58 protein-coding genes and 1 tRNA gene are annotated in these 53,451 nt (G+C 68.0%); 10 read left to right on the top strand and 49 right to left on the bottom strand.

Annotated elements, in window-relative coordinates:
• Positions 1 to 87 precede the first annotated feature (87 nt).
• From truA to rpsJ, 31 genes are all read right to left on the bottom strand, one after another.
• Positions 88 to 945 (bottom strand): tRNA pseudouridine(38-40) synthase TruA, encoded by an 858-nt coding sequence (truA, locus tag ACFY1E_RS37395; RefSeq protein ID WP_389084298.1) that lies wholly within the window; start codon positions 943 to 945, stop codon positions 88 to 90.
• Positions 946 to 1,114: 169 nt separating this feature from the next.
• On the bottom strand, positions 1,115 to 1,630 hold the full coding sequence (gene rplQ, locus ACFY1E_RS37390) for a 50S ribosomal protein L17 (RefSeq protein WP_389084295.1): 516 nt from the start codon (positions 1,628 to 1,630) through the stop codon (positions 1,115 to 1,117).
• Between the two features lie 96 nt (positions 1,631 to 1,726).
• Positions 1,727 to 2,749, bottom strand: a complete 1,023-nt coding sequence (locus tag ACFY1E_RS37385) for a DNA-directed RNA polymerase subunit alpha (protein WP_003966937.1) — start codon at positions 2,747 to 2,749, stop codon at positions 1,727 to 1,729.
• Between the two features lie 119 nt (positions 2,750 to 2,868).
• Entirely contained in the window at positions 2,869 to 3,273 is a 405-nt protein-coding gene (gene rpsK, locus ACFY1E_RS37380) for a 30S ribosomal protein S11 (protein ID WP_003956432.1), read from the bottom strand.
• 70 nt (positions 3,274 to 3,343) lie between these two features.
• The gene (gene rpsM / locus ACFY1E_RS37375; protein ID WP_020135802.1) at positions 3,344 to 3,724 is read right to left on the bottom strand and encodes a 30S ribosomal protein S13; all 381 of its coding nucleotides are present in this window, start codon (positions 3,722 to 3,724) and stop codon (positions 3,344 to 3,346) included.
• Between the two features lie 195 nt (positions 3,725 to 3,919).
• The gene (rpmJ, locus tag ACFY1E_RS37370) at positions 3,920 to 4,033 is read right to left on the bottom strand and encodes a 50S ribosomal protein L36 (RefSeq protein ID WP_003998809.1); all 114 of its coding nucleotides are present in this window, start codon (positions 4,031 to 4,033) and stop codon (positions 3,920 to 3,922) included.
• A 59-nt stretch (positions 4,034 to 4,092) separates the two neighbouring features.
• Positions 4,093 to 4,314: a translation initiation factor IF-1 gene (gene infA, locus ACFY1E_RS37365; protein WP_003948620.1), complete on the bottom strand. Its 222-nt coding sequence runs from the start codon at positions 4,312 to 4,314 to the stop codon at positions 4,093 to 4,095.
• Positions 4,315 to 4,488: 174 nt separating this feature from the next.
• Positions 4,489 to 5,325: a type I methionyl aminopeptidase gene (gene map, locus ACFY1E_RS37360; RefSeq protein ID WP_389084293.1), complete on the bottom strand. Its 837-nt coding sequence runs from the start codon at positions 5,323 to 5,325 to the stop codon at positions 4,489 to 4,491.
• Positions 5,326 to 5,431: 106 nt separating this feature from the next.
• Entirely contained in the window at positions 5,432 to 6,094 is a 663-nt protein-coding gene (locus ACFY1E_RS37355; RefSeq protein WP_266958994.1) for an adenylate kinase, read from the bottom strand.
• The gene (gene secY, locus ACFY1E_RS37350) at positions 6,094 to 7,410 is read right to left on the bottom strand and encodes a preprotein translocase subunit SecY (protein WP_389084289.1); all 1,317 of its coding nucleotides are present in this window, start codon (positions 7,408 to 7,410) and stop codon (positions 6,094 to 6,096) included. The genes ACFY1E_RS37355 and secY overlap by 1 nt, the downstream gene beginning before the upstream one ends.
• A 187-nt stretch (positions 7,411 to 7,597) precedes the next feature.
• Positions 7,598 to 8,053, bottom strand: coding sequence for a 50S ribosomal protein L15 (gene rplO / locus ACFY1E_RS37345; protein WP_003974249.1), 456 nt, complete (start codon positions 8,051 to 8,053; stop codon positions 7,598 to 7,600).
• 2 nt (positions 8,054 to 8,055) lie between these two features.
• The gene (gene rpmD / locus ACFY1E_RS37340; RefSeq protein WP_003974250.1) at positions 8,056 to 8,238 is read right to left on the bottom strand and encodes a 50S ribosomal protein L30; all 183 of its coding nucleotides are present in this window, start codon (positions 8,236 to 8,238) and stop codon (positions 8,056 to 8,058) included.
• 2 nt (positions 8,239 to 8,240) lie between these two features.
• Positions 8,241 to 8,846: a 30S ribosomal protein S5 gene (rpsE, locus tag ACFY1E_RS37335; protein ID WP_019753099.1), complete on the bottom strand. Its 606-nt coding sequence runs from the start codon at positions 8,844 to 8,846 to the stop codon at positions 8,241 to 8,243.
• Between the two features lie 36 nt (positions 8,847 to 8,882).
• Positions 8,883 to 9,266, bottom strand: coding sequence for a 50S ribosomal protein L18 (gene rplR, locus ACFY1E_RS37330; RefSeq protein ID WP_071364959.1), 384 nt, complete (start codon positions 9,264 to 9,266; stop codon positions 8,883 to 8,885).
• Positions 9,267 to 9,269: 3 nt separating this feature from the next.
• Positions 9,270 to 9,809: a 50S ribosomal protein L6 gene (rplF, locus tag ACFY1E_RS37325; RefSeq protein ID WP_389084286.1), complete on the bottom strand. Its 540-nt coding sequence runs from the start codon at positions 9,807 to 9,809 to the stop codon at positions 9,270 to 9,272.
• Between the two features lie 24 nt (positions 9,810 to 9,833).
• Entirely contained in the window at positions 9,834 to 10,232 is a 399-nt protein-coding gene (rpsH, locus tag ACFY1E_RS37320) for a 30S ribosomal protein S8 (protein ID WP_030930492.1), read from the bottom strand.
• Positions 10,233 to 10,444: 212 nt separating this feature from the next.
• Positions 10,445 to 10,630 (bottom strand): type Z 30S ribosomal protein S14, encoded by a 186-nt coding sequence (locus ACFY1E_RS37315; RefSeq protein WP_003948630.1) that lies wholly within the window; start codon positions 10,628 to 10,630, stop codon positions 10,445 to 10,447.
• Positions 10,631 to 10,635: 5 nt separating this feature from the next.
• Complete coding sequence (gene rplE / locus ACFY1E_RS37310) at positions 10,636 to 11,193, bottom strand: 50S ribosomal protein L5 (RefSeq protein ID WP_016434630.1); 558 nt, start codon at positions 11,191 to 11,193, stop codon at positions 10,636 to 10,638.
• Positions 11,193 to 11,516 (bottom strand): 50S ribosomal protein L24, encoded by a 324-nt coding sequence (gene rplX / locus ACFY1E_RS37305; protein ID WP_076097138.1) that lies wholly within the window; start codon positions 11,514 to 11,516, stop codon positions 11,193 to 11,195. Before rplX ends, rplE begins: the two co-directional genes overlap by 1 nt.
• Before the next feature lie 2 nt (positions 11,517 to 11,518).
• Positions 11,519 to 11,887: a 50S ribosomal protein L14 gene (rplN, locus tag ACFY1E_RS37300; protein WP_003998823.1), complete on the bottom strand. Its 369-nt coding sequence runs from the start codon at positions 11,885 to 11,887 to the stop codon at positions 11,519 to 11,521.
• A gap of 208 nt (positions 11,888 to 12,095) precedes the next feature.
• Complete coding sequence (rpsQ, locus tag ACFY1E_RS37295) at positions 12,096 to 12,386, bottom strand: 30S ribosomal protein S17 (protein WP_099930779.1); 291 nt, start codon at positions 12,384 to 12,386, stop codon at positions 12,096 to 12,098.
• Positions 12,386 to 12,610, bottom strand: coding sequence for a 50S ribosomal protein L29 (gene rpmC / locus ACFY1E_RS37290; protein WP_030930505.1), 225 nt, complete (start codon positions 12,608 to 12,610; stop codon positions 12,386 to 12,388). The genes rpsQ and rpmC overlap by 1 nt, the downstream gene beginning before the upstream one ends.
• Positions 12,610 to 13,029: a 50S ribosomal protein L16 gene (gene rplP, locus ACFY1E_RS37285; RefSeq protein WP_009327094.1), complete on the bottom strand. Its 420-nt coding sequence runs from the start codon at positions 13,027 to 13,029 to the stop codon at positions 12,610 to 12,612. The genes rpmC and rplP overlap by 1 nt, the downstream gene beginning before the upstream one ends.
• Positions 13,030 to 13,034: 5 nt before the next feature.
• Complete coding sequence (rpsC, locus tag ACFY1E_RS37280; protein WP_030839666.1) at positions 13,035 to 13,862, bottom strand: 30S ribosomal protein S3; 828 nt, start codon at positions 13,860 to 13,862, stop codon at positions 13,035 to 13,037.
• Positions 13,862 to 14,209, bottom strand: coding sequence for a 50S ribosomal protein L22 (rplV, locus tag ACFY1E_RS37275; RefSeq protein ID WP_003974262.1), 348 nt, complete (start codon positions 14,207 to 14,209; stop codon positions 13,862 to 13,864). Before rplV ends, rpsC begins: the two co-directional genes overlap by 1 nt.
• A gap of 43 nt (positions 14,210 to 14,252) precedes the next feature.
• Positions 14,253 to 14,534, bottom strand: a complete 282-nt coding sequence (gene rpsS / locus ACFY1E_RS37270) for a 30S ribosomal protein S19 (RefSeq protein ID WP_351462482.1) — start codon at positions 14,532 to 14,534, stop codon at positions 14,253 to 14,255.
• A 12-nt stretch (positions 14,535 to 14,546) separates the two neighbouring features.
• Complete coding sequence (gene rplB, locus ACFY1E_RS37265) at positions 14,547 to 15,383, bottom strand: 50S ribosomal protein L2 (RefSeq protein WP_115906448.1); 837 nt, start codon at positions 15,381 to 15,383, stop codon at positions 14,547 to 14,549.
• Between the two features lie 38 nt (positions 15,384 to 15,421).
• Complete coding sequence (gene rplW, locus ACFY1E_RS37260) at positions 15,422 to 15,841, bottom strand: 50S ribosomal protein L23 (RefSeq protein ID WP_099930777.1); 420 nt, start codon at positions 15,839 to 15,841, stop codon at positions 15,422 to 15,424.
• The gene (gene rplD, locus ACFY1E_RS37255; RefSeq protein ID WP_266958977.1) at positions 15,841 to 16,497 is read right to left on the bottom strand and encodes a 50S ribosomal protein L4; all 657 of its coding nucleotides are present in this window, start codon (positions 16,495 to 16,497) and stop codon (positions 15,841 to 15,843) included. Before rplD ends, rplW begins: the two co-directional genes overlap by 1 nt.
• An 8-nt stretch (positions 16,498 to 16,505) precedes the next feature.
• Complete coding sequence (gene rplC, locus ACFY1E_RS37250) at positions 16,506 to 17,150, bottom strand: 50S ribosomal protein L3 (RefSeq protein WP_189933353.1); 645 nt, start codon at positions 17,148 to 17,150, stop codon at positions 16,506 to 16,508.
• Between the two features lie 17 nt (positions 17,151 to 17,167).
• A complete protein-coding gene (gene rpsJ, locus ACFY1E_RS37245) occupies positions 17,168 to 17,476 on the bottom strand; it encodes a 30S ribosomal protein S10 (RefSeq protein ID WP_003948644.1) in 309 nt (102 codons plus the stop codon).
• A gap of 744 nt (positions 17,477 to 18,220) precedes the next feature.
• Between rpsJ and ACFY1E_RS37240 the strand changes: the two genes are divergently transcribed.
• Positions 18,221 to 19,588: a S41 family peptidase gene (locus tag ACFY1E_RS37240; protein WP_389084279.1), complete on the top strand. Its 1,368-nt coding sequence runs from the start codon at positions 18,221 to 18,223 to the stop codon at positions 19,586 to 19,588.
• 465 nt (positions 19,589 to 20,053) lie between these two features.
• Here the strand turns inward: ACFY1E_RS37240 and tuf are convergent, their stop codons facing one another.
• From tuf to ACFY1E_RS37215, 5 genes are all read right to left on the bottom strand, one after another.
• Positions 20,054 to 21,247 carry an elongation factor Tu gene (tuf, locus tag ACFY1E_RS37235; protein WP_389084277.1) on the bottom strand — a complete coding sequence of 398 codons (1,194 nt, stop codon included), beginning with the start codon at positions 21,245 to 21,247 and terminating at the stop codon, positions 20,054 to 20,056.
• A gap of 171 nt (positions 21,248 to 21,418) precedes the next feature.
• Positions 21,419 to 23,545, bottom strand: coding sequence for an elongation factor G (fusA, locus tag ACFY1E_RS37230; protein ID WP_389084274.1), 2,127 nt, complete (start codon positions 23,543 to 23,545; stop codon positions 21,419 to 21,421).
• A 39-nt stretch (positions 23,546 to 23,584) separates the two neighbouring features.
• Positions 23,585 to 24,055 carry a 30S ribosomal protein S7 gene (rpsG, locus tag ACFY1E_RS37225; RefSeq protein WP_003998848.1) on the bottom strand — a complete coding sequence of 157 codons (471 nt, stop codon included), beginning with the start codon at positions 24,053 to 24,055 and terminating at the stop codon, positions 23,585 to 23,587.
• A gap of 2 nt (positions 24,056 to 24,057) precedes the next feature.
• The gene (gene rpsL / locus ACFY1E_RS37220) at positions 24,058 to 24,429 is read right to left on the bottom strand and encodes a 30S ribosomal protein S12 (protein ID WP_003948652.1); all 372 of its coding nucleotides are present in this window, start codon (positions 24,427 to 24,429) and stop codon (positions 24,058 to 24,060) included.
• A gap of 341 nt (positions 24,430 to 24,770) precedes the next feature.
• Complete coding sequence (locus tag ACFY1E_RS37215) at positions 24,771 to 25,424, bottom strand: DUF1707 and DUF4190 domain-containing protein (RefSeq protein WP_389084271.1); 654 nt, start codon at positions 25,422 to 25,424, stop codon at positions 24,771 to 24,773.
• A gap of 247 nt (positions 25,425 to 25,671) precedes the next feature.
• Between ACFY1E_RS37215 and ACFY1E_RS37210 the strand changes: the two genes are divergently transcribed.
• From ACFY1E_RS37210 to ACFY1E_RS37185, 6 genes are all read left to right on the top strand, one after another.
• The gene (locus ACFY1E_RS37210) at positions 25,672 to 26,424 is read left to right on the top strand and encodes a Crp/Fnr family transcriptional regulator (protein ID WP_389084267.1); all 753 of its coding nucleotides are present in this window, start codon (positions 25,672 to 25,674) and stop codon (positions 26,422 to 26,424) included.
• A gap of 128 nt (positions 26,425 to 26,552) precedes the next feature.
• Entirely contained in the window at positions 26,553 to 27,401 is an 849-nt protein-coding gene (locus ACFY1E_RS37205; RefSeq protein ID WP_389084264.1) for a hypothetical protein, read from the top strand.
• Positions 27,398 to 29,686 (top strand): hypothetical protein, encoded by a 2,289-nt coding sequence (locus tag ACFY1E_RS37200; RefSeq protein ID WP_389084261.1) that lies wholly within the window; start codon positions 27,398 to 27,400, stop codon positions 29,684 to 29,686. The genes ACFY1E_RS37205 and ACFY1E_RS37200 overlap by 4 nt, the downstream gene beginning before the upstream one ends.
• 29 nt (positions 29,687 to 29,715) lie before the next feature.
• Entirely contained in the window at positions 29,716 to 31,368 is a 1,653-nt protein-coding gene (locus tag ACFY1E_RS37195; RefSeq protein ID WP_389084259.1) for a hypothetical protein, read from the top strand.
• The gene (locus tag ACFY1E_RS37190) at positions 31,365 to 31,916 is read left to right on the top strand and encodes a Pycsar system effector family protein (RefSeq protein WP_389084256.1); all 552 of its coding nucleotides are present in this window, start codon (positions 31,365 to 31,367) and stop codon (positions 31,914 to 31,916) included. The genes ACFY1E_RS37195 and ACFY1E_RS37190 overlap by 4 nt, the downstream gene beginning before the upstream one ends.
• 53 nt (positions 31,917 to 31,969) lie before the next feature.
• Complete coding sequence (locus tag ACFY1E_RS37185; RefSeq protein ID WP_389084253.1) at positions 31,970 to 33,199, top strand: M48 family metalloprotease; 1,230 nt, start codon at positions 31,970 to 31,972, stop codon at positions 33,197 to 33,199.
• 83 nt (positions 33,200 to 33,282) lie between these two features.
• Here ACFY1E_RS37185 and ACFY1E_RS37180 read toward each other — a convergent pair whose 3' ends face one another.
• From ACFY1E_RS37180 to ACFY1E_RS37130, 11 genes are all read right to left on the bottom strand, one after another.
• Positions 33,283 to 37,182 (bottom strand): DNA-directed RNA polymerase subunit beta', encoded by a 3,900-nt coding sequence (locus tag ACFY1E_RS37180; RefSeq protein WP_351462489.1) that lies wholly within the window; start codon positions 37,180 to 37,182, stop codon positions 33,283 to 33,285.
• A gap of 99 nt (positions 37,183 to 37,281) precedes the next feature.
• Entirely contained in the window at positions 37,282 to 40,767 is a 3,486-nt protein-coding gene (rpoB, locus tag ACFY1E_RS37175) for a DNA-directed RNA polymerase subunit beta (protein WP_389084249.1), read from the bottom strand.
• 559 nt (positions 40,768 to 41,326) lie between these two features.
• Entirely contained in the window at positions 41,327 to 41,716 is a 390-nt protein-coding gene (gene rplL, locus ACFY1E_RS37170; protein WP_344404711.1) for a 50S ribosomal protein L7/L12, read from the bottom strand.
• Positions 41,717 to 41,837: 121 nt separating this feature from the next.
• Positions 41,838 to 42,368 carry a 50S ribosomal protein L10 gene (gene rplJ, locus ACFY1E_RS37165; RefSeq protein WP_389084246.1) on the bottom strand — a complete coding sequence of 177 codons (531 nt, stop codon included), beginning with the start codon at positions 42,366 to 42,368 and terminating at the stop codon, positions 41,838 to 41,840.
• Positions 42,369 to 42,648: 280 nt separating this feature from the next.
• On the bottom strand, positions 42,649 to 43,512 hold the full coding sequence (locus ACFY1E_RS37160; RefSeq protein WP_389084243.1) for a DUF1396 domain-containing protein: 864 nt from the start codon (positions 43,510 to 43,512) through the stop codon (positions 42,649 to 42,651).
• A gap of 109 nt (positions 43,513 to 43,621) precedes the next feature.
• The gene (locus ACFY1E_RS37155; RefSeq protein WP_389084241.1) at positions 43,622 to 44,554 is read right to left on the bottom strand and encodes a hypothetical protein; all 933 of its coding nucleotides are present in this window, start codon (positions 44,552 to 44,554) and stop codon (positions 43,622 to 43,624) included.
• A 140-nt stretch (positions 44,555 to 44,694) separates the two neighbouring features.
• The gene (gene rplA / locus ACFY1E_RS37150) at positions 44,695 to 45,420 is read right to left on the bottom strand and encodes a 50S ribosomal protein L1 (protein ID WP_389084238.1); all 726 of its coding nucleotides are present in this window, start codon (positions 45,418 to 45,420) and stop codon (positions 44,695 to 44,697) included.
• An 80-nt stretch (positions 45,421 to 45,500) separates the two neighbouring features.
• Positions 45,501 to 45,935 (bottom strand): 50S ribosomal protein L11, encoded by a 435-nt coding sequence (gene rplK, locus ACFY1E_RS37145; protein WP_311696792.1) that lies wholly within the window; start codon positions 45,933 to 45,935, stop codon positions 45,501 to 45,503.
• Positions 45,936 to 46,103: 168 nt separating this feature from the next.
• Entirely contained in the window at positions 46,104 to 46,943 is an 840-nt protein-coding gene (nusG, locus tag ACFY1E_RS37140) for a transcription termination/antitermination protein NusG (protein WP_389084234.1), read from the bottom strand.
• A gap of 80 nt (positions 46,944 to 47,023) precedes the next feature.
• Positions 47,024 to 47,311: a preprotein translocase subunit SecE gene (gene secE, locus ACFY1E_RS37135; protein ID WP_115906468.1), complete on the bottom strand. Its 288-nt coding sequence runs from the start codon at positions 47,309 to 47,311 to the stop codon at positions 47,024 to 47,026.
• A 108-nt stretch (positions 47,312 to 47,419) separates the two neighbouring features.
• Positions 47,420 to 47,492 (bottom strand) — tRNA-Trp (locus ACFY1E_RS37130).
• A 283-nt stretch (positions 47,493 to 47,775) separates the two neighbouring features.
• On the opposite strand from ACFY1E_RS37130, the gene ACFY1E_RS37125 reads away from it, so the two are divergent.
• Together ACFY1E_RS37125 and ACFY1E_RS37120 are read left to right on the top strand one after the other, a co-directional pair.
• Complete coding sequence (locus ACFY1E_RS37125) at positions 47,776 to 49,002, top strand: pyridoxal phosphate-dependent aminotransferase (RefSeq protein ID WP_389084231.1); 1,227 nt, start codon at positions 47,776 to 47,778, stop codon at positions 49,000 to 49,002.
• A 118-nt stretch (positions 49,003 to 49,120) separates the two neighbouring features.
• Positions 49,121 to 50,161, top strand: a complete 1,041-nt coding sequence (locus ACFY1E_RS37120; RefSeq protein WP_389084229.1) for an adenosine deaminase — start codon at positions 49,121 to 49,123, stop codon at positions 50,159 to 50,161.
• 327 nt (positions 50,162 to 50,488) lie between these two features.
• Here ACFY1E_RS37120 and ACFY1E_RS37115 read toward each other — a convergent pair whose 3' ends face one another.
• On the bottom strand, positions 50,489 to 51,100 hold the full coding sequence (locus tag ACFY1E_RS37115) for a TetR/AcrR family transcriptional regulator (RefSeq protein WP_389084226.1): 612 nt from the start codon (positions 51,098 to 51,100) through the stop codon (positions 50,489 to 50,491).
• Positions 51,101 to 51,203: 103 nt separating this feature from the next.
• Between ACFY1E_RS37115 and ACFY1E_RS37110 the strand changes: the two genes are divergently transcribed.
• A complete protein-coding gene (locus tag ACFY1E_RS37110) occupies positions 51,204 to 51,836 on the top strand; it encodes an NAD(P)-dependent oxidoreductase (protein ID WP_389084224.1) in 633 nt (210 codons plus the stop codon).
• 45 nt (positions 51,837 to 51,881) lie between these two features.
• Here the strand turns inward: ACFY1E_RS37110 and ACFY1E_RS37105 are convergent, their stop codons facing one another.
• Entirely contained in the window at positions 51,882 to 52,937 is a 1,056-nt protein-coding gene (locus ACFY1E_RS37105) for a UDP-N-acetylmuramate dehydrogenase (protein ID WP_389084221.1), read from the bottom strand.
• Positions 52,938 to 53,451 lie beyond the last annotated feature (514 nt).

Here is a 53,451-nt window from a genome sequence, read left to right as displayed (position 1 = left end):
CAGCCCTCCCCCTTGCGGATACCTCATGTGACCGGCCTACTGCGCCAACCACAACGTGTCGACCCTCACGACATCACCCCAACAAGGTCAGTAACAGCACCCGGCCCCGGGCAGCGTCCGCTTGTTGCGCGCCTCCTTGTTGCGCGCGGCGAGCAGCTCGTCGGCCGGGTAGCCGACCTCCTCCAGGGTCAGCCCGTGCGGCCGTACGACATGCACGGCCGAGTCCCGTACGCCGGCCGCGAGCACCTTGCCCGGCCAGTCCGGCCCCCGGTGCCCGTCCCCCACGAACAGCAGCGCCCCGATCAGCGAGCGCACCATGTTGTGGCAGAAGGCGTCGGCCCGCACGGTCGCGGTGATGATCCCGTCGTCCCCGCGCACCAGGCTCAGCTGCTGCAGCGTGCGAATGGTGGTCGCGCCCTCCCGCTTCTTGCAGTAGGCGGCGAAGTCGTGCTCCCCCAGCAGCCGTTCGGCGGCCTCGTTCATGGCGTCGACGTCGAGCGGCCAGTCGTGCCAGAGCACATGGCTGCGCAGCAGCGGGTCGACCCCGCCCGGGTTGTCGGTGACCCGGTACGCGTACCGCCGCCAGACCGCCGAGAAACGGGCGTTGAAGCCGCTGGGCGCCTCCCTGAGGGCCCACACCCGCACATCCCTGGGCAGCCGCCCGGCAAGCCGCTTGAGCAGCTTGTCGTGGTGCGCACCCCAGACCTCCCGCGGCAGATCCACATGCGCCACCTGCCCCCGCGCATGCACCCCGGCATCGGTCCGCCCGGCCACGGTCAGCTCATAGGCCTCCCGAGACCGCGTGACGGTACGCAACGCATCCTCGATCTCCCCCTGCACGGTCCGCCGCCCCCCGGCCTGCTTGGCCCACCCGGAGAACTCGGAACCGTCGTAGGACAGGTCGAGACGGACACGTACATAACCGGGCTCTACTTCGTCACTCACCCAGAGATCCTCTCAAGAACACCAAAGCGGGCCCGCTCCTCGAAAGGAACGGGCCCACTGACGCGCCCCGTAAGGGGCGCGGGGCTGTGCCGATTTGCGGCTACCGCCGCGCGGGCGCGACAAGCCAAGACGAACGCCGCACCCGCCAACGAACAGCCCCGGCAGACGCTTACGCGTCCTTGGACTCCTCGGCGGCAGCGTCCTCGACCTCGTCGGCCTTGGCCGCGTCGACCTTGGTCTCCTCGGCAGCCGGAGCGGCGGCCTCGGCGTCCTTCGCCGCACGCTTGGTGGCAGCCTCGGCCTCGCCGGTCGCCTGCTGCGCAACCGTCAGCGCCTCGACCAGCTCGATGACAGCCATGGGCGCGTTGTCGCCACGACGGTTACCGATCTTGGTGATGCGGGTGTAGCCACCCGGACGGTTCTCGTAGCGCGGACCGATCTCGGTGAAGAGCGTGTGGACGACGCTCTTGTCCGTGATGACCTGCAGCACCTGGCGGCGGTTGTGAAGGTCGCCCTTCTTCGCCTTGGTCACCAGACGCTCGGCGTACGGCCGCAGACGGCGGGCCTTCGCCTCGGTGGTGGTGATACGGCCGTGCTCGAACAGCGACTTCGCGAGGTTCGCGAGGAGCAGCTTCTCGTGCGCGGCGCTGCCGCCCAGACGGGCACCCTTGGTGGGCTTCGGCATTGTTCTTCTCCTGTGTGTCTGCCCCGGCCGTATCAGGTACCGGGGTCAGGAACCCGATGAGCGGATGCTCACCGGCATCGACCGATCAAGTACTGATCAGTACTGCTCGGTCTCCACGAAACCCGCGTCCGCGTCGTCGTCGGCGCCGAAGGCGTCGGCGGCGGCCGTGGGGTCGAATCCGGGCGGGCTGTCCTTCAGGGCCAGGCCCATGCCGGCCAGCTTCGCCTTGACCTCGTCGATGGACTTCGCACCGAAGTTGCGGATGTCCAGGAGGTCGGCCTCGGAGCGGGCGACGAGCTCACCCACGGAGTGGATGCCCTCACGCTTGAGGCAGTTGTACGACCGAACGGTGAGCTCCAGCTCCTCGATCGGCAGCGCCAGATCGGCGGCAAGGGCGGCGTCCGTCGGGGACGGGCCCATGTCGATGCCCTCGGCGTCGATGTTCAGCTCGCGAGCGAGACCGAACAGCTCGACCAGGGTCTTACCGGCGGAGGCCATGGCGTCACGGGGACGCATCGCCTGCTTGGTCTCGACGTCGACGATCAGCTTGTCGAAGTCGGTGCGCTGCTCGACACGCGTGGCCTCGACCTTGTACGTGACCTTCAGCACGGGGCTGTAGATGGAGTCGACCGGGATACGGCCGATCTCCTGGCCCACCTGCTTGTTCTGCACGGCGGAGACGTAACCGCGGCCGCGCTCGACCGTGAGCTCCATCTCCAGCTTGCCCTTGCCGTTGAGCGTGGCGAGGACCAGGTCGGGGTTGTGCACCTCGACACCGGCCGGGGGCGCGATGTCGGCGGCGGTGACCAGACCCGGGCCCTGCTTGCGCAGGTACATCACGACCGGCTCGTCGTGCTCCGAGGAGACGACCAGCTGCTTGATGTTGAGGATCAGGTCGGTGACGTCCTCCTTGACGCCCGGCACGGTGGTGAACTCGTGCAGGACGCCGTCGATGCGGATGCTGGTGACAGCGGCACCGGGGATCGACGACAGGAGGGTGCGGCGGAGGGAGTTGCCGAGGGTGTAGCCGAAGCCCGGCTCCAGCGGCTCGATCACGAACCGGGAGCGGAACTCGTCGACGACCTCTTCGGTCAACGAGGGACGCTGAGCGATCAGCATGTTGCGTTCCTTCTGTCAGGGGCGCCCGCTATTTGACGCCCTGATATGGGACAAGGGTACGGGCGATATGGCCCCGAAGAGCCATACCGCCCGAAAACCTCAGACCAAGCAGCCGTGCGTCAGACGCGACGACGCTTCGGCGGACGGCAGCCGTTGTGCGGGGTCGGGGTGACGTCCTGGATGGAGCCGACCTCGAGACCGGTCGCCTGAAGCGAACGGATGGCGGTCTCACGACCGGAACCCGGACCCTTCACGAAGACGTCGACCTTGCGCATGCCGTGCTCCTGCGCGCGGCGGGCGGCCGACTCGGCGGCCATCTGCGCGGCGAAGGGGGTGGACTTGCGCGAGCCCTTGAAGCCGACGTGGCCGGCGGAGGCCCAGGAGATCACGTTGCCCGAGGGGTCCGTGATCGAGACGATCGTGTTGTTGAACGTGCTCTTGATGTGCGCGTGGCCGTGAGCGACGTTCTTCTTTTCCTTGCGGCGCACCTTCTTGGCAGCGCCCTGACGACCCTTGGGGGGCATCTACTAACTCCTACGGGGAGGTGGTCGGTCCTACAGCGAAGACCGCTGATGAAGCGTTGTCCGCTGAGGACTACTTCTTGCCCGGCTTCTTCTTGCCGGCGATGGCGCGACGCGGACCCTTGCGGGTACGGGCGTTGGTGCTGGTGCGCTGACCGCGGACGGGCAGACCGCGACGGTGACGGAGACCCTGGTAGCAGCCGATCTCGACCTTGCGGCGGATGTCGGCCTGGATCTCGCGACGGAGGTCACCCTCGGTCTTGATGTTGTTGTCCACGTACTCGCGGATCGCGACGAGCTGCTCTTCGCTCAGGTCACGAACACGGGTGTTCGGGTCGATGCCCGTCTCCGCAAGCGTCTGCTGCGAAAGGGTCCGGCCGATGCCGAACACGTAGGTGAGGGCGACCTCCACGCGCTTTTCGCGCGGGATGTCAACACCGGAAACGCGTGCCACTTAATGGCTCCTGGTGATCTTCGGAGGTCTGCCACAGAACCGCTTCCCGGCCGCCGTACCAGGTACGAACCGGGTCCCCGGCCTCCGAACCGGGGGTATCAAGCCGTGTCGGCTTGGGTCCTGCGTATGAACATATTCAGCTCGCGTCGCGCGAATCTCTGCGATATCGATGCAGAGGGATCGGTCGATCGTGCGTCAGCCCTGGCGCTGCTTGTGGCGCGGGTTCTCGCAGATGACCATGACCCGACCGTGACGGCGGATCACCCTGCACTTGTCGCAGATCTTCTTGACGCTCGGCTTGACCTTCATGGGATTGAGGTTCTCCGGGTCAGTGCCACCACCCCGCCGAAGCGGAGTGCGGGCAAGATCTACTTGTAGCGGTAGACGATCCGGCCACGCGTCAGGTCGTACGGAGAAAGCTCCACCACGACCCGGTCGTCAGGGAGGATGCGGATGTAGTGCATACGCATCTTGCCGCTGATGTGTGCCAGGACCTGGTGGCCGTTCTGGAGCTCGACCTTGAACATGGCGTTCGGCAGAGACTCGACGACAGTGCCCTCGATCTCGATGGCACCTTGCTTCTTGGCCACGCTTCGCCCTTCGAATCGACTACCTTGATCGACTCCGTGCTTTTCCCTTACGGGTGCATGCGGACATGCGGGTGCACGAGAGCCGACGAGTCAGTCTACGTCAGCGCACTCGGAAAGACGAATCGAGGAAGGATGCCCCAGCGAGGAGATCATTAAGCGCGGACCGTGTACAAGCTAGGCCAGCGGATCCGGCGCGGCGGTGACCCCGTACTCAGCCAGCTTCGCCTTGCCCCCGTCGGGAGCCGTGAGCACCAGAGGACCGGCCTCGGTCAGGGCAACCGAGTGCTCCCAGTGCGACGACCACGTACCGTCGAGCGTGATGACGGTCCAGTCGTCGGAGAGGACCTCCGTCTTCGGCGTCCCGAGGGACACCATCGGCTCGATGGCGAGGCAGAAGCCGGGCACCAGCTTCGGGCCCTTGCCCCGGCGCTTCTCGACGTAGTTCAGCAGGTGCGGATCCATGTGCATCTCGGTGCCGATGCCGTGGCCGCCGTAGTCCTCGATGATCCCGTACTTGCCGCCGCCCGGCTTCGGCTGGCGGCGGATGTACGTCTCGATGGCCCTCGACACGTCCACCAGCCGGTTGCCCTGCTTCATCGCCGCGATGCCGGCCCACATCGACTCTTCCGTGACCCGGGAGAGCTCGATCAGTTCGGGGGCGTGGCCGGAGCCGACGAAGGCGGTGTACGCCGCGTCGCCGTGCCAGCCGTCGATGATCGCGCCGCAGTCGATGGAGATGATGTCGCCGTCCTTCAGGACGACGTCGTCGGACGGGATGCCGTGGACGACGACCTCGTTCACGGAGGTGCAGATGGTCGCCGGGAAGCCGCCGTAGCCGAGGAAGTTCGGCTTGGCGTTGTGCTCGGCGAGCACCTTGCGTGCGACCTGGTCCAGGTCCTTGGTGGTGGCCCCGGGCACCGCGGCCTCACGAGTGGCCGCGTGGATGGCGGCGACGACCAGCCCCGCCTCACGCATCTTGGCGATCTGCTCGGGGGTCTTGATCTGCACCATGGGGGCCTGCGCTCTCCGTCTACTACTCACTGCGTCAACCGGTTACCAACACAACAGTACGGCCGTGACGCCCTGTCGGGTGCCACGGCCGTAACTGGGCTGACGGCTACTTGCCGTCGTCCTCGCGCTTGAGGGCCTCCAGCGCCCGCTGCGTGACCTCGCCCACCGGGCCGAGGGACGAGATCGTGACGACCAGGCCCTGCGACTTGTAGTAGTCGATGATCGGCTCGGTCTGCGTGTGGTAGACCTCGAGCCGCGTGCGCACGGTGTCCTCGGAGTCGTCGTCACGCTGGTACAGCTCGCCGCCGCAGACGTCGCAGACGCCTTCCTTCTTGGCGGGGCTGTACGTCACGTGGAAGACGTGCGACGAGTCGTTGCGGCAGATGCGCCGGCCGGCGATCCGCTTGACGACCTCTTCCTCGGGGACCTCGAGGTCGAGAACCGCGTCCAGCTTGATGCCCTCGGTCTTGAGCAGCTCGTCCAGCGCCTCGGCCTGCGAGACGTTGCGCGGGAAACCGTCGAGCAGGAAGCCGTTCTCCGCATCGGCCTGCTCCATGCGGTCCTTGGCCATCGCGATGGTGACCTCGTCGGGGACGAGGTTACCGGCGTCCATGTAGGACTTCGCGAGTTTCCCGAGCTCCGTCTGCTGGCTGATGTTGGCGCGGAACAGGTCGCCCGTGGAGATGTGCGGGACGCGCAGCTTGTCGGCAAGGCGAGTGGCCTGCGTGCCCTTCCCTGCACCCGGCGGCCCGACGAGGACGATTCGCATCAGCGGAGGAACCCTTCGTAATTGCGCTGCTGAAGCTGGCTCTCAATCTGCTTCACCGTTTCGAGGCCAACACCCACGATGATCAGGATGCTGGTACCACCGAACGGGAAGTTCTGGCTTGCCCCGAAGCCAACCAACGCCATCGTCGGTACGAGAGCGATCAGACCCAGATACAGCGAACCCGGCCAGGTGATCCGGTTGAGTACGTAGCTGAGGTACTCAGCGGTCGGTCGGCCAGCCCGGATGCCCGGGATGAAGCCACCATACTTCTTCATGTTGTCGGCGACTTCCTCGGGGTTGAAGGAGATCGCCACGTAGAAGAACGCGAAGAAGACGATCAGCAAGAAGTAGGTGGTGACGTAGTAGGGACTCTCACCCTGCTTGGTCAGATTGTTCTGGATCCACGTCTTCCAGGCGGAATTGCCGCTTGAGAACTGGGCGATCAGGCTCGGGATGTAGAGCAGCGACGAGGCGAAGATCACGGGGATGACGCCCGCCTGGTTGACCTTCAGCGGGATGTACGTGGACGTACCGCCGTACGACCTGCGTCCGATCATCCGCTTCGCGTACTGCACGGGGATCCGCCGCTGGGCCTGCTCGACGAAGACGACGAGCCCGACCATGACCAGGCCGACAAGGATCACGGTGCCGAACTCGATCCAGCCGTCGGCGAGCTTGCCCTGCAGCTTGATGGCCCACAGCGCGCTCGGGAAGGTCGCGGCGATCGAGATGAACATCAGGATCGACATGCCGTTGCCGATGCCGCGGTCGGTGATGAGCTCACCGAGCCACATGACGACGCCGGTACCGGCGGTCATGGTGACGACCATGGTGATGGTGGTGAAGATCGACTGGTCAGGGACGATCTGGCTGGCCACCGGGCAGCCGGTGAACAGGGCGCCGCTGCGGGCGGTCGCGACCAGACCGGTGCCCTGGAGGATGGCCAGGCCCACCGTCAGGTACCGGGTGTACTGCGTGATCTTCGCGGTGCCGGCCTGGCCCTCCTTCTTGAGGGCTTCGAGGCGCGGGATCACCACGGTCAGCAGCTGCAGAATGATGCTCGCCGTGATGTACGGCATGATGCCCAGCGCGAAGATCGTGATCTGCAGCAGCGCGCCACCGCTGAACATGTTGATCAGACTGAACAGGCCACGGTTCGAGTTGGCCACATCGACACACTGCTGGACGTTCTTGTAGTCGACGCCCGGGATCGGGATGTGCGTACCGACCCGGTACACCACGATGATGCCCAGCGTGAAGAGCAGTTTCTTGCGCAGGTCGGGCGTCCTGAACGCCCGGGCGAACGCGGTGAGCACGGTGCCTCCTGCGACCCCCGCGCAACTGCGTCAAGGGTGACGGTCTTGAGGTTCGACGGATACAAAAAAGAACAGTGCAGGCTACCTTACCGGCGGCACGGCTCCCCTTGGAACGACCGACCGGGGATACCCCATTGTGAGGTATCCCCGGTCGGGACTGCTTACGTCATCGAGACGTCCGAGAAATTCAGACGAGCTCGGTGACGGTGCCGCCGGCGGCGGTGATCTTCTCCTTGGCGGAGCCGGAGACGGCGTCGACCGTCACCTGCAGCGCCACGGAGATCTCGCCCTGGCCGAGGACCTTGACGAGGCTGTTCTTGCGAACGGCACCCTTGGCCACCAGACCCTCGACGGTGACCTCGCCACCCTCGGGGTAGAGCGCGGCCAGCTTGTCGAGGTTCACGACCTGGAACTCGGTCTTGAACGGGTTCTTGAAGCCCTTCAGCTTCGGGAGACGCATGTGGAGGGGCATCTGCCCACCCTCGAAGCGCTCCGGAACCTGGTAGCGGGCCTTCGTGCCCTTGGTACCACGACCGGCCGTCTTACCCTTCGACGCCTCACCACGACCGACACGGGTCTTGGCGGTCTTGGCGCCCGGGGCGGGACGGAGGTTGTGGATCTTGAGCGGGTTGTTCTCCGCCATGATCAGTCGACCTCCTCGACCGTCACGAGGTGGCGGACGGTGTGCACCATGCCGCGGAACTCGGGGCGGTCCTCCTTGACGACCTGCGTGTTGATGCCCTTGAGACCAAGGGAGCGCAGGGTGTCACGGTGGTTCTGCTTGCTGCCGATGTAGGACTTGACCTGCGTAATCTTGAGCTGCGCCATGATTACGCACCCGCCCCGGCACGCGCACGCAGCAGAGCCGCGGGGGCGACGTCCTCGAGCGGCAGACCACGGCGGGCCGCGATCTCCTCGGGACGCTGCAGGCCCTTCAGGGCCTCCACGGTCGCGTGCACGATGTTGATCGCGTTGTCGGAGCCGAGCGACTTCGACAGCACGTCGTGAATACCGGCGCACTCGAGCACCGCACGCACCGGGCCACCGGCGATCACACCGGTACCGGGGGACGCGGGCTTGAGCAGCACGACGCCGGCAGCCTTCTCACCCTGGATCGGGTGCGGGATGGTGCCCTGGATACGGGGGACCTTGAAGAAGTGCTTCTTGGCCTCCTCAACACCCTTGGCGATGGCGGCCGGCACCTCCTTGGCCTTGCCGTAACCGACACCCACGGTGCCGTCACCGTCGCCCACCACGACCAGCGCGGTGAAGCTGAAGCGACGACCACCCTTCACAACCTTGGCGACGCGGTTGATCGCGACGACGCGCTCAACGTACGCGGTCTTCTCGGCGGCAGCAGCGCCGCCGTCACGGCCCTTCCGGTCCCGCCGCTCGCCGCCACCGGCACCGCTTCCACGGCGCTGGGGTCCAGCCATTGGATTACCTCTCTCTTTCCGCTAGCTACAAGCGGCTCAGAACTTGAGCCCGGCTTCGCGGGCGGCGTCCGCCAGGGCGGCGATGCGCCCGGCGTACTGGTTGCCACCACGGTCGAACACGACGGCCTCGACACCGGCGGCCTTGGCGCGCTCGGCGACCAGGGCGCCGACCTGCTTGGCCTGCGCGGACTTGTCGCCCTCGCCACCGCGGATCGAGGTGTCCAGGGTGGACGCCGACGCAAGGGTGTGACCCTTGAGGTCGTCGATCACCTGGGCCACGATGTGGCGGTTCGAGCGGGTAACGACCAGACGCGGACGCTCCGCCGTACCGTTGATCCGCTTGCGGATCCGGATGTGACGGCGCTTGATCGCGGCGCGCTTGTAGGCGTCGCCCTTGAGGATCTTCTGTCCGTATGCCATGGCTTACTTACCCGCCTTTCCGACCTTGCGGCGGATGACTTCGCCCTCGTACTTGACGCCCTTGGCCTTGTACGGGTCGGGCTTGCGCAGCTTGCGGATGTTGGCCGCAACCTCGCCGACCTTCTGCTTGTCGATGCCCTCGACCGAGAACCGGGTGGGGGCCTCCACCTTGAAGGTGATGCCCTCGGGGGCCTCGACGGTGATCGGGTGGCTGTAGCCGAGAGCGAACTCGAGGTTCGAACCCTTGGCGGTCACTCGGTAACCGACACCGCTGATCTCGAGCTTCTTCACGTAACCCTGGGTCACGCCGGTGATCATGTTCGCCACCAGCGTGCGGGACAGGCCGTGCAGGGCCTTGTTCTGACGCTCGTCGTTGGGGCGGGTGACGTTCAGGACGCCGTCCTCACCCTTGGCGACCTCGATCGGCGCGGCGACGGTGTGGGTCAGCGTGCCCTTGGGGCCCTTGACCGAGACCGTACGCCCGTCGATGGTGACGTCCACGCCGGCGGGAACCGCGATGGGGAGCTTGCCGATGCGCGACATAGCTGTTTCCTCCGTTCCCTTCCGCTACCAGACGTAGGCGAGGACTTCCCCACCCACGCCCTTCTTGCCGGCCTGCTTGTCGGTGAGGAGCCCGTGCGACGTGGAGATGATCGCCACGCCGAGGCCGCCGAGCACCTTCGGCAGGTTGGTGGACTTCGCGTACACCCGGAGACCGGGCTTGGAGATCCGCTTGATGCCCGCGATGGAGCGCTCACGGTTCGGGCCGAACTTCAGCTCGAGAACGAGGTTCTTGCCGACCTCGGCGTCCTCGACCTTCCAGCCCGTGATGAAGCCCTCCTGCTGGAGGATCTCCGCGATGTGCGACTTGATCTTCGATGCCGGCATCGACACGGAGTCGTGGTATGCCGAGTTCGCGTTCCGCAGACGCGTAAGCATGTCTGCGATCGGATCAGTCATGGTCATGAATTGGCCTTCGGCCTCTCTCGCCGGGGTTTCCAGGTGCCCATCCCTCTCCTCGATCCGAGACGAGGCGGGTGCGGTGCGGTGGACCTACGGCGTAGTAAGTCGTACGGGCAGTCGTCAGACGCCCAACCCTCCAAGCCTAAGCCATGGAAGGGAGGGCGCCTGACACGCCCATTGCTTACCGAGAGCTTCGGGAATCCCTAAATGCGGGATTACCAGGAGCTCTTGGTCACGCCCGGCAGCTCGCCACGGTGAGCCATCTCACGAAGGCACACGCGGCACAGGCCGAACTTGCGGTACACGGAGTGGGGACGGCCGCAGCGCTGGCAGCGCGTGTAGCCACGCACGCCGAACTTGGGCTTGCGAGCAGCCTTCGCGATCAGAGCCTTCTTCGCCATCTCGCTCACGCCTCCTTGAAGGGGAAGCCGAGGTGACGAAGGAGCGCACGGCCCTCAGCGTCGTTGGTCGCCGTGGTCACCACGGTGATGTCCATACCCCGGACGCGGTCGATCTTGTCCTGGTCGATCTCGTGGAACATGACCTGCTCCGTGAGACCGAAGGTGTAGTTGCCACGGCCGTCGAACTGCTTGGGGGACAGGCCGCGGAAGTCGCGGATGCGCGGCAGCGCGAGCGACAGGGTGCGGTCCAGGAACTCCCACATGCGGTCGCCACGGAGCGTGACGTGGGCACCGATCGGCTGGCCCTCACGCAGCTTGAACTGCGCGATGGACTTGCGGGCCTTGGTGACGGCCGGCTTCTGACCGGTGATCGTGGTGAGGTCGCGGATGGCGCCCTCGATCAGCTTGGAGTCGCGGGCGGCGTCGCCCACACCCATGTTGACCACGATCTTGACGAGGCCGGGGATCTGCATGACGTTCTCGTACTTGAACTCGTCACGCAGCTTGCCCGCGATCTCCTCGCGGTACTTCTGCTTCAGACGCGGAGTGGTGGTGGTAGCCATCAGATGTCCTCACCCGTCCGCTTGGCAACGCGGATCTTGTTGCCCTCGTCGTCGAAGCGGTAACCGACACGCGTGACGACCTTCTGGCCGTCCTTCTCAACGACCAGCTGGACGTTGGAGACGTGGATCGGCGCCTCGGTCGTGACGATGCCGCCGGCCTGCGAACCGCGAGCGGTCGGACCGGCCTTGGTGTGCTTCTTGACCCGGTTGACACCCTCGACCAGGACGCGCTCCTCGCGCGGGTAAGCGGCAATGACCTTGCCCTGCTTGCCCTTGTCCTTGCCGGTGATGACCTGGACCAGGTCGCCCTTCTTGATCTTCATGCTTACAGCACCTCCGGAGCCAGCGAGATGATCTTCATGAACTTCTTCTCGCGCAGCTCACGCCCGACCGGGCCAAAGATGCGGGTGCCGCGAGGGTCACCGTCGTTCTTCAGAATGACGGCGGCGTTCTCGTCGAAGCGGATGTACGAGCCGTCCGGACGGCGGCGCTCCTTGACGGTGCGAACGATGACCGCCTTGACGACGTCACCCTTCTTCACGTTGCCACCGGGGATCGCGTCCTTGACGGTGGCGACGATGACGTCACCGATGCCCGCGTAGCGGCGACCGGAGCCACCGAGCACACGGATGCAAAGGATCTCCTTCGCACCAGTGTTGTCGGCGACACGCAGTCGCGACTCCTGCTGGATCACGTCTATCTCCTGTTTGTCTGCCGGTTCCCGCAGGACCCCTTCGGGGCGGCCTGCGAGCCTGGCGGAACCGTCCTGCCGGGATACCCCAGCAGGAATTACTTGCGCCTCTTCGGGCGGAAACCCGCGCCGGGGGCCTCACCGCGGCCAGGCCCGAGGGCCTGGGGGCGGAGCCCCCAGCGGGGGTCAGCGGGGGCGAGGCCCCCGCTTATTACTTCGCCTTCTCGAGGATCTCGACGACGCGCCAGCGCTTCGTCGCGGACAGCGGCCGGGTCTCCGCGAGGAGGACACGGTCGCCGACACCCGCGGCGTTCTGCTCGTCGTGCGCCTTGAGCTTGTTCGTACGACGGATGACCTTGCCGTACAGCGCGTGCTTCACGCGGTCCTCGACAGCGACGACGACGGTCTTGTCCATCTTGTCGCTGACGACGAGACCCTCACGGGTCTTGCGGGCGCCACGTGCCTCGGTCGTCTGCTCTTCAGTCACATTGCTCTCGCTCATCAGGCGTTCTCCACCGTTTCGATGCCCAGCTCACGCTCGCGCATCAGGGTGTAGATCCGCGCGATGTCCTTGCGGACCGCCTTCAGACGGCCGTGGTTCTCGAGCTGACCCGTCGCCGCCTGGAAGCGGAGGTTGAACAGCTCTTCCTTGGACTCGCGGAGCTTCGCCAGAAGCTCCTCGTTGCCCAGCTCGCGCAGCTCGGACGCCTTGGTACCGGCCGACATCACGCTTCACCTGCCTCGCGCTTGACGATCCGGCACTTCATCGGCAGCTTGTGAGCGGCACGAGTGAGGGCCTCACGCGCAATCTTCTCGTTGGGGTACGACAGCTCGAACATCACGCGTCCGGGCTTGACGTTGGCGATCCACCACTCCGGAGAACCCTTACCGGAACCCATGCGGGTCTCGGCAGGCTTCTTGGTGAGGGGACGGTCCGGGTAGATGTTGATCCAGACCTTGCCACCACGCTTGATGTGACGCGTCATGGCGATACGAGCGGCCTCGATCTGACGGTTCGTCACGTACGCCGGGGTGAGCGCCTGGATGCCGTACTCGCCGAACGCAACCTGCGTGCCGCCCTTGGCAGCGCCGGAGCGCTTCGGGTGGTGCTGCTTGCGGTGCTTGACCCTACGGGGGATCAGCATGTCGGTCAGGCCTCCGTTCCGGTGCTCTCAGCCGGAGCGGCGGCGGGGGCCTCGGCCTTGGGGGCCTCGGCGCCGGCAGCCTGCTGCGGCTTGCGACCGCGCCCGCCACGCTCGCCACCACGGCCACCACGGGCCGGGCGGTCGGCGCCACCACGGGCCGGGCGGTTACCCGCACGGGCCGCAGCGTTCTCGGCGCGGACCTCGGCGATGTTCTTGACGTCGCCCTTGTAGATCCAGACCTTCACACCGATGCGGCCGAAGGTCGTCTTGGCCTCGAAGAAGCCGTAGTCCACGTTCGCGCGGAGCGTGTGCAGGGGCACACGGCCCTCGCGGTAGAACTCCGAGCGGGACATCTCGGCGCCGCCGAGGCGGCCGCCGCACTGGATCTTGATGCCCTTGGCGCCGGCCTTCATCGCCGACTGCATGCTCTTACGCATGGCGCGGCGGAAGGAGACGCGGGAGGAGAGCTGCTCGGCGACGGCCTGCGCAACCAGCTGAGCGTCCGTCTCGGGGTTCTTGACCTCGAGGATGTTCAGCTGGACCTGCTTGCCCGTGAGCTTCTCGAGGTCACCGCGGATGCGGTCGGCCTCGGCGCCACGGCGGCCGATGACGATGCCCGGACGAGCGGTGTGGATGTCCACACGCACACGGTCACGGGTGCGCTCGATCTCAACCTTCGAGATGCCGGCGCGCTCCATGCCGGACGTCATCATCCGACGGATGGCGACGTCTTCCTTGACGTAGTCCTTGTACAGCTTGTCGGCGTACCACCGGGACTTGAAGTCCGTGGTGACACCGAGCCGGAACCCATGCGGGTTAACCTTCTGGCCCATTACCGGGTTCCTTCCTTGCTGCTGACGACCACGGTGATGTGGCTGGTCCGCTTGCGGATCCGGTAGGCACGACCCTGGGCGCGCGGACGGAACCGCTTCAGGGTCGGGCCCTCGTCGACGTACGCCTCGGAGATGAAGAGGCTGTCGGCGTCGGTGTGGTCGTAGTTGTGCGCGGCGTTGGCGATGGCGCTGTCGAGCACCTTGCCGACGGGCACGGAGGCTGCCTGCGGAGCGAATCGCAGAACAGCCTGAGCCTCCGTGGCATCCATGCCACGGATAAGGTCCACCACGCGGCGGGCCTTCATGGGCGTAACGCGGATGTACCGCGCCTGGGCCCTGGCTTCCATGGTTGTCCCTCTCAGTTACTTACGTGTCTGAATGCGATCCGCTTTAGCGGCGCTTCGACTTCCGGTCGTCCTTGACGTGGCCCCGGAAGGTGCGCGTCGGCGAGAACTCGCCGAGCTTGTGGCCGACCATCGACTCGGTGACGAACACCGGGATGTGGGTCTTGCCGTTGTGCACCGCGATCGTGTGGCCGAGCATGGCCGGGACGATCATCGAGCGACGGGACCAGGTCTTGATGACGTTCTTGGTGCCGGCTTCGTTCTGAGCATCCACCTTCTTGGCGAGGTGCTCGTCGACAAAGGGCCCCTTCTTGAGACTGCGCGGCATCTAAACCCGCTCCTAGCGCTTCTTGTTCGTCTTGCGGCGGCGGACGATGTACTTGTTCGACGCCTTCTTGGGCGAACGAGTACGACCTTCCTTCTGACCCCAGGGGCTGACCGGGTGGCGACCACCGGAGGTCTTGCCCTCACCACCACCGTGCGGGTGGTCAACCGGGTTCATCGCCACACCGCGAACGGTCGGGCGGACGCCCAGCCAGCGCTTGCGGCCGGCCTTGCCCCAGTTGATGTTGCTCTGCTCGGCGTTGCCGACCTCGCCGACCGTGGCGCGGCAGCGCTGGTCGACCAGGCGGATCTCACCGGACGGCATGCGGAGGTGGGCCATCGAGCCCTCCTTCGCGAGCAGCTGCACGGAGGCACCGGCGGAGCGGGCGAACTTCGCGCCACCGCCCGGACGAAGCTCCACGGAGTGGATCGTCGTACCGACCGGGATGTTGCGCAGCGCCAGGTTGTTGCCGGGCTTGATGTCGGCGCCGGGACCGTTCTCGATCCGGTCGCCCTGCGTCAGGCCCTTCGGCGCCAGGATGTAGCGCTTCTCGCCGTCCGCGTAGTGGAGCAGCGCGATGCGCGCGGTGCGGTTGGGGTCGTACTCGATGTGCGCGACCTTCGCCGGCACGCCGTCCTTGTCGTGACGACGGAAGTCGATCACTCGGTAGGCGCGCTTGTGTCCGCCACCCTGGTGGCGAACGGTCACACGACCGGCGTTGTTACGGCCGCCCTTGCTGTGCAGGGGGCGGACCAGCGACTTCTCCGGCGTGGACCGCGTGACCTCGACGAAGTCGGCGACGCTGGAGCCACGACGGCCCGGCGTAGTCGGCTTGTACTTGCGGATTCCCATTTCTCAGTCCTCGTCCGATATCGGACGATCCGACCCGCTTACGCGGTCGGACCGCCGAAGATGTCGATACGGTCGCCCTCGGCGAGGGTCACGATCGCGCGCTTGGTGGCCGCACGCTGGCCGAAGCCGGTGCGGGTCCGCTTGCGCTTGCCGATGCGGTTGATCGTGTTGACCCCGGTGACCTTGACCGAGAAGACCGCCTGGACGGCCTGCTTGATCTGGGTCTTGTTGGCACTCGGGTCGACGATGAACGTGTACTTGTTCTCGTCGAGAAGCGCGTAGCTCTTCTCGGAGACGACCGGCTTGAGCAGCACGTCACGGGGGTCCGTGTACGACTTGCTCAGCGGGGTCTCGACGGTGTTCTTGCCCTCGGCGGCGTGGCGACGCGCCTTGGCGACGCGCGCGGCCTTGGCGGCCTTCGCAGCCTTGGAGGCAATGCTCGGGTGACGCGTAGCCATCAGGCCTCGCTCCCTTCGGTGTCGGCGGCCTTGGGGCCAGACACGAAGGACTCGAAAGCGGCCTGGGTGAAGACCACGTCGTCCGAGACGAGAACGTCGTACGTGTTCAGCTGGCCCGGCTCCAGGATGTGGACCTGGGGCAGGTTGCGGGCGGACAGCCACGCGGCCTCGTCGGCGCGCTCGACGACCAGGAGCAGGTTCTTGCGCTCCGAGATCTTGCCGAACAGCGTCCGGGCGGCCTTCGTCGACGGGTTCTCACCCTCGACGACGCCGGAGACGACGTGGATGCGGTTGTGACGGGCCCGGTCGGTGAGGGCGTGGCGCAGGGCCGCGGCCTTCATCTTCTTCGGGGTCCGCTGCGAGTAGTCACGCGGCACGGGACCGTGCACGACGCCACCACCGGCGAACTGCGGCGCGCGGGTCGAGCCCTGACGGGCGCGGCCGGTGCCCTTCTGGCGGTACGGCTTCTTGCCGCCACCACGGACCTCGCCACGGGTCTTGGTCTTGTGCGTGCCCTGACGGGCAGCGGCCAGCTGCGCGACGACGACCTGGTGGATCAGCGGGATGCTGACCTTCTCGACGTCGAAGATCTCCGCGGGGAGCTCGACGGAACCGGCCTTGTCGCCCGCCGGCGAAAGGATGTCAACAGTGCTCATCGGTTACCTCAGGCCCCCTTGGCCGCGGTGCGGACCAGGACGAGGCCGCCGTTCGGACCGGGAACCGCGCCCTTGATGAGCAGCAGACCCTTCTCCGCGTCAACGGCGTGGACGGTCAGGTTCTGGGTGGTGACCCGCTCGTTGCCCATGCGACCCGCCATGCGGAGGCCCTTGAACACACGGCCCGGGGTGGCGCAGCCACCGATGGAACCGGGAGAGCGGTGCTTGCGCTGGGTGCCGTGACCGGCGCCGAGGCCACCGAAGTTGTGGCGCTTCATGACACCGGCGAAGCCCTTGCCCTTGCTCTTGCCGGTGACGTCGACCTTGACGCCGGCCTCGAACACCTCGGCGGTGATCTCCTGGCCGAGGGTGTACTCGCTGGCGTCAGCGGTACGGATCTCGACGAGGTGGCGGCGGGGGGTGACGTCGGCCTTGGCGAAGTGGCCCTTGAGGGGCTTGTTCACCTTGCGCGGGTCGATCTCGCCGAAGGCGATCTGGACCGACTCGTAGCCGTCGCTGTCGTTCGTACGCACCTGGGTGACGACGTTCGGGCCGGCCTTGACGACGGTGACCGGAACAACACGGTTGTTCTCGTCCCACACCTGCGTCATGCCGAGCTTCTCGCCCAGGATGCCCTTGATCTGCTTAGCCATTCTCAGATCACCGACCCTCAGAGCTTGATCTCGATGTCGACACCGGCCGGGAGGTCGAGTCGCATCAGAGAGTCAACGGTCTTGGGCGTCGGGTCGAGGATGTCGATCAGGCGCTTGTGGGTGCGCATCTCGAAGTGCTCGCGCGAGTCCTTGTACTTGTGCGGCGACTTGATGACGCAGTACACGTTCTTCTCAGTGGGCAGCGGCACCGGGCCCGCGACCGACGCACCAGTGCGGGTCACCGTCTCGACGATCTTCTTCGCCGAGGAGTCGATGACCTCGTGGTCGTAGGCCTTGAGCCGGATGCGGATCTTCTGTCCCGCCATGGCTACTCAGTAGTCCTTCGTCTCTTCACGCTCTGGAACCCGGTCCTCCACACGCTTCTCGCCGACCCACGCGGTCGGGCGTGTCGCGCTTTCACTGACACAGATGTCCCTTGATCGAACATCCCTTGCCTGGGAAAGAGGTTCACCCGGGTGCCTGGCCAGTGCCGCACCGCACTTCCCGGAAGATTCCCGTACGTCCGCCCCAGTGCTGCCTTACGGCAGTTAGGGCGACGAGTACTGTGGGACTCGCTTCCGGTCCTCCCGGCGGGAGGCGCGCAGCATCAACACTCGACCGAGCAACTCCGACAGTCTGCCATACGGGGCAGGGGCCTGGCCAATCGAGCCGGAGAGAATACCCCCAGGGTGACGCAGGTCAAACCCGCAGCCTTGACGCGCCGCAGACGGACCCCGCCAGGAGCCCGCCCAGAGTCCCGCTCATGTTCATGTCCGGCGCGCTCGTCGCGCTGTCCGGAACCCCGGCACAGGCCGCGAGCACCACGCAGTACGTGACGCCCAGCGGCACCGCGAGCGCGGCCGGCACGCCGCCTGCCCGGGCGGGACCCCGGTGCTCAACTTCTCGGCGCAGAGCGAGAGTTCGTCGAACCGCGGGCTCCAGCTGAACGCCGACCTGTCTGACTCCCCTGGGGCTCCCCCCACCCCGATACACCGGCTTGCCGGATGGTCCGGGGGTAGCCGCCCCGGCCACGGTGGTGGCACAGCCTGCCGCCACCGGAGGGACAACTCGTGCGCATCGTCACGGCCACCGCCGTCATCCTGACCCTGGCGGCGTCGGCCGCACCGGCCACCGCGGCCGACGCCGGCAGATCCGGTACGGACGGCCTGTGGCGCATGGACGGCTACGGCACCGTCCTCGCCCTCGGCCACGGGGTCTACCAGGAGTACCAGACCACCGCGGTGAGCTGCCTCAAGGGCGACACCGCACGGCAGACCGGCCCGGGCACATACACGGCGGACGGCACCGTGCTGACCGTGCGCCTCGGACGGGACCACGATCACGCCCGGCTCTCGGCGGACGGTTCCGTGGGCCACCGCCGACTGCGCCGGATCGCGGCGCTGCCCGACAAGTGCACCCGGCCGGCGCCCCAGGACCCCCGTACCGCCTTCGACGTCTTCTGGCAGTCCTTCGAGGAGAACTACCCGTTCTTTGCCGCCAAGGGCGTCGACTGGCCCGCCGTGCGCGACCGGTACCGCCCTCTGATCCACAGGGACACGACCCGCTCTCAGCTCTTCGACGTCTTCAGCCGGATGGTCGCCCCGCTCTACGACGCCCATGTCGCCGTACAGGACGGCGACCGTGTCTTCGCCCAGGGCCGCCCCGGCACCGAGACACCCACGGAGCAGCTGGACGCCAGGGTCAAGAAGTTCACAGTCGAGCGCGATCTCGCTCGGGCCCCCTACCGGCGGGACTTCGCCGCCGGGCGCCTCACCTACGCCGACCTGCCCGGCAACGGCCCCGGATACCTGCGCATCTCCGGCTTCGGCGGGTACACGACCGCCGACCACGGCTCGTACGCCGCCGACCTGGCCGAGCTCGACAGGGCGCTGGACACCGTCCTCACCACGGAGCGTCTCCGGCGCCTGCCGGGCCTGATCATCGACCTGCGCATCAACGGCGGCGGCTCCGACGCCCTCGGCATCCACCTCGCCGGCCGCCTCACGGACCGGGCCTACGTCGCGTACGCCAAGCGCGCCCGCAACGACCCGGCCGATCCGACCCGGCACACCCGCCCCGAACCGGTACCGGTGCTCCCCGCGCACGCCCCCCGCTACACCGGCCCCGTCGCCGTCCTGACCGGCGGCTCCACGGTCAGCGCGGGCGAGACCTTCACCCAGGCCCTCATGGACCGCCCCGGCAGGACGATCCGCATCGGGCAGCCCACCCAGGGCGTCTTCTCCGACGTCATGTCCCGCAAGCTCCCGAACGGCATGACGGCCTGGCTCCCCAACGAGGAGTTCCTCACCCACGAGGGCCGCGCCTTCGACGGCACGGGCATCCCGCCCCAGATCACGGAGCCGGTCTTCACAAGGGAGGAGTTCGAACAGAGCCGGGACTCCGCATTCGACCGTGCGGTGAACGAACTGGAGCGCTGATCCAGACCACGCAAAGCGCCCCGACAGGGCCGGAGGCCGTCCGCAACCACGCAAACGACGTAACCCCTGGTGATGACGCCGGTCGGTTCCGCCGCCCCTCCGGGCCCGCGGGTCGGCCGGGTTGAGCGCGGTCATCCATTGCAGGCCGGTGCCGTGGAGCCGACCCTGGCTCCACGATCCGGTGGACGGGTCGGCTCAGCACGAGGAACCCGGCGATCATGCCGGCAACCAGCACCCGGGACGCCGTCACGCCCCGAAGCCGCACGGTCTACGTCGTACCGGCCACGCCGATCCAGCCGCAGGCGGCGAAGCGTCGGCGTCGTGTCCGGGACCGCCGGCCCCAGACGGCATTGCCCGGCTGGTCGACGTGCCGGCTGCCCACGCAGTGGCATGCGAAAGGGCCCGTACGACCGAAGTCGTACGGGCCCCTTCAGAGACCTACCGGTCAGCCCTGTCGGGCCAAGATCACTTCGTGATCTTGGTGACCTGGCCGGCGCCCACGGTCCGGCCACCCTCACGGATGGCGAACTTCAGGCCCTCTTCCATGGCGACGGGCTGGATGAGCTCCACCTTCATCTCGGTGTTGTCACCCGGCATGACCATCTCGGTGCCCTCGGGGAGGGTCACGACGCCGGTCACGTCCGTCGTACGGAAGTAGAACTGCGGACGGTAGTTGTTGAAGAACGGCGTGTGGCGGCCACCCTCGTCCTTGGAGAGGATGTAGGCCTGCGCCTCGAACTCGGTGTGCGGGGTGACCGAGCCCGGCTTGATGATGACCTGGCCGCGCTCGACGTCCTCGCGCTTGATGCCGCGGAGCAGCAGACCGACGTTCTCACCGGCCTGGCCCTCGTCGAGCAGCTTGCGGAACATCTCGATGCCGGTGACCGTGGTGGTGGTCTTCTCCGGCTTGATGCCGATGATGTCCACGGTCTCGTTGACCTTCAGGACACCACGCTCGATACGGCCGGTGACGACCGTACCGCGACCGGTGATCGTGAAGACGTCCTCGATCGGCATCAGGAACGGCTTGTCGACGTCGCGCTCCGGCTCCGGGATCGCGGTGTCGACGGCGGCCATCAGGTCCAGGACCGACTGGCCCCACTCCTTGTCGCCCTCGAGCGCCTTGAGCGCGGAGACCTTGACGACCGGAACGTCGTCGCCCGGGAACTCGTACTCGGAGAGCAGCTCACGAACCTCGAGCTCGACGAGCTCCAGGATCTCCTCGTCGTCCACCATGTCGGCCTTGTTCAGGGCGACGACGATGTACGGAACGCCGACCTGGCGGGCCAGGAGCACGTGCTCCTTGGTCTGCGGCATCGGGCCGTCGGTGGCGGCGACCACGAGGATGGCGCCGTCCATCTGGGCAGCACCGGTGATCATGTTCTTGATGTAGTCCGCGTGACCGGGGCAGTCGACGTGGGCGTAGTGACGGGTCTCCGTCTGGTACTCGACGTGCGCGATGGAGATGGTGATACCGCGCTGGCGCTCCTCGGGAGCCTTGTCGATCTGGTCGAACGCCGAGGCCTCGTTCAGGTCCGGGAACGCGTCGTGCAGCACCTTGGTAATGGCGGCCGTGAGGGTCGTCTTACCGTGGTCGATGTGACCGATGGTGCCGATGTTGACGTGCGGCTTAGTCCGCTCGAACTTCGCCTTCGCCACTGGGGTCCTCCTGTGGAGTGGTTCTGTACGCCTTACTTCATCGGCGCCAGGTGATCTTTGCTGTCAAATCCCGGGCCCCGGGTCATTCCGCCACGAATGTGGAGGAACGACCCGTGAGGCTCCGGGGTCAAGCCTAAGGCGTGTGAACCCGGTGCGTTAAACGCAGGTGCGTTACTCGCCCTTGGCCTTCGCGATGATCTCCTCGGCGACGTTCCGCGGAACCTCGGCGTAGGAGTCGAACTGCATGGAGTAGCTCGCACGGCCGGACGTCTTGCTGCGCAGGTCGCCGACGTAGCCGAACATCTCCGAGAGGGGCACGAGGCCCTTCACGACGCGGGCACCGGCCCGCTCCTCCATGGCCTGGATCTGACCACGGCGGGAGTTGATGTCGCCGATGACCTCACCCATGTAGTCCTCGGGCGTGGTGACCTCGACGGCCATCATCGGCTCGAGCAGCACGGGGCTGGCCTTACGCGCGGCCTCCTTGAAGGCCTGCGAACCGGCGATCTTGAAGGCGAGCTCGGAGGAGTCGACCTCGTGGTAGCCACCGTCGATGAGCGTGACGCGGACGCCCGTCATCTCGTAGCCCGCGAGGATGCCGAACTGCATGGCCTCCTGCGCACCGGCGTCCACCGAAGGGATGTACTCCTTCGGGATGCGGCCACCGGTCACCTTGTTCACGAACTCGTACGAGGCGTCGCCGCCCTCGATGGGCTCGATCGCGATCTGCACCTTGGCGAACTGACCGGTACCACCGGTCTGCTTCTTGTGGGTGTAGTCCACGCGCTCGACGGCCTTGCGGATCGTCTCGCGGTAGGCGACCTGCGGCTTGCCGACGTTGGCCTCGACCTTGAACTCACGGCGCATACGGTCGACCAGCACCTCGAGGTGCAGCTCGCCCATGCCACCGATGATGGTCTGGCCGGTCTCCTCGTCCGAGTGGACCTGGAAGGACGGGTCCTCCTCGGCCAGGCGCTGGATCGCGACGCCCAGCTTCTCCTGGTCGCCCTTCGACTTGGGCTCGATGGCGACCTGGATGACCGGCGCCGGGAAGTCCATGGACTCCAGGATCACCGGGGCCTTGTCGTCGCACAGCGTCTCACCGGTCGTGGTCTGCTTCAGACCCATGACGGCGATGATGTCGCCGGCGCCCACCGCGTCGATCTCCTCACGCTTGTTCGCGTGCATGCGGTAGATCTTGCCGATGCGCTCCTTCTTGCCCTTGACGGAGTTCAGCACGGCGGTGCCGGACTCCAGGCGGCCCGAGTAGACCCGGACGAAGGTGAGCTTGCCGAGGTGCGGGTCGCTCATGATCTTGAACGCCAGCGCGGACAGCGGCTCGTCGTCGGACGGCTTGCGCTTGACGACCTCCTCCGGGTCGTTCACGGCGTGGCCCTCGATGGCCTCGACGTCGAGCGGGGAGGGGAGGTAGCGCACGACCGCGTCGAGCAGGGGCTGGACGCCCTTGTTCTTGAACGCGGTGCCGCAGAACACCGGGGTGACCGTGGTGTCCTTGGACTTGCCGGACGCGATGGTGATACGACGGATCGCGGCGTACAGCTGCTCCACGGTGGGCTCGGTGCCCTCCAGGTACAGCTCCATGATCTCTTCGTCGTTCTCGGCCACGGCCTCGAGCAGCTTGCCGCGGTACTCCTCGGCAGCCTCGACGTGGGTGTCCGGGATGTCGACGGTGTCGTACATCTCGCCCTTGGTGGCCTCGGCGGACCAGACCAGGGCCTTCATCGTCACGAGGTCGACGACGCCCTTGAAGTCGGCCTCGGCACCGATCGGCAGCTGCATCACGATCGGCTGAGCGCCGAGGCGGTCAGAGATCATGTCGACGCAGCGGTGGAACTCGGCACCGGTCCGGTCGAGCTTGTTGACGAAGCAGATGCGGGGGACGCCGTAGCGGTCCGCCTGACGCCACACCGTCTCGGACTGGGGCTCCACGCCGGCGACGCCGTCGAACACCGTCACGGCACCGTCGAGCACGCGCAGGGAACGCTCCACCTCGACGGTGAAGTCGACGTGGCCCGGCGTGTCGATGATGTTGATGGTGTGGTCGACGTCTTCCAGCGGCCAGTGACAGGTGGTGGCAGCAGAGGTGATCGTGATGCCACGCTCCTGCTCCTGCTCCATCCAGTCCATGGTGGCAGCGCCGTCGTGGACCTCACCGATCTTGTACGAAACGCCGGTGTAGAACAGGATCCGCTCGGTGGTGGTCGTCTTGCCCGCGTCGATGTGGGCCATGATCCCGATGTTGCGGACCTTGGCCAGGTCAAGTGAAGTGGTAGCCATAAGGCTTCAGTCTTCTCTCGGTCTCGATGTGGGTAGCGACTACCAGCGGTAGTGCGCGAAGGCCTTGTTGGACTCGGCCATCTTGTGCGTGTCCTCGCGCTTCTTGACGGCCGCACCGAGGCCGTTCGAAGCGTCGAGAAGCTCGTTGAGCAGACGCTCGGTCATGGTCTTCTCGCGACGGGCGCGGGAGTAACCGACCAGCCAGCGCAGCGCCAGGGTGTTGGCGCGGCCGGGCTTGACCTCGACCGGCACCTGGTAGGTGGCGCCACCGACACGGCGGGACTTGACCTCGAGGGTCGGCTTGATGTTCTCCAGAGCGCGCTTCAGCGTGATGACCGGGTCGTTGCCGGTCTTCTCGCGCAGGCCCTCCATGGCGCCGTAGACGATGCGCTCGGCGGTGGAGCGCTTGCCGTTCAGCAGCACCTTGTTGATGAGCGACGTGACCAGAGGAGAACCGTAGACCGGGTCGATGATGACCGGGCGCTTCGGGGCGGGGCCCTTACGAGGCATTCTTACTTCTCCTTCTTGGCGCCGTAGCGGGAACGGGCCTGCTTGCGGTTCTTGACACCCTGGGTGTCGAGGGAGCCACGGATGATCTTGTAGCGAACACCCGGCAGGTCCTTCACACGGCCGCCGCGCACGAGCACGATGGAGTGCTCCTGCAGGTTGTGTCCCTCACCCGGAATGTAGGCCGTGACCTCGATGCCGCTGGTCAGACGCACACGCGCGACCTTACGCAGGGCCGAGTTCGGCTTCTTCGGGGTGGTGGTGAACACACGCGTGCAGACGCCACGACGCTGAGGGGAACCCTCGAGTGCGGGCGTCTTGTTCTTCTCGACCTTGTCCTGCCGGCCCTTGCGGACCAGCTGCTGGATCGTAGGCACTACTTCTCCGGTTTCTGTGTGCCGATGGGTACAGCTAACCTGGAACGTCGCCGACCCACGCGGTCGGGTGTGTCGAATCCGGCAGACTCTCGCCGTGAAGCGAAAAGGGCGCAGATTACGGTGGCCAGTGACGGCTCGCTATGCGGTTGAAGGCACGCACGAGAGCCAGGGCACACCCCAGGCACAAGGTCTGAGCGTACCTACCTCATACGCTGCGGTCAAAACAAATGGGCCGCGCCCGCATCGCCATGCGAAGCATGTCAAGACCCTACGCCGTGCATGATCTTCGAATTCACGTTCCCGACACCCGGAGGAGCTACGTCACCGCAGCTCACCCCGGGTCACGCGGAGGCCAGAGCCGCCGCGATGAGGATCGTGATGATCAGGGCCCATCCGGCGACCGACAGCCAGCCGAGGACAAGCCCGGTCAGCGCGAGGCCCTCGCCGCGCTCACCGGTGCGCAACATTTCGCTGCGGGCGGAGTGACCGAGGATGACCGCGGGGAGACCGGTGAGCCCGGCGGTGAAGAACGTGAGGATCCCGCAGACCATGGAGCCGACCGCCTTGCCGTTCGTGGGCGGCGGAACCGGCAGAAAGGTCGCGGGCACGTGCGGGGCGGCGTGATTGACGGGCACGGGCCCCTGCGGCAGATCGGCGACCAGCAGGGCCAGCTCCCCCACCGTACGGGCCGCGTACGCCCGCGCCACCCGCCGGTCGAACTCCCCCTTCTCCAGCCGTCCCTCCCCGTACCCCGCCCTGAGCACATCGACGGCCCGCTCGCGGTCGGCGTGGGAGGCCAGCATGGAATGAGCGGCGGAGGGCTGCTGCCAGGGCTGCCCGAAGCCATGGTGCGCCGGCGGGACCGCGACCGGCCCGAAGTGCGGCACCCCCGGACCGCGCTGCGGTGAGTCCTTCCGCCAGGGCTGCGGGACGTCCTGCGCGCGCTGGGGATCGCCCTGCCCCGACTGCCAGGGCTGCCACGACGGATTGGACACGAGTACCTCCCCGAACCCCCGAGTACCTCCATCATGCGCCAGGAGGGCATTTGCGGCACAGAGCGCCTTCCCGGAGAAAAACCCGACGCACCCCCCGAAGAGCCCCGACCTCGGCCTCCTCCGGTCCCTACACGACCATGTCGCGTCGTTGGCCGATTTGCGCTCTTTCCGATCCGGCGCCCTTGCCCTTTCAGTACGTTGATCCACCCGCTGTGGGCGGGTTACGAGGGGAAACCGGGGGACGGCCATGATGAGGACGGCGGTGCACTCACCGGACGACGGAGGCCTGGACGACCGGGTGCCGTTCCTGGCCCGGCTGGAGCGCGAGGACCGCTCCGCCCTCCTGGCGCTGGGCCGCCGGCTGGACTTCACGCCGCGCATGGTGCTGATCCACCAGAACGAACCCTCCTCCCACGTGCTGTTCCTGGTGGAGGGCTGGACCAAGGTGACCGCCGCCGCGGCCAACGGCTACGAGGCGCTGCTCGCGCTGCGCGGCCCCGGCGACATCGTCGGCGAGTCGGCGGCGCTGACCGGGCGGCCGCGGTCGGCGACCGTGACCGCGCTGGAGCCGGTGCGCGCGGTGGCCGTGGAGCACGAGCGCTTCAAGGACTTCCTCGGCCGCTCCCCCGCCGTCTCCTTCGCCCTCCTCGGCCTGACCGCGGACCGCACCCGCGCCGCCGACCGGCGCCGACTGGAGTTCGCGTCCTTGAGCGTGCGGGAACGTTTCGCGATTCTCCTGCTGGACCTGGCCCGCACCCACGGCCGCCGCACCGAGGAGGGCATCGAACTCGCCGTCCCCCTGAGCAAGCAGGAGCTGGCGGGCTCGGTGGGCGCCTCCCGGGAGATGGTCCAGCGGCTGCTGCGGGAGCTGCGCGACAAGGAGGCGGTGGTGACGGGCCGCCGCGCAATGCTGATCCGGCGGCCGGACGTACTGCGGCGGATCGCGGCGGCGGGGCCGGCCGCCGGCATCCCCTCGCCCCAGCGTCCGCGCGAGGAGTGACCGCGCCCTTCCTGGCGCCCCTCTGTAAACACGGTCACACATCGAGTGCGTCATCCGCCCTCACCACACCGGTCACCCGAACGCCACTCTGCTGCCCTGCACCAGACACCCCCCTCGGAGAGGCGATCATGACCGATCCCGTGAACCGTACGATCCTGCTGCTGGACATCGAGAGGTTCAGCGACCGGGACGACGTGGAGCAGGCGTATCTGCGCCGCATGCTCTACGACGTCACCGACCGCGTCCTGGAGAGCGCGGGCATCGACGAGACGAGGCGGCTGCGCGCCGACCGCGGGGACTCGGTGATGGAGCTCATCGACGCCGGCGTCCCGATCACCGCGCTGCTGCGGGCCCTGCTCACGGACGTGCCGGCGGAGCTGCGCGCGGTCAACCGGACGGCGTCCAGCTCCGCCCAGATCCGGCTGCGCGGTGTCGTCGCCGCCGGCTGGGTCGCCGTGGACGAACGCGACGGCTGGGTCGGCTCCGACCTCAACCACGCCTGCCGGCTGCTGGACGGGCAGATCCTGCGCGCCGCCCTGCGCGAGCGCGCCGACGACTTCGCGCTGTGCGTCTCCGACTCCGTCTACCAGGGCGTCGTGAGGCACGGCCATCTCGGTGTCCCGGAGACGGAGTTCCACGCGGTGACGGTGGACAGCAAGAACGGCCCGCTCAACGCCTGGCTGCACGGTTCCGTGCCGGCCGGCGTGGCGGCCGAGGACCACGGTGGGACTGGGAAGGGGGAGGCGCCGGGCGGATCGGGGGACCGCCCGGCGCCGAGGGTCCCCGAGCAGGGCGGCCCGGCGTCGGACCGGGGAGCCCCGGCGCCGGGCCCCGTCTTCCAGGGCGCCCTCACCATCGGCGGAGGCAGCATCGGCGGCGGCACGGTGAGCGGCGACCAGAACAACGTCACCGGCAACCAGATCGGCGGCGACTTCACCATCGGCGGCGGCCGGGGCGGGCGGGGTGAGGGCGCGTGAGCACACCCGGTCAGCAGCCCGCCGGGGGCGGCGCGGGCGCAGCCGGCGCCGCGGGAGGAGCCCCGGGGACCGGCGGACCCGCGAAGGCGGGAGCGGCGGCGAAGGCACCCGACTCCTCGTCGGACCAGGGCACGGCGGAACCCGAGCCGAAGGACGAGGCCCGAAGAGAGGACACCGACGGCGAGTCCCAGGAGCGCGACCAGCCGCAGAACGCCTGGTCGGCCCGGCAGGACCTGCTGGGTCACACCCCCCGCAGCATGAGCATCGGCGCCCAGGCCCGCTTCGGCGGCGGCCGGGTGCGCGGCGACCAGAACAACGTCACCGGCAATCAGGTCAGCGGCGACGTGATCATGGGCACCAAGACGGTGTACCAGTTCTCGATGCCCGGGTTCTCGGCACCCGGCTCCGCCTCCGGCGAGATCCCGGCGAGCAGTCTGGAACGCCTGGCCGAGTCCTTCGTCGCGGACGGGGACGTCATCGCCGATCTGCTGGAACGGCTGCGCCGCGACCATGTGCTGATCCTGTCCGGGGCCCGTTTCACCGGTCGCCGCACGGCCGCGCTGATGCTTCTGCACCGGCTCGGCGTCTCCTCCGTCCGCACCCTGGACCGTGACACCGCGCCGAGCGCGCTCGCCGACCGGGTCGCCGCCGACGGCCACGCCGAGCAGGGTCCCGCACGCGGACACGTCCTGTGCGACCTGGTCACCCGTCGCGACCGCCCGCTGCGCGAACCGCACCTGCTCGCCGCCCGCGACACGCTCGGTGAGCACGGGTATCTGATCGTCACCGTGGACTCCGCCGCCGTACTGGAGGACGTGCCGTTCGCCGCCTCCTGGCGGCCGCCCTCCGCCGTCGACGTCCTCACCGCCCATCTGCGCACCGGCACCGACGCCGAGACCACCGCCAAGCTGCTGCAGCTCCCGGAGGTGACCGAGTTCCTGGACCGCGGTCATCAGCCGCGCGAGGTCGCGGACTTCGCGCAGCTGCTCGGGCGGTACGCGGCCGGCGAGATCGGCACGGACGCGGTCGCGCAGTTCTCGCTCGTGTCGCTGGAGCGGCAGGTCCAGGAGTGGTTCGAGGAGGACGAGACCTCGATCCATCTGCGGGACAAGGCGTTCCTGGTGGCGCTGGCCGCCTTCGACGGCGGTCCGTACGCGCTCACCGCCGAGGTCAGCGACCTGCTCTACCGCTTCCTCCAGGAGACCTGGAACCGGTCGCTGGTCCCCGAGGTCCCCGTCTTCGGCACACACATCGGCAAGCGCCTCCAGCTCGCCCGCGCCGAGAGGTTCGAGGAGGACGAGCACACCGCGTGGGGGCCGGTTCCCCAGCAGAAGGCCAGGTTCCGCGACGAGCGGGCCTCGCTCGTGCTGCTGCGCGAGGTGTGGACCGGCCATCCGTCGGCCCGGCCCGCGCTGATCGGCTGGCTGCGCCGGCTCGCCGACGACGGCCGTCCCCTCGTCCGTACCCGCGCCGCGTCCACCGTCGCGGTCCTCGCCCGCACCGACCTGCCCTCCGCGATGGCGCTGGTCATCGAGCCGTGGGGCACCTCCCGGCTGTTCCGGCACCGGCTGGTCGCCGTCAACTCGCTCACCCTGGCCCACCTCATCGACACGCCCCACGTCCCACGCATCCTCGACAGCTGGTGCGAGGGCGACGATCCGCGCCTGCGCTGGGTGGCCGTACGGGCGTACGGGCTGATCGGCCCGGAGCGCCCCGAGCAGGCGCTGGCGGCGCTGCGCAAGGCCGTCCGCAGGCTGTACGAGGACGAGCCCGACGAGCTCGACGGCCCGATGGCCCGCGAACTCGCCGAGGCCGTCGAGCTGTTGCTGCTCTCCGCGGCCAGCGACCCCGTCCTGGCCGAGCTGCGCGAGCATCTCGACGACGACCGCGCCGTGCACGACCTGGCGCTCGGCGGTTTCGTGAACGCCTGCGGCCGCACCCAGGACGACGAGCAGTACGGCATCCCGCTGGTCCTCGACTGGTACGCCCGCACCGCCCACGAGGGCGGCGAGGGCGCGCACGGCATTCCGGAGCTGTGGCGGGCGGCCCTGTCCGATCCCCGCTTCACCCGCCCGGCCCTGGACGTGCTGCGCGAGTGGGTGCTGATCGCCAACCGGGCCACGGCCACCGAATGGGCGCTGGCCGCCCTGCTGCCCCGGCTCGTCACCACCCCCGCCGAGCACGACCGGCTGAGCCATCTGCTGCGGACCATGCCCGGCGAGGACGGCGATCCCCCGCCCGACGTGGCGGCCCGGCTCCTGACCGTCCTCCCGGCCCGCAACTGACCCGTCATTCTCCCGAGGAGACACCCACCATGCCCGCTTTCAACCGCCCGCCCGACTGGCAGCAACAGGCGGACCGGCACTCCGAACTGGTCGACCCCGTACTCACCGTGCGCCAGCTCGGCCGCTTCGACCTCAACCTCAAGTCGTTCGTCCGCATCGACCACGCCCTGGTCTTCTCCACCCCGAAGGGCGGCTACGAGCCGTATCTGCCGCCCCGCCGTCCCACCCGCGCCGAGATCGTGGCGAACCGGTACACGGCCGTGTACGAGGTGGACATGGGGGTGCACCCGTTCTCGACCGAGCTCACCCTGCCCAGCGACAACGACGCGTTCGAGTTCACCGCCGCGGTGGACCTGTCCTGGCAGGTCCTCGATCCGGCCCGGTTCGTGGCGAGCGGGCACCGGGACGTGCCGGCGCTGGCGCTGGGCGAACTGCAGCAGGCGGCCCGGCCGGTGAGCCGGCGGTTCGCGATCGCCGACAGCGCGGCCGCCGAGCGCGAGCTGCTGCAGGCGATCACCGTGCTGGGGCCGCTCGGGGCGGGCGCGGGGCTGCAGGTGACCTGGACGCTGCGGGTGCGGCGCGACCAGGAGAACATCGACCACCAGCGCCGGCTCCAGGCCATCGACCACTCCGCCACCGAGCAGATCCACGCGGCCGAGCAGGGCATGCGGATCGACGTCGAGGTGGACCGCCGGGGCAGACAGCAGGACCAGCTCCAACTGGAGCGGGCCACGGCCTACGGCCGTCAGCAGCAGGAGCTGATCCTCCAGCAGCAGAGATGGCAGCACGAGCAGGCCCTGCTGATGAGCGGGCAGCAGCACCAACTGGCCCTGCAGCAGGGGCAGCAGATGCTGGAGCTGCAGCGCATCGAGGAAGAGAAGATCAACTTCTACCAGTACCACCTGCAGCAGGGCGGTGTGCACGCCTGGGCCCTGCACCTCGCCCAGCACCCCGAGGACTCCCAGCTGGTCATGAACAGCATGCGCGAGGACCAGCTCCGCATGATCAAGGCCCAGATGGACCTGGTGGGCCAGCTGCTCAGCGGTGACCAGGCCGAGAACTACGAGTTGGAGGGCCCGAAGCAGCTCGCCCTGCGCACGGTCAGCGACATCCTCAACCAACGGCTCCCGGGGGTCCCGCAGAACCCGCCGCTGCTGCCGCCGCAGGGACCCGGGCCGGAGTACGGCGGCCTCGGTCACCCCGGCCCGCCGGGCACGGAACCGCCGACGCCCGTGGAGCAGGACTTCGGGGCACCGGGGCCAGAGGGACCGCGGGGGCCGGCGCAGGGCCCGCAGGGGTATCAGCCACCGACCCTTCCCGGCATCCCGGGCCCTTACGGCACTCCCCAGGCCAACCCCTACGCGCCGCCGCCCGCGCCTCCCGCCCAGTCGGCCTGGCAGCCCTCGCCGCCTTACACCCCCGCGGGGCAGCCGTCGCCGTTCTCCACCCCGTATCCGGGCGTTCCCACACCGCCGCCCGCCGCACCGCCGCAGCCCGCCGCACCACCGCCGCCGCCCGCAACGTCCTGGCAGCCCCCGCCCGGCTACGGCAGCAGCCCGACCCTGCCCAGCCGGCCGACCGCCCCCGAGCCGGGCGCCGCTCAGGCGCCGGTGCCTGCGCCCCAGCCCGCTCAGACCCACCCGGACGACCAGGACGACTCCCCGGAGGCACCCGGCTCATGACCGCCCTCGACCCGTCGCCCGCGCCCGACACCGACACTCCCCGGCCCCCGGTCTCCGCGGAACGCCTACGCGTCTGCGAGCGGCTCCTCGCCGATCTGCGCACCGAGATCGGGCGGGCCGACAGCAAGGCGTCGGTGCTGGTCGCCGCGCTCGGGATGACGGCCGGTGTGTTCAGCGGGCTGCTGGCGGGACGGGGCTGGACCCCCTCGGCCATGTCCACCGCGGGCACGGTGGTGTGGTGGTCCGGGGCGCTCTCCCTCGGTCTCTCCCTCTTCGCCATGCTGCTGGCCGTGCTCCCCCGCTACGACTGCGGGGCGTGGACGCCCGGCCGCCCGCTGACCTACTTCGGCGACATCCGGCAGGCCGTACGGCAGGGCTGCCTGGAGTCCGCACTCACCGACACGGAACACAACCCGCTCGCCGCTCTGACCGAGGCGCTCACCGAATCGAGCCGTCTCGCCGCCCGCAAACACCAGTGGATCCGCGTCGGCCTGATCGCCTTCTGCGTCGGCACGGTCCTGCTGCCCGCGTCCCTGCTCATCGGCTGAGCCGCAACGCCGCCGTCCCCGCACCGAACGACCCGACAGGAATCGGAACCGCCATGACCCAACCACCGGAGTATCCCCAGCCGTCGGTACCGCCGCAGTACCCGCAGTCGGCCCAGCCTCCCCAGCCTCCCCAGTACCCGCAGGCTTCCGGTCACCCGCAGGCACCGCAGTACCCCGCTCAGACCGCTCCCGCCTACCCCCAGGCCGCCCCGCAGTATCCGCAACAGGCAGCCCCACCTCCGCAGTACCCGGGCGCTCCCGCGCCGGCGGCCGCCATACCGCCCGTGCCGACCGCGCCGCCGTATCCCACTCCGCCCGATCCCACCGCACACCCCCACCACATCAGCACCGACCACGGCCGCGTCCACATCCGCCGCGACCAGCGCCGTACCGACGCCACGAGTGTCGGCAGCCTGCTGCTCCACCTGCCGAACTTCCTGTGCAGCCTGTTCGTCGTCGGGCTCGTCTCGGCCTTCTTCGGCGGTTTCGGCATCGTCGTGGTGTTGGCGTGGCTCGCCAGCGGCGCACTCGTCTTCCATCGCCCCACGGAAAGCGCCGTCGCGCGCCGTTTGCTCGGTCTGCGCTACCCCACTCCGCAAGAACGAGCCAAACTCGAACCGGTCTGGCGTGAGGTCACGGCCCGGGCCGGCATAGAGGGCCGTAACTACGAGCTGTGGGTGGAGGACAGCGACGGCCTGAACGCGGTCGCCGCGGCCGGCCACATCGTGGGTGTCACCCGCTTCGCCATGAACCAGCTGCCCAACGGCGAACTCGCCGCCGTCATGGCACACGAGCTGGGTCACCACGTCGGCGGCCACGCCTGGTCCGGGCTCCTCGGCTACTGGTACGCGCTGCCCGGCCGGCTCGCCTGGCGCTTCCTCAAGGCGTTCTCCAGCGTCGTGTTCAAGGTGTCGCGGGCGTTCGGCTGCTTCGGCGTCGCCATCGTCGTCACGGTCATCGGCGGTATCGCCCTGGCGACGATCAGCTCGCTCTACGGCCTTCCCCTGCTCGTCCTCCTCGTCCCGTACGCGCTCGCCGCGGTCGGCCGCCGCTCCGAGTTGCGGGCCGACGAGCACGCCGCCGAGCTGGGCTTCGCCCCGATGCTCGCCTCCGTACTGGCGAAGCTGCACCAGCACGAGCAGCAGACGGAGGCCGCGCTCACGGCGGCGAACGGCGGTGTGAAGCTGGAGGAGAGCGCCCTCAGCAAACTGCTCTCCTCCCACCCGGACTACCACACCCGGCTGCACCACCTGCAGCCCTACCTGCAGCAGCCGTCGCGCTGAGGCCGCCGCACAGCGGCGACGGTACGCCGAAGGGCGGCCACCCCCAACGGGGTGACCGCCCTTCAACTCAAGCGATCGCTCGCCTACTGGTTGTACGGACCGTAGTCGTAGTCCTCCAGCGGAACGGCCTGGCCGGAGCCGGTGCCGAACGGCGAGTAGTCGATGTCGTCGTAGCCGACGGCCGAGTACATCGCGGCCTTGGCCTCCTCGGTCGGCTCGACCCGGATGTTGCGGTAGCGGGACAGACCCGTACCGGCCGGGATGAGCTTACCGATGATGACGTTCTCCTTGAGGCCGATCAGGGAGTCGGACTTGGCGTTGATCGCCGCGTCCGTGAGGACCCTGGTCGTCTCCTGGAAGGACGCCGCCGACAGCCACGACTCGGTCGCCAGCGAGGCCTTGGTGATACCCATCAGCTGCGGACGGCCGGAGGCCGGGTGGCCGCCTTCCTGGACCACACGACGGTTCTCGACCTCGAACTTCGAGCGCTCGACCAGCTCGCCGGGCAGCAGCTCGGCGTCGCCGGACTCGATGATCGTCACACGGCGCAGCATCTGCCGGATGATGATCTCGATGTGCTTGTCGTGGATCGACACACCCTGCGAGTTGTAGACCTTCTGGACCTCGCCGACCAGGTGGACCTGGACGGCACGCTGGCCCAGGATGCGCAGCACGTCGTGCGGGTTGGTGGCACCCACGGTGAGCTTCTGGCCCACCTCGACGTGCTCGCCCTCGCTGACCAGGAGTCGGGCACGCTTCGAGATCGGGTACGCCGTCTCGTCGCTGCCGTCGTCCGGGGTGACGACGATCTTCTTGGTCTTCTCGGTCTCCTCGATCCGGACGCGGCCGGAGGCCTCGGAGATCGGGGCGACACCCTTCGGGGTACGGGCCTCGAAGAGCTCGACGACACGCGGCAGACCCTGGGTGATGTCGTCACCGGCCACACCACCGGTGTGGAAGGTACGCATCGTCAGCTGGGTACCGGGCTCACCGATGGACTGGGCGGCGATGATGCCGACCGCCTCACCGATGTCGACCAGCTTGCCGGTGGCCAGCGAGCGGCCGTAGCACATGGCGCAGGTGCCGACCTGGGACTCGCAGGTCAGGATCGAGCGGGTCTTGACCTCCTCGACACCGTGGTGCACCAGCTGGTCGATGAGCACGTCGCCCAGGTCCACGTTGGCCGGCGCGATCACCTTGCCGTCGATGACGACGTCCTCGGCGAGCATGCGGGCGTAGACGCTGGTCTCGACGTCGTCCGCCTTGCGCAGCACACCGTCGGCGCCGCGGTTGGCGATCCGCAGCTTCAGACCGCGCTCGGTGCCGCAGTCCTCCTCGCGGATGATGACGTCCTGGGAGACGTCCACCAGGCGACGGGTCAGGTAACCCGAGTCGGCGGTACGCAGAGCGGTGTCCGCCAGACCCTTACGGGCACCGTGCGTGGAGATGAAGTACTCCAGCACGGACAGACCCTCACGGAACGACGCCTTGATCGGACGCGGGATCGTCTCGTTCTTCGCGTTCGACACCAGACCACGCATACCGGCGATCTGACGCATCTGCATCATGTTGCCTCGTGCACCCGAGTTCACCATCATGAAGATCGGGTTGGTCTTCGGGAAGTTGTCGTTCATCGCCTCGGCGACCTCGTTGGTCGCCTTGGTCCAGATCGCGATGAGCTCCTGCGTGCGCTCGTCCTTGGTGATCAGACCGCGCTCGTACTGCTTCTGGACCTTCTCGTCCTGCGCCTCGTAGCCCTTGACGATCTCCTTCTTCGCCTCGGGAACGACGACGTCGGAGATGGCCACGGTGACACCGGAACGGGTCGCCCAGTAGAAGCCCGCCGCCTTCAGGTTGTCGAGCGTCGCCGCCACGATGACCTTGGGGTAGCGCTCGGCGAGGTCGTTGACGATCTCGGAGAGCTGCTTCTTGCCGACCTCGTAGTCGACGAACGGGTAGTCCTCGGGCAGCAGCTCGTTGAAGAGCGCGCGGCCCAGGGTCGTCCGCAGGCGGAAGGTGTCACCCTGCTGCCACTCCGGCTCGCCCTCCTCCTGCGCCGGCGGGGTCCAGCCGCGCGGCGGGATGGTGCCCACCGGGAAGCGGATGTCCACGCGCGACTGCAGCGAGAGCTCGCCGGCGTCGAACGCCATGATCGCCTCGGCGACGGACGCGAAGGAGCGCTCCTCGCCCTTGACGTTGCGCATCTCGCCGTCGGTGGTGAGGAAGAACAGACCGAGGACCATGTCCTGGGTCGGCATCGTCACCGGACGGCCGTCGGCGGGCTTGAGGATGTTGTTCGAGGACAGCATCAGGATGCGGGCCTCGGCCTGCGCCTCCGCGGACAGCGGCAGGTGCACGGCCATCTGGTCACCGTCGAAGTCCGCGTTGAACGCGGTGCAGACGAGCGGGTGGATCTGGATGGCCTTGCCCTCGACCAGCTGCGGCTCGAAGGCCTGGATGCCGAGGCGGTGCAGGGTGGGAGCACGGTTCAGCAGCACCGGGTGCTCGGCGATGACCTCTTCGAGGACGTCGTACACGACCGTGCGGCCGCGCTCCACCATGCGCTTGGCGCTCTTGATGTTCTGCGCGTGGTTCAGGTCCACCAGGCGCTTCATCACGAACGGCTTGAAGAGCTCCAGCGCCATCGCCTTCGGCAGACCGCACTGGTGCAGCTTCAGCTGCGGACCGACGACGATCACGGAACGCGCGGAGTAGTCCACACGCTTGCCGAGCAGGTTCTGACGGAAACGGCCCTGCTTGCCCTTCAGCATGTCGCTGAGGGACTTCAGCGGGCGGTTGCCGGGACCGGTGACCGGACGGCCACGACGGCCGTTGTCGAACAGCGCGTCCACGGCCTCCTGGAGCATGCGCTTCTCGTTGTTCACGATGATCTCGGGCGCACCGAGGTCGAGAAGCCGCTTCAGGCGGTTGTTGCGGTTGATCACACGGCGGTACAGGTCGTTCAGGTCGGAGGTCGCGAAGCGGCCACCGTCCAGCTGCACCATCGGGCGAAGGTCCGGCGGGATGACCGGCACGCAGTCCAGCACCATGCCCTTGGGGCTGTTGCTGGTCTGCAGGAACGCGGAGACGACCTTCAGGCGCTTGAGCGCACGGGTCTTCTTCTGGCCCTTGCCGGTACGGATGATCTCGCGGAGGCGCTCGGCCTCCTCCTCCAGGTCGAAGGACTCCAGGCGCTTCTGCAGCGCCGCAGCACCCATCGAGCCGTCGAAGTACGTGCCGAAGCGGTCACGGAGCTCGCGGTAGAGGAGCTCGTCACCCTCGAGGTCCTGGACCTTGAGGTTCTTGAACCGGGTCCACACCTCGTCGAGACGGTCGATCTCGCGCTGCGCACGGTCGCGCAGCTGCTTCATCTCACGCTCGGCACCCTCGCGCACCTTGCGGCGCACGTCGGCCTTGGCACCCTCGGCCTCGAGCTCGGCCAGGTCGGACTCGAGCTTCTTGGCGCGGGCCTCCAGGTCGGCGTCCCGGCGGTTCTCGATCTGCTGACGCTCGACCGAGACATGCGCCTCCAGGGAGGGCAGGTCGCGGGTACGGCGCTCCTCGTCGACGTACGTGATCATGTACGCCGCGAAGTAGATGACCTTCTCGAGGTCCTTGGGCGCCAGGTCCAGCAGGTAGCCGAGGCGCGAGGGGACACCCTTGAAGTACCAGATGTGCGTGACGGGGGCGGCCAGTTCGATGTGGCCCATCCGCTCACGGCGCACCTTGGCGCGAGTGACCTCGACGCCGCAGCGCTCACAGATGATGCCCTTGAACCGGACACGCTTGTACTTGCCGCAGTAGCACTCCCAGTCCCGGGTCGGACCGAAGATCTTCTCGCAGAAGAGTCCGTCCTTTTCGGGCTTGAGGGTGCGGTAGTTGATGGTCTCGGGCTTCTTGACCTCGCCGTGGCTCCACTGACGGATGTCGTCAGCGGTGGCCAGGCCGATCCGGAGCTCGTCGAAGAAGTTGACGTCGAGCACTATGCGTCAATCCCTCTCAGGGTTGTAAGTCTTTGGTCTGATACGGGGGTCCAGGGGCCGGCCGGAGGGTCCTCACCAGGTCCTCCGGCCGGACTCCCGTCAGACCTCTTCGACGCTGCTCGGCTCGCGCCGGGACAGGTCGATGCCGAGCTCCTCCGCAGCGCGGAAGACATCCTCGTCGGTGTCACGCATCTCGATGGACATACCGTCGCTGGACAGCACCTCCACGTTCAGGCAGAGCGACTGCATCTCCTTGATGAGCACCTTGAAGGACTCGGGGATGCCGGGCTCGGGGATGTTCTCGCCCTTGACGATGGCCTCGTAGACCTTCACGCGGCCGGTGACGTCGTCGGACTTGATGGTCAGCAGCTCCTGGAGGGCGTATGCGGCGCCGTAAGCCTCCAGCGCCCACACCTCCATCTCGCCGAACCGCTGGCCACCGAACTGGGCCTTACCACCCAGCGGCTGCTGGGTGATCATCGAGTACGGGCCGGTCGAACGCGCGTGCAGCTTGTCGTCGACCAGGTGGTGCAGCTTCAGGATGTACATGTAGCCGACCGAGATCGGCTCCGGGAACGGCTCACCGCTACGGCCGTCGAACAGCCGCGCCTTGCCGGACGGGAGCACCATGCGCTCGCCGTCGCGGTTCGGGATGGTGTGCTGCAGCAGACCCGCGAGCTCGTCCTCGCGCGCACCGTCGAAGACGGGGGTTGCGACGTTCGTGCCCGGGTCGACCTGGTCGGCGCCGATGGCCTGCAGGCGCTGCGCCCACTCGTCGGCGAGACCGGAGACGTCCCAGCCACGGCTGGCGAGCCAGCCGAGGTGGATCTCGAGCACCTGTCCCGGGTTCATTCGGGACGGCACACCCAGCGGGTTGAGGATGATGTCGACCGGAGTTCCGTCCTCGAGGAACGGCATGTCCTCGATGGGCAGGATCTTCGAGATGACACCCTTGTTGCCGTGCCGGCCGGCGAGCTTGTCACCGTCGGTGATCTTGCGCTTCTGCGCCACGTACACGCGCACCAGCTGGTTCACACCGGGGGGAAGCTCGTCGCCCTCCTCGCGGTCGAAGACGCGGACGCCGATGACCTTGCCGGTCTCGCCGTGCGGCACCTTCAGCGAGGTGTCACGGACCTCACGGGCCTTCTCACCGAAGATCGCGCGCAGCAGGCGCTCCTCCGGCGTCAGCTCGGTCTCACCCTTCGGGGTCACCTTGCCGACGAGGATGTCGCCGGCGATGACCTCGGCACCGATGCGGATGATGCCGCGCTCGTCGAGGTCGGCGAGGACCTCCTCGGAGACGTTCGGGATGTCCCGGGTGATCTCCTCGGGGCCGAGCTTGGTGTCACGGGCGTCGACCTCGTGCTCCTCGATGTGGATCGAGGAGAGGACGTCGTCCTGCACGAGGCGCTGCGACAGGATGATCGCGTCCTCGTAGTTGTGACCCTCCCACGGCATGAACGCCACGAGCAGGTTCTTGCCGAGCGCCATCTCGCCGTTCTGGGTGGCCGGACCGTCGGCGAGGACCTGGCCCTCGATGATCCGGTCGCCCTCGTTGACGATGACCTTCTGGTTGACCGAGGTGCCCTGGTTGGAGCGGGCGAACTTGGCCAGGCGGTACGTGATGTACGTGCCGTCGTCGTTGGCGGTGGTGATGTAGTCCGCGGAGACCTCCTGGACCACACCCGCCTTCTCGGCCTTGACCACGTCACCGGCGTCGACGGCGGAGCGGTACTCCATGCCGGTGCCGACGAGCGGGGACTCGCTCTTGATCAGGGGCACTGCCTGACGCATCATGTTCGCGCCCATGAGGGCACGGTTGGCGTCGTCGTGCTCGAGGAAGGGGATCATGGCGGTCGCGACCGACACCATCTGGCGCGGCGAGACGTCCATGTAGTCCACGTCGTCACCGGCGACGTAGTCGACCTCACCGCCACGGCGGCGGACCAGGACCCGGTTCTCGGCGAAGCGCATGTCGTCCGAGAGCGTGGCGTTGGCCTGCGCGATGACGAAGCGGTCCTCCTCGTCGGCCGTCAGGTAGTCGACCTCGTCGGTGACCTGGCCGTCGACGACCTTGCGGTACGGCGTCTCGACGAAGCCGAACGCGTTGACCCGGCCGTAGGAGGCGAGCGAGCCGATCAGACCGATGTTCGGGCCTTCAGGCGTCTCGATCGGGCACATGCGGCCGTAGTGGGACGGGTGCACGTCACGGACCTCGAAGCCGGCCCGCTCACGGGAGAGACCACCCGGACCAAGAGCCGACAGACGGCGCTTGTGGGTGAGACCCGACAGCGGGTTGTTCTGGTCCATGAACTGCGACAGCTGGCTGGTGCCGAAGAACTCCTTGATGGAGGCGACGACCGGCCGGATGTTGATCAGGGTCTGCGGCGTGATCGCCTCGACGTCCTGGGTCGTCATGCGCTCGCGGACGACACGCTCCATACGAGCCAGACCCGTGCGGACCTGGTTCTGGATGAGCTCGCCGACGCTGCGCAGACGACGGTTGCCGAAGTGGTCGATGTCGTCGGTCTCGACGACGATCGACTGGCCGCTGTCACCAACGGTCTCGGTCTCGCCCGCGTGCAGCTTCACCAGGTACTTGATCGTCGAGATGATGTCCTCGACGGTCAGGATGCCCGCGTCGAGCGGAGCGTCCGCACCCAGCTTCTTGTTGACCTTGTAGCGGCCGACCTTGGCGAGGTCGTAGCGCTTCGGGTTGAAGTACAGGTTCTCCAGCAGCGTCTGCGCGGCCTCACGCGTGGGGGGCTCGCCCGGGCGCAGCTTGCGGTAGATGTCGAGCAGCGCGTCGTCCTGGCCCTGGGTGTGGTCCTTCTCCAGGGTGGCGCGCATGGACTCGTACTCGCCGAACTCCTCCAGGATCTGCTCGGTCGTCCAGCCGAGAGCCTTGAGCAGAACGGTCACGGACTGCTTGCGCTTGCGGTCGATGCGCACACCGACCATGTCGCGCTTGTCGATCTCCATCTCCAGCCAGGCACCCCGGGAGGGGATGATCTTGGCGGAGAAGATGTCCTTGTCGGACGTCTTGTCGATGGAGGAGTCGAAGTAGACACCGGGCGAACGGACCAGCTGCGACACCACGACACGCTCGGTGCCGTTGATGACGAAGGTGCCCTTGTTCGTCATGAGCGGGAAGTCGCCCATGAAGACCGTCTGGGACTTGATCTCGCCGGTCTCGTTGTTGGTGAACTCAGCCGTCACGAAGAGCGGAGCGGCGTACGTGAAGTCGCGCTCCTTGCACTCGTCGATGCTGTTCTTCGGCGGCTCGAAACGGTGGTCGCGGAACGTCAGCGACATCGACCCGGAGAAGTCCTCGATCGGGGAGATCTCCTCGAAGATCTCCTCCAGACCGGACTTGGTGGGGACGTCCTGACCGGACTCCAGAGCCGCCTCGACCCGACTCTGCCAGGCGGTGTTCCCGAGCAGCCAGTCAAAGCTCTCGGTCTGCAGCGCGAGCAGGTTGGGAACCTCGAGGGGCTCCTTGATCTTTGCAAAGGAGATGCGCAGCGGGGCGGTGCTGGCACCGTTGTTCGTATTCGCGGTCGAGGCAGTGCGCGAGGCGGCCAAGAGGGGGTCCTTCCGAGGGCTCGGACTCACTACGCGCGTACCGGTCCCTCTCCCACACACAGAGACAGGACTCCCCGATTTGGCCGAAAGGCCAGGTCAGGGACGTTCTGATCGTCGGTGTTCAAGCGAGGGCATGCCCCTGGTGACGGGCAGGGGACAGCTAACAGGCAGCGCAAAGGGTCAGTGTAGCCACTTGGCACACTGATGTCCAGCCCCGGTTTTCGGAGACCCTCGTTGTTCTCAACACCTGCGGCAAGCCCACGCCCTCAATGCACGTTGATACTGCCCTCTTCATCGTCGATCCATGCCTCGGATTCGGATCCTTGTGACGACGCGTCCTGAGAATTGCGCGCTGCGTGCGGTTCGTCAAGGCCCCCATGGCCCAAACCACATACCACCTGGGGTGCTTGGAGGCACGACGAAGATCACCATACTCCGCACACCCGACGGTGCAAGGCAGCCACCACCCGGCACCCAGGAACGCCGAAGAGCGACCACCCGGATGGATGATCGCTCTTCGGTGCTCAGGCGTTACAGCCCCTTGTGGGGCCGAGAGGCCTTACTTGACGTCGACGGAGGCGCCGGCGCCCTCGAGGGCCTCCTTGGCCTTGTCCGCGGCGTCCTTGGCGACCTTCTCGAGAACGGGCTTCGGGGCGCCGTCCACGAGGTCCTTGGCCTCCTTCAGGCCCAGCGAGGTCAGCTCACGCACGACCTTGATGACCTGGATCTTCTTGTCGCCGGCGCCGGTGAGGATGACGTCGAACTCGTCCTTCTCCTCGACCTCGGCGGCGCCACCGGCGGCACCGCCGGCAGCCGGGGCGGCGACGACGGCCGCGGCAGCGGCGGTGACGTCGAACTTCTCCTCGAACGCCTTCACGAACTCGGAGAGCTGGATGAGGGTCATGCCCTCGAACTCGGCGAGCAGTTCGTCCTGGGTGAGAGCCACGATGGCTTTCCTTCCACTAAATTTCGGCTGGTGCCGGATGTACATGTCTGGCGGGCGTACGTTCGGCCCGCTGTGACCGCTCCTTGGGCGGGAGCCTCAGGCGGCGGTCAATGCGCGAGCCGAGTTACTCGGCACCGCCCTGCTCGTCCTGCTTGGCGCGAAGGGCGTCCACGGTGCGGACGAGCTTCGTCGGAAGCGCCTGGAAGAGCTGTGCAGCCTGCGTCTGCTTGCCCTTCAGGGCGCCCGCCAGCTTGGCGAGCAGAACCTCGCGGGACTCGAGGTCCGCAAGCTTCTTGATCTCGTCGGCGGACAGCGCCTTGCCGTCAAGGACACCGCCCTTGATGACGAGGTTCGGGTTGTCCTTGGCGAAGTCACGAAGACCCTTCGCCGACTCCACCGGGTCACCGGTGACGAAGGCGACCGCCGTCGGACCGTTGAACAGGTCGTCGAGCGTCGAGATCCCGGCCTCGTTGGCCGCAATCTTGGTCAGCGTGTTCTTCACCACGGCGTACTGGGCGTTCTCACCGAGCGAGCGACGCAGCGTCTTGAGCTGCGCCACGGTGAGACCCCGGTACTCGGTCAGCACAGCGGCGCTCGAGCTACGGAACTGCTCCGTGAGCTCGGCCACCGCGGCAGCCTTGTCGGGCCTTGCCATGAGCGTCGGCCTCCTTCCGGGTGATGACGACCGCTCGGAAGGGGCTGGGGAAAACGAAACGCCCCGGCGCAGGCGCACGGGGCGTAGCTCGACCGAATCATCACAGCGCCAGCTGCGAACTCCGGGAGCACTTCCACAGTCACCTGCGCGGGTCGTCCGCGGTTCAGCGGATCCTTCGGCCACCGCACCCTCCAGGAGCGCACGGCAACGACCAGCGGTCTTTGGCTTCCCCAGGAGGGTACGTGACCGGATCGCTGTCAAGCAAATCCGGTCCTGCGGCTCAGCTCCGGGCGCCCTTCATCATCGCGGCGAGGTCGGCGGTGTCCTTGGCCGGCGGGGCCGTGACCTGCACCGGCTTGTTGATGTCGAGGAACGTGAAGGTCAGGTCGAGCGGGCCCTTGTCGGCCTCGCCGCGCATCCGGAACTGCTTGGTGTGGTCGTCGCCGTCGATCCACATGTCCATGGTGAACGCGTCGACGCCCATCTTCTCGAACTGATCGAGGCTCTTCTCGCGCTGTTCCCCTACGGTCTTGCCCTTGTCCCTGTCCTTGAGCGCAGCCTTGAGGTCGGCGACGGTGACCTTGCCCTCGTAGTGGGTGGTCTTCACGCCCTCGACGGTCTCGGTGCCGACCTTCTTCACGTTCTTGGAGCCGGTGAGGAAGGTGGAGTTGGCCGCCGGATTCTGGTTGGCCTGGCCGGCGCCCAGCTGGTCCGCGTTCAGCCCCTTGCCGCCGCCGAGCGCGGACATGTCGAGCTTGATCCAGCTCTTGCCGTCCATCTCCTTGGCCATGGAGGCGTTCCCGCCGATGTACATGGCCTTGCCGACGAGGCGGATCTCGACGGGGCCCTCGGTGGCCTGGTCCGGGGCCGTCATCTTCATGCTCATGGCCAGCGGCTTCATGCTCATCGCCGCCTCGGCGTTGACCCGGCCCTCGCCCGGGACCTTGCCCTTCATCCGGTAGTGCGCGGACTTGATCTCTTCGCTGTTCTTCGCGGCCTTGGCGACGGCTGCCGCCGGTGTCATCGCGGGCGACTCGGCGGAGTCGCTCTTCTGACAGCCGACCGCTCCCCCGGCGAGCAGCAGGGCGGCGAGGCCTGCGCCCGTCGCTTTACGGCGCGTCGAAACCCGTACGGAAGTCCCCATTGATTCCCCCCATGTAATGCATGGCTGATACACAGTAAGGAGCCGAGCCTAACCTCAGGAGGCTGCAGGAGTCTTCCGTATTCCCGGTGACATCAGCAGCCCCGCCGCGTCAGGAGCTGCTGCCGGATCCGCTCGCGGTGTCGCTGCTGCCCGGTGTCCAGCCCTGCTTCTTCATCAGCTGCTTGAAGTCCTCGGTGTCGCTCGCGGGCGGCTCGGTGGCGGAGACCTTCACGCCGTAGTCGCTGTAGTACGCGGTCTGGGTGTACTCCCCGGCCGACATGCGGCCCTTCTCGACCTTCTTGACCAGGAGGTTCTGGTCGTCGACCCAGATGTCGACGGACTCCGTGCTGACGCCGGCCTGGGTGAGCTGCTTCTTCAGGCCGGCGAGCTGGCTCGCGGTGAGGTTGGAGTTCTTGCGGGCGAGGTCGGCGACGTCCACCGTGCCCGAGTAGTGCGTGGTGTCGACGCCGCGCACCTTCTCGGTGCCGACCTTCTTGACGTCCCCGGAGGCCAGCAGGAGCTTCACCGACTGGTTGGGGGTCGTGTTCTGCATCTGGTCCTTGAGGTACGCGCCGGAGCTGCCGCCGAGCTCGGCGAGGTCCGCGTAGCCGTACCGGAGCCAGTGCTTGCCGCCCGCCTGCTGGGCGAACTTGTCGCCCATCCTGGCGTAGTACGCGTCGGGCAGATAGCGGGCCTCCATCGACGTGGTGCCGAGCCGGCGCATGGTGGCCGCGATGGTGCCGCCGGTGTACGTGATGGTCATGTTGCCGGTGAGACCGTCCGCCCAGCCGAGGGCTCCGTCGCCCGTCATGGACATCAGGGAGCCCATGGTGGTCGTGGACTCGACCTTCGCCGAGTCGGCGCCGTCGGTGGACTTCTCGGCGGTGCGCAGGGCCGCTATGGGGCTGACGTGCGTCGCGCCCTTGCCGGAGGCCCCCTCGCCCTTGCCGGAGGAGTCCGAGGAACTGCAGGCGGCCACGCCCGACAGCGCGGTCACCGCTGCGATCGAAAGGCTCACCCGGCGCACGGTCGTGCTCTTCATCGGTCCCCCACCCCTATGCGATTGCTGTGCCCGCACGCTAACGCAGAGCACTGACACCCGTCCGGGAAAAGGGACGAGCCCCGCACCACGGAGGTTGCGGGGCTCGTGTGAAAAACGCGTACGCGCGACTGCCGTCAGGATCAGACGGCGGCCGGGTCCTCCTCGACGAGGAGGTTGCGGGTGCGGTTCGGGTCGACCGGGATGCCGGGGCCGATCGTGGTGCTGATCGCGGCCTTCTTGATGTAGCGACCCTTGGCGGCGGACGGCTTCAGACGGAGGATCTCCTCCAGCGCGGCGCCGTAGTTCTCCACCAGCTTGCTGTCGTCGAACGACACCTTGCCGATGATGAAGTGCAGGTTCGAGTGCTTGTCGACACGGAACTCGATCTTGCCGCCCTTGATGTCGTTGACGGCCTTCGCCACGTCCGGGGTCACGGTGCCGGTCTTGGGGTTCGGCATGAGACCACGGGGACCGAGCACACGGCCGAGGCGGCCGACCTTGCCCATGAGGTCCGGGGTGGCGACGACGGCGTCGAAGTCCAGGCGGCCCTTCGAGACCTCGTCGATCAGTTCGTCGGAGCCGACGATGTCGGCGCCCGCGGCCTCCGCGGCCGCAGCACGGTCACCGGTCGCGAAGACCAGGACCCGGGCGGTCTTACCGGTGCCGTGCGGAAGGTTCACGGTGCCACGGACCATCTGGTCGGCCTTGCGCGGGTCGACACCCAGACGGAAGGCGACCTCGACGGTGCCGTCGAACTTGGTCGTGGAGGTCTCCTTGGCGAGACGGACGGCCTCGAGCGGGGCGTAGAGCTTCTCCCGGTCGATCTTGGCGTCCGCAGCGCGGAGAGACTTGCTGCGCTTGCTCACTACTGCTCCTGTGTATGTCTGAGGAGTCGTGGTCCGGGCCGAGCAGGCCCTGCCACTTCTGCTGCTTGCGGGAGTTGGGCTCAGCCCTCGACCGTGACGCCCATGGAACGCGCGGTACCGGCGATGATCTTCGCGGCGGCGTCCAGGTCGTTGGCGTTGAGGTCGGGGAGCTTGGTCTGGGCGATCTCGCGGACCTGCGCCTCGGTGATCTTGGCGACCTTGGTCTTGTGCGGCTCGCCGGAGCCCTTCTCCACACCCGCGGCCTTGAGGATCATCTTGGCGGCCGGCGGCGTCTTGGTGACGAAGGTGAAGGAGCGGTCCTCGTAGACCGTGATCTCCACCGGGATCACCCAGCCACGCTGCGACTCGGTCGCGGCGTTGTACGCCTTGCAGAACTCCATGATGTTGACGCCGTGCTGGCCCAGCGCGGGGCCGACCGGCGGAGCCGGGTTCGCCGCACCGGCGTTGATCTGGAGCTTGATGAGCCCCGTGACCTTCTTCTTCTTGGGAGGCATTGCTCTCCGGGTCCTTTCGATTGAGGCGTGCCCCCGCCCGGGTCGCGTCCCGGATGAAGGCATACCGCACAACGATAACGGGTATAGATGCGCGGCTGAAAACCGAGCAGGTCAGACCGGCTACGAGAGCCCGCCTGACCTGCGTGGAAGCGGTCCGTCCAGAAGCTGCTAGTTCTTCTGGATCTGGTCGAACGAAAGCTCGACCGGCGTCTCGCGGCCGAAGATCTCCACCAGACCCTTGACCTTCTTCGAGTCGGGGTTGATCTCGTTGATGGTCGCCTGCAGCGTGGCGAACGGGCCGTCGGTGACGGTGACCGAGTCGCCGACCTCGAAGTCCAGCACCTGGACCTCGACCTTGCGCTGCGGAGCGGGCTTGCCCTCGGCCTCGGCGGCCTCGCGGGCGGCCTTCTCCTCGGCCTCCGGGGCGAGCATCTTGACGATCTCGTCCAGGGTCAGCGGGTACGGGTCGTAGGCGTTGCCCACGAAGCCGGTGACGCCGGGGGTGTTGCGGACGACACCCCAGGACTCGTTCGTCAGGTCCATGCGGACGAGAACGTAGCCCGGGAGCTTGTTCTGCTTGATCGTCTTGCGGTCGCCGTTCTTGATCTGGACGACCTCTTCCTGCGGCACCTCGGCCTGGAAGATGTAGTCCTCGACGTTCAGCGAGACGGCGCGCTGCTCCAGGTTGGTCTTCACGCGGTTCTCGTAGCCGGCGTAGGTGTGGATGACGTACCACTCGCCGGGCAGGGAGCGCAGCTCCTCGCGGAGGGCCTCGACCGGGTCGACCGGCTCGGACTCCTCCTCCGCGATCTCTTCCTCGGCGGACTCGTCGTCGGCGGTCTCGTCCTCGTCCACGACCTGCAGGGCGGCCTCCTCGGCCGGCTCGCCCGCCTCGGCCTCGGCAGCCTCGAACTCGTCCTGCTCGTCCGCGCCCTCGACGATGTCGAGCTCGTCGTCCACGGACTCGTCCGGCTCGATGGCGTCGTCGTTCAGGTTCGTGTCAGACACGGTGGCTGCTTCTTCCTGGATACATAGGGGTGGAACATGCGAAAGGGGCGCCGGGTACCTCGGCGCCCTTCGCTCTCGGCTCAGCCGAAGACGTACTTGGCCGCGTGGTTGAGCCCATAGTCAATCACGGTCACCAGGGCGATCATGACGGCGACGAAGAAGATCACCACGGTGGTGTACGACGTCAGCTGGTTGCGCGTAGGCCAGACGACCTTGCGGAGCTCGGCGATGACCTGGCGGTAGAAGAGGGCAAGCCTCTTGAACGGACCCTTCTTGGCCCGCTTACCGCCCTTGCGGGCCTTCTTCTTCGACTCCTGCGCCTCGTCCTGGGCGTCAGGCGTGTCGATGGAGCCCACGGCGTCCGCCATTCGTCCTCACCTGTTCCCGGGTCGTGGCCGTGCCGCGCCCGGTCTGAGCCGCACGGCGTTGCATTGCTGTACGTACATGCGCACACATCCTGGCGAAGGTGTGTGTAGCAGGGCCGGAGGGACTTGAACCCCCAACCGCCGGTTTTGGAGACCGGTGCTCTACCAATTGAGCTACGACCCTTTGTGTGTCCCCCAACGTACCGCATCCGACCGGGTGCTCGGTGTGCACCGCCTGCGGCGCGGCTGCTGATGGCCAACGAGGTGAGAGTGTACGTGGTCCGGAGCGCATCGTCGAACAGAAAGCGCCCGTAGGGGCCTTGGCGGAGGAAGATCGCCGGAAAACCGGTGGAAGATCACCCAGGCCACCGGCTGATTCCGGACAGGTGTTCAGTGGTCGACCCACACATGTTCAGTCTGTGAAACCCGCGTGCCGGGGCCGTTTCCGGTCTGAAACGATGGGCCCCATGAGCGCTGCAACCCCTCCCACCGAGCGCCGGGTCTCCGCCCGAGTCGGCGCGATCTCCGAGTCCGCCACCCTCGCCGTGGACGCCAAGGCCAAGGCCCTCAAGGCCGCCGGGCGTCCGGTGATCGGCTTCGGCGCCGGTGAGCCCGACTTCCCGACCCCGGACTACATCGTCGAGGCGGCCGTCGAGGCCTGCAAGAACCCGAAGTACCACCGGTACACCCCGGCCGGCGGTCTGCCCGAGCTGAAGGCCGCGATCGCCGCGAAGACGCTGCGCGACTCCGGCTGGGAGCCCGACGTCTCGCAGATCCTCGTCACCAACGGCGGGAAGCAGGCCATCTACGAGGCCTTCGCCGCGATCCTCGACCCGGGCGACGAGGTCATCGTCCCGGCGCCGTACTGGACGACGTACCCGGAGTCGATCCGTCTCGCGGGCGGTGTCCCGGTGGAGGTCGTCGCCGACGAGACCACCGGCTACCGCGTCTCGGTCGAGCAGCTCGAGGCCGCCCGTACGGAGAAGACCAAGGTCGTCCTGTTCGTGTCGCCGTCCAACCCGACCGGCGCGGTGTACTCCGAGGCCGACACCGAGGCGATCGGCCGCTGGGCCGTCGAGCACGGCCTGTGGGTGCTGACCGACGAGATCTACGAGCACCTGGTGTACGGCGACGCGGTCTCCGTGTCGCTGCCCGCGCTGCTGCCCGAGCTGCGCGACAAGTGCATCGTGGTCAACGGTGTCGCGAAGACGTACGCGATGACGGGCTGGCGCGTGGGCTGGGTCATCGGCCCGAAGGACGTGGTCAAGGCCGCAACCAACCTGCAGTCGCACGCCACGTCGAACGTGTCGAACGTCGCACAGGTCGCCGCCCTGGCCGCCGTCTCCGGTGACCTCGAGGCCGTCGCGAAGATGCGGGAGGCCTTCGACCGCCGCCGCAAGACCATCGTGCGGATGCTCAACGAGATCGACGGCGTGGTCTGCCCGGAGCCCGAGGGCGCCTTCTACGCGTACCCCTCGGTCAAGGGCCTGCTCGGCAAGGAGATCCGCGGCAAGCGGCCGCAGGACACCGTGGAGCTGGCCGCGCTGATCCTGGAGGAGGCCGAGGTCGCGGTCGTCCCGGGCGAGGCCTTCGGCACGCCGGGTTATCTGCGGCTGTCGTACGCCCTGGGTGACGAGGATCTCGTCGAGGGTGTCAGCCGGATCCAGAAGCTGCTGGCGGAGGCGCAGGACTGACCTGTGCGCGCGTAAGAACGGACTCCCTCGTGCGAGGGGGTCCGTTTTTTCGTGCGAGCAAGACCACGTACGGGGAATCCGCTTCCGGGACGGCCGGGGCGTACGGCAGGATCCTGGAATGGAGCGTGTACGTGATGTCTCTGAGCTGCCGAAGGCCCATCTGCATCTGCACTTCACCGGGTCGATGCGGCCCACCACCGTGCTGGAGCTGGCCGACAAGTACGGTGTGCGACTGCCCGAAGCCCTGACCGAGGCGCTGACCAGCGGGGAGCCGCCGAGGCTGCGGGCGACGGACGAGCGGGGCTGGTTCCGCTTCCAGCGGCTGTACGACGCGGCGCGCTCGTGCCTGAGGGAGCCCGAGGACATCCGGCGTCTGGTGCGGGAGGCCGCCGAGGAGGATCTGAAGGACGGCTCGGGGTGGCTGGAGATCCAGGTCGACCCGACCTCGTACGCGCCCCGTCTGGGCGGTCTGATCCCGGCGCTGGAGATCATCCTGGACGCGGTGGAGACGACCTCGCGGGAGACCGGGCTCGGGATGCGGGTGCTGGTCGCCGCGAACCGGATGAAGCATCCCCTGGACGCGCGGACGCTGGCCCGGCTGGCCGTGCGGTACGCGGACCGGGGTGTGGTCGGCTTCGGGCTGTCCAACGACGAGCGCCGGGGCATGGCGAGGGACTTCGACCGGGCGTTCGCGATCGCCCGCGAGGGTGGGCTGCTGTCGGCGCCGCACGGCGGGGAGCTGACGGGTCCTTCGTCGGTACGGGACTGTCTCGACGACCTGGACGCGAACCGCATCGGGCACGGGGTGCGGGCCGCGGAGGACCCCCGGCTGCTGAGGCGGCTCGCGGAGCGGGGTGTGACCTGTGAGGTCTGTCCCGCTTCGAACGTGGCCCTGGGCGTGTACGAGAAGCCGGAGGACGTTCCGCTGCGGACGCTGTACGACGCCGGTGTCGCGATGGCGCTGGGCGCCGACGACCCGCTCCTGTTCGGCTCCCGGCTGGCCGCGCAGTACGAGATCGCCCGGCAGGCGCACGGTTTCTCGGACCCCGAACTCGCCGAGCTGGCCCGCCAGTCGATCCGGGGCTCGGCCGCCCCGGAAGACGTCAGGGCGCGGCTGCTGGCCGGCGTGGACGAGTGGCTGGCCCGCCCGGCAGCCTGAAGTGGGCGTAGGGCGGATATGCCTTGAAGCAGATCATCACCTCGACCGGATGCCCGCCGCCGGGCGGTTCGGCCAGGGGGCAGATCGATCCCATGTACGCCGAGCGCCCCTGGCCGACACCGCCAGCCTGCTCAGTCCGTCGTGGTCGCCGAGCAGCAGGCCGATGGGGTCGGGAGCGCGCAGGGAGGTGTGCCGCAAGGGGTGCCGGGGCTGGACGACCCGGTATGCGTGTGGTCCGGTGCGGGGCCGGAACTGGCGCAGCCTCAGCCGCACACGGTGCTCCCCGAAGCGGCTGTCCGGGTGTTTGTCATGCACCCAGCGTGAGGTTCACGCGTGCGTGGGCGCAACGGAGATTCCGCCCAGCAGTGTCCTCGCGAGCCGTGCGGCGAACGCGTCGACCGGGGGCCGCTCCCCCGTGTCGGTCATGTCGTAGGCGAACGCGCGCTGTGCGCAGGCGCCCAGCAGCAGGGATGCCGCGGCGAAGGTGTCGGCGTCGGCGCGGACGCGGCCGTGGGCCTGTTCGGCGCGCAGGTAGGCGTCCAGGTCCTGGATGGGGCGGTGCGGGCCGGCGCCGAGCGTGCGCATGGCGTCGTCGTGGCGTCGTTTGAGCTGGGGCTCGGCGTACAGGGAGGCGGCGATCGGGAAGCTCTGCTCGTAGAAGAGTGCGGCCTGGCGGGCGATCCCGGTGAGGTTTGCCTCCAGGGTGCCCTGTCCCGGTTCGGCGGTGAGGCCGGCCAGGAGGGGCGTGAGCCGGGGCAGCCGCTCGGCGAGCACGCGCACGAACAGTTCCTCCTTGCTCTCGAAGTACTTGTAGAGGGCCGCTTCGGAGCAGTCGGCCGCCCGGGCGATCTCCTTGGTGGTGGTGCGGGCGAGTCCGACGGTGAGCATGAGCTCGTGGGCGGCGTCGAGGATGCGGACCCGCGCCGGCTTCGGCTCCATGAGGCGTCCAATCGGCTTGACGAGTGAGTGAGTGATTACCCACTCTAGAGGGAAGCAGGGGTGAGTGAATACTCACCCACCATTCCCGAGTACGGGAGCACTCATGAACCTCACCGTTTTCGGCGCCACCGGCGGCATCGGCCGGGAGATCGTGCGCCAGGCCCTCGGGGCCGGCCACCGGGTGACCGCGGTGGTCCGCGATCCGGCCCGGCTCGACGTCACGGGGGACGCGCTGGAGGTGTTCCGTGCCGACCTCACCGACCCCGACGAGTTGCGCGCCGCCGTCAGCGGCCGGGACGCCGTCCTCTCCGGTCTGGGCGCGCGCAGCCGCAAGGACGCCGGGGTCGCCACCCGGCTGACCCGTACGGTGCTGCGCGCGATGGAGACCGAGCGCGTACGCCGGCTGCTCGTGGTCAGCGCCGCTCCCGTCGGCCCCGCTCCCGACGGCGACGGCGCGTTCGACCGTGCGATGCGCGGTGTGGTGTCGGCCGTCCTGAAGGACATCTACACCGACCTGCGCGGCATGGAGGACGAGCTGGCCCGCAGCGGCACGGACTGGACGTCCGTACGGCCACCGCGCCTGCAGAACAAGCCGCTCACCGGCCGCTATCGCACCGTCGTCGGCGGCTTCCCGAACAAGGGCCGCTTCATCTCACGCGCCGACGTCGCGCACGCCATGCTGGCGATGATCGACGACGAGGGGACGGTGAAGCAGGGGGTGGGACTGGCGTACTAGGCGTACGCCCCATGCCCCGGCCCGTCCTCCCGGGCCGGGCCGGCGCTACAGGCTGACGCCGACCGTCACCGGCTCGTTGACCAGGGTGATGCCGAAGGCCTCGCGGACGCCGCTGACGACCTCGCGGGCGAGCGCGAGCAGGTCCTCGGTGGTGGCTTCGCCGCGGTTGGTGAGGGCGAGGGTGTGCTTGGTGGAGATACGGGCGGGGCCCGTGCCGTAGCCCTTGGTGAAGCCCGCCTTGTCGATCAGCCAGGCCGCGGAGGTCTTGGTGTGGCCTTCGCCCGCCGGGTAGGCGGGGGGCTCCACGCCGTCGCCGAGCCGTTCCTGCACGCGCGCGTGGAAGGCGGCGAACTGGGCGTCGGTGAGGATCGGGTTGGTGAAGAAGGAGCCGGCCGACCAGGTGTCGTGGTCCTCGGGGTCCAGGACCATGCCCTTGCCGGCGCGCAGCTTGAGGACGGTCTCGCGGGCCGCTGCGAGGGGGACGCGGTCGCCGGGTTCGACGCCGAGGGCGCGGGCCGTCTCGGCGTACTTGATGGGGCCGGAGAGGCCGTCGGCGTCCTCGAGTTCGAAGCGGACGCGGAGGACGACGTAGCGCTCCGGGTCGGCCTTGAAGCGGCTGTGGCGGTACGAGAAGGCGCAGTCGGCGTTCGGGACGGTGACCGTTTCTCGGGTGTGGCGGTCGTAGGCGATCACCTCGGTGATGGTCGAGGAGACCTCCTGGCCGTACGCGCCGACGTTCTGGATGGGGGTCGCGCCGGCCGAGCCGGGGATGCCGGCCAGGCACTCGATGCCGGCGAGGCCGGCTTCGACGGTGCGGGCGACGGCGTCGGTCCACACCTCGCCGGCGGCGAGCTCCAGGCGTGTGCCGTCGAGGTCGAAGCCCTTGGTGGCGATGACGAGAGCGGTGCCTGCGAAGCCCTTGTCACCGATGACCAGGTTGGAACCGCCGCCGATCAGCAGGAGCGGGGTGCCGGTGTCGTCGGCCTCGCGGACCGCTGCGATCACCTCGGCGTCGGTGGTGGCGGTGATCAGCCGGGTCGCGGGGCCGCCCAGCCGGAAGGTGGTCAGCGGGGCGAGGGGGGCGTCGTGTCGTTCCTGCACGGGCTCAAGGGTACGAGACGGGGAGTGGGGGGCTGGGGTGCGGATGCCTGCGGCGCTTTGGCGGGGGTGCGGGTGTTTGGCCAGGGGGTGCCGGTGCCTGCGGCGCTTTGGCCGGGGTGCACCTGTGGCGCCTGTGCGGCTGGCTGGGCGCGGATGCCTGTGGCGCCTGTGCGGCTGGCTGGGTGCGGGTGCCTGCGGCGCCTGTGCGGCTGTGGCAGGGGTGGTGCCTGCGGCGCTTTGGCCGGGGTGCACCTGTGGCGCCTGTGCGGCTGGCTGGGTGCGGGTGCCTGCGGCGCCTGTGCGGCTTCGGTGGGGGTGTGGGTAGCGCCTGTAGTTCGGTGGGTGGGGCGGGGCCGCGCCGGGGGGTGTCCGTCCTCGGTCCGGCGGTTGCCGGTGGTTGCGGCTGTGCTCGGGGGTGACGCCGGCCGCTGCGGGCGGACACCCCCCGACACGTCCCCTTCCCGCCGTACGCGACTGCGGGTGCCACTCGCCGCCCTAGCTGCGGGCAGTCCGT

It is taken from the genome of Streptomyces sp. NPDC001604 (assembly GCF_042893475.1).
In the GTDB taxonomy this organism is placed as follows: Bacteria; Actinomycetota; Actinomycetes; order Streptomycetales; family Streptomycetaceae; genus Streptomyces.
The sequence above is the reverse complement of the archived record's forward strand: the minus strand, read 5'-3'. Positions and strand labels throughout refer to the sequence as shown.

Bases quoted from the DNA above. Each gene is read 5' to 3' on its own strand.
- rplQ (WP_389084295.1), bottom strand. From the start codon at position 1,630: ATGCCGAAGCCCACCAAGGGTGCCCGTCTGGGCGGCAGCGCCGCGCAC.
- ACFY1E_RS37385 (WP_003966937.1), bottom strand. From the start codon at position 2,749: ATGCTGATCGCTCAGCGTCCCTCGTTGACCGAAGAGGTCGTCGACGAG.
- rpsK (WP_003956432.1), bottom strand. From the start codon at position 3,273: ATGCCCCCCAAGGGTCGTCAGGGCGCTGCCAAGAAGGTGCGCCGCAAG.
- rpmJ (WP_003998809.1), bottom strand. From the start codon at position 4,033: ATGAAGGTCAAGCCGAGCGTCAAGAAGATCTGCGACAAGTGCAGGGTG.
- map (WP_389084293.1), bottom strand. From the start codon at position 5,325: ATGGTGCAGATCAAGACCCCCGAGCAGATCGCCAAGATGCGTGAGGCG.
- ACFY1E_RS37355 (WP_266958994.1), bottom strand. From the start codon at position 6,094: ATGCGAATCGTCCTCGTCGGGCCGCCGGGTGCAGGGAAGGGCACGCAG.
- rplO (WP_003974249.1), bottom strand. From the start codon at position 8,053: ATGGCGGAGAACAACCCGCTCAAGATCCACAACCTCCGTCCCGCCCCG.
- rpmD (WP_003974250.1), bottom strand. From the start codon at position 8,238: ATGGCGCAGCTCAAGATTACGCAGGTCAAGTCCTACATCGGCAGCAAG.
- rpsE (WP_019753099.1), bottom strand. From the start codon at position 8,846: ATGGCTGGACCCCAGCGCCGTGGAAGCGGTGCCGGTGGCGGCGAGCGG.
- rplR (WP_071364959.1), bottom strand. From the start codon at position 9,266: ATGGCATACGGACAGAAGATCCTCAAGGGCGACGCCTACAAGCGCGCC.
- rplF (WP_389084286.1), bottom strand. From the start codon at position 9,809: ATGTCGCGCATCGGCAAGCTCCCCATCGCGGTTCCCGCCGGCGTGGAC.
- rpsH (WP_030930492.1), bottom strand. From the start codon at position 10,232: ATGACCATGACTGATCCGATCGCAGACATGCTTACGCGTCTGCGGAAC.
- ACFY1E_RS37315 (WP_003948630.1), bottom strand. From the start codon at position 10,630: ATGGCGAAGAAGGCTCTGATCGCGAAGGCTGCTCGCAAGCCCAAGTTC.
- rplE (WP_016434630.1), bottom strand. From the start codon at position 11,193: ATGGCTACCACCACCACTCCGCGTCTGAAGCAGAAGTACCGCGAGGAG.
- rplX (WP_076097138.1), bottom strand. From the start codon at position 11,516: ATGAAGATCAAGAAGGGCGACCTGGTCCAGGTCATCACCGGCAAGGAC.
- rpsQ (WP_099930779.1), bottom strand. From the start codon at position 12,386: ATGAGCGAGAGCAATGTGACTGAAGAGCAGACGACCGAGGCACGTGGC.
- rpmC (WP_030930505.1), bottom strand. From the start codon at position 12,610: ATGTCGGCCGGTACCAAGGCGTCCGAGCTGCGCGAGCTGGGCAACGAG.
- rplP (WP_009327094.1), bottom strand. From the start codon at position 13,029: ATGCTGATCCCCCGTAGGGTCAAGCACCGCAAGCAGCACCACCCGAAG.
- rpsC (WP_030839666.1), bottom strand. From the start codon at position 13,862: ATGGGCCAGAAGGTTAACCCGCATGGGTTCCGGCTCGGTGTCACCACG.
- rplV (WP_003974262.1), bottom strand. From the start codon at position 14,209: ATGGAAGCCAGGGCCCAGGCGCGGTACATCCGCGTTACGCCCATGAAG.
- rpsS (WP_351462482.1), bottom strand. From the start codon at position 14,534: ATGCCGCGCAGTCTCAAGAAGGGGCCCTTTGTCGACGAGCACCTCGCC.
- rplB (WP_115906448.1), bottom strand. From the start codon at position 15,383: ATGGGAATCCGCAAGTACAAGCCGACTACGCCGGGCCGTCGTGGCTCC.
- rplW (WP_099930777.1), bottom strand. From the start codon at position 15,841: ATGGCTACGCGTCACCCGAGCATTGCCTCCAAGGCTGCGAAGGCCGCC.
- rplD (WP_266958977.1), bottom strand. From the start codon at position 16,497: ATGAGCACTGTTGACATCCTTTCGCCGGCGGGCGACAAGGCCGGTTCC.
- rplC (WP_189933353.1), bottom strand. From the start codon at position 17,150: ATGGCTAAGCAGATCAAGGGCATCCTGGGCGAGAAGCTCGGCATGACG.
- rpsJ (WP_003948644.1), bottom strand. From the start codon at position 17,476: ATGGCGGGACAGAAGATCCGCATCCGGCTCAAGGCCTACGACCACGAG.
- fusA (WP_389084274.1), bottom strand. From the start codon at position 23,545: ATGGCTACCACTTCACTTGACCTGGCCAAGGTCCGCAACATCGGGATC.
- rpsG (WP_003998848.1), bottom strand. From the start codon at position 24,055: ATGCCTCGTAAGGGCCCCGCCCCGAAGCGCCCGGTCATCATCGACCCG.
- ACFY1E_RS37210 (WP_389084267.1), top strand. From the start codon at position 25,672: ATGATGAGGACGGCGGTGCACTCACCGGACGACGGAGGCCTGGACGAC.
- ACFY1E_RS37205 (WP_389084264.1), top strand. From the start codon at position 26,553: ATGACCGATCCCGTGAACCGTACGATCCTGCTGCTGGACATCGAGAGG.
- ACFY1E_RS37195 (WP_389084259.1), top strand. From the start codon at position 29,716: ATGCCCGCTTTCAACCGCCCGCCCGACTGGCAGCAACAGGCGGACCGG.
- ACFY1E_RS37190 (WP_389084256.1), top strand. From the start codon at position 31,365: ATGACCGCCCTCGACCCGTCGCCCGCGCCCGACACCGACACTCCCCGG.
- ACFY1E_RS37185 (WP_389084253.1), top strand. From the start codon at position 31,970: ATGACCCAACCACCGGAGTATCCCCAGCCGTCGGTACCGCCGCAGTAC.
- rplJ (WP_389084246.1), bottom strand. From the start codon at position 42,368: ATGGCAAGGCCCGACAAGGCTGCCGCGGTGGCCGAGCTCACGGAGCAG.
- ACFY1E_RS37160 (WP_389084243.1), bottom strand. From the start codon at position 43,512: ATGGGGACTTCCGTACGGGTTTCGACGCGCCGTAAAGCGACGGGCGCA.
- ACFY1E_RS37155 (WP_389084241.1), bottom strand. From the start codon at position 44,554: ATGAAGAGCACGACCGTGCGCCGGGTGAGCCTTTCGATCGCAGCGGTG.
- rplK (WP_311696792.1), bottom strand. From the start codon at position 45,935: ATGCCTCCCAAGAAGAAGAAGGTCACGGGGCTCATCAAGCTCCAGATC.
- secE (WP_115906468.1), bottom strand. From the start codon at position 47,311: ATGGCGGACGCCGTGGGCTCCATCGACACGCCTGACGCCCAGGACGAG.
- ACFY1E_RS37125 (WP_389084231.1), top strand. From the start codon at position 47,776: ATGAGCGCTGCAACCCCTCCCACCGAGCGCCGGGTCTCCGCCCGAGTC.
- ACFY1E_RS37120 (WP_389084229.1), top strand. From the start codon at position 49,121: ATGGAGCGTGTACGTGATGTCTCTGAGCTGCCGAAGGCCCATCTGCAT.
- ACFY1E_RS37115 (WP_389084226.1), bottom strand. From the start codon at position 51,100: ATGGAGCCGAAGCCGGCGCGGGTCCGCATCCTCGACGCCGCCCACGAG.
- ACFY1E_RS37110 (WP_389084224.1), top strand. From the start codon at position 51,204: ATGAACCTCACCGTTTTCGGCGCCACCGGCGGCATCGGCCGGGAGATC.